Here is a 56880-nt window from a genome sequence, read left to right on the forward strand (position 1 = left end):
GACGCCCGGCGTGGCCGTGGGGCGCGGGCTGCTGACACTTTTGAGCAGCGCCAAGGCGGGAAGTTGGGTGGGAACCGGTGTGGGCGAGCCATCATTCGTCGGGTCGCCATCGCCATTGGCGTCAGGGTTGAAGCCGTCCACCGAATCGTCGCACACCGTGGCGGGCGGGGGGCCCACCGTCTGCGCACAGGCACGGGCGCTGTTGTAAAGCATGCCCTGACGGCCACTGAGGTTGTAGCGCACGTCGAAGCGCACGGAGAACTCGGCCCCGCGCGGCAAGCTCACATCACCTTGCAGCAAGGAGTTGGCACCGGCTTGACCAGTGAAGCTTTGATTGAGCGACGACGCATTGAGGGGTGCCGTGGACGACACCAGAACCAGGCTGTTGGGCAACACCGTGTATTGGCCGGCGCCCGGCACAGCATTGGCTGTGTAGCTGCCCAGTTGGCTTGCGCCACTGCCTTCGATCTGATCGATCAGCTCGACCTTGGACAGCGTGTCCTGAGCGTAACTGCGCACACGCAGGGTGAAGGACACCGTGGCCGTGCCGTCCGGACTGCCAGTCGCATCCAGATTGACGATGGGCTGGCTGGCCTGTTTGGCCACACCGATGCGGTCGGTGTCAAAGGGGACTTGCGCATACACCACGTTGGAGGGTTTGAGCAAGGGCAGCGTGTCAATGGACAACAAGACCCCCGCGATGTTGGGAATCAAGGAGCCCGGGGGCGCCACGGCCGCCCAGGCACTGCATGCCAGCAGCGCTGCCAGAAGCAGGGCCTGCGTCCCACGGACACAGACCGCTCGAAACAAGATGCTCAACAAACGCCACATGGCAGGTGATTCCGACTGATGCGCAGCAGGGACGGGGCGAACCCGGGCCGCGGCTGCAACAAGGGGGCGATACCGCACCTGCCAGCCACCCCAGGTGGCTTCAGAAGATGCGATTTCACAAAATGGGGGGACAGGTCAGGGGCCTGTCCGGTCAGAGCGCGCCCTGATGGGCCCGCCGCTTGGAGCCCCTCGCGCCAAGCGGCGAGAAGGGCTGGAGGTGCACTTACTGATTCAACTGCACACCGAAGGTCAGCGTCATGGTTCCACCCGGGCCCATGGTGGTCGCGCTACCGCAAATCACACCCGTGGTGCCCGCTTGGTGCGTCAGACTGACCGTGCCCGTCGTATTGGTGCTGGTGCACTGGTTGGCTGGCTGCTTGGGCGCCCAGACGGTGTAGGCCGGCACCATGTCGTTGATGGCGACATTGCTCAGGGACGTGGAGCCGTAGTTGGTTGCAGTGATCTGGTAGATCACGCAAGTGCCCGGCTTTTGCGTCAAGGTGGCCGTGCTGAACACGGTGGCCGAACCCGTGCATGCCAAGTCGGCCGCCTGGGTCTTGACCACCACCAATTGCTTGGCGGTCTGCACGGTGGTGCTGTCCACGTTGCTGACAGTCCCGCAATCGTCGCCGGGCGCGGGGTTGTCGGTCACGGTCAGCGTGGCGTTGTTGATATAGCCATCGGAGACACCTGCGGGCGCCGTGATGGTCAAGCGGATCTTCCACTGCTTGCCCGCCAGCAGTTGGGGAACGGTGCCCGTGGTGCCGATGGGTGTGGTGGTGCCGGTGGCGTCGTCAATGTAGGCCAGCGCGTAGCTCCAGCCAGCCGACACATCGCTGGTCGGCATGCCGACGGCAACCTTGAAGCCACCCGTGCCGCAAGTCTGTGTGCCCACGTTGCTCAGGGTGTGCAGGTAGACCACAGAACCGGGAGTGGCGACCTGACCGGTCTGGCTGGACGTCAGCAGCAGCTTCTTGAACTTGGCGGGCTTGACCTCCACCGCGTCCTGCAGCACGTCGCTGACGATGAAGCCGGTCGACGCCACGGTGGTGGAAACCGCCTGGAAGTAGATCGGCTGAACCACATCCGTGGTAGCCGTGGTAGCAGGCGTCACGCAAGCCATCACCTGCAATTGGGCGCCAGCCGCCACAGCCACAGGCTGAGTCAACTGGGCAGGCATGGTGGTGGCAGGCGGCGTGGGTACGCAGGAGGTTCCCGCAGCGTAGTAGGTGACCGTCCACGACGCAGGCAGGCTACCCGGGAAGGCAGCGCTGGAACTGGCGTTCAGTTGGTAGGTGTTGGCCTTCGAATCGGTGTTCTTGATGAACAAGGGGAAGCCCACCGGTACGCCTGGGGTGGTGCCGAGGGTCATCGTCGGATTCGGGCTGGGGCCGGCACCGAGGTCTCCGTTGCCCACCAGCCCCGAGCCAGTACCTGCAGCAGTGTTGGTCAGATCGACCCCCGCGACCAGCACGACCTTGCCCACCTGATCCCAGACCGAGTCCAGCACACTTGCGCCGCCTTCAGCGGAGGTCGCCGTGATCAGCACGTTGAACGGGCCACTGCCCACGACTGCCTCAGGAGGCAGGATGGCCTTGACCACCACCACATAACTGGCTCCTGGGTCCAAAGGACCGGTATCAGGAACGCCGTCGTTGTTGGTGTCCAGCAAGGGGGTCAGCCCGTCAGGCTTGAACAGGTCGAACCGGGTACCCGCCGGATAGGGGCTTTTTGCCGGGTCGCTCACCGCCTTGATGTTGAACGAGTCAACCGCATTGCCGGTGTTGATGATGTAGTTGCTGAAACGCACCGAACCGTTGGGGGTCACGGTAGGTTGTGTGACCAGGTTGTTCTGCGCGGTCGAGATCGCCGGAGGCGTGCTCGCGTCCTTGACCGGGCTGACGTCGGTGCTGGCCGCCACGACACCGTAAATCACCGAAGGCGAAAACGGCACCTTGTTGGTCGGCGTGGTGGTGCAACTGTCACCTGCGGAACCTGCGGTCGGGCAGTCACCCGAGCCATAGTAGGCGACGTTGGCCGTGTTGGAGCCGTCCGGCTTGGCCGTGCTGTTCACCAACACCACGAAGCTGAGAGTGCCCTGCTGACCGACCGCAACCTTGGCCACCGTGGCACGCACGGTGCTGCCGGTCACGCTGTAGACAACTGCGCCCGTCGTCGCCGTTTCGGAGAGCGCAACCCCGCCATTGCCGCTCCAGACTCCAGAGCCGGTCACGTAGGTCAAGCCCGCCGGCAAGGTGTCCCGAACGGAAAACGCACCATCTTTGGCACCCGTGTTGGTGAAGCCGATGGTGTACACCGCATACGTACAACCCGGTGCGGAACTCAAGGCCGCAGACCAGGTGGTCGAACAACTTGCTGCGGACGGTGGACCCCCTGTGATGGCTTTAGGCCAATCGACGCCACCTGGGGCTTTGACACCCGGCAGGCTCAGCGATTTGGTGACGGAGAACGCAGTCCCGTCGGTCAGATTGACCGTGTCGAGGTTCGTGACGGTGAGGTTGTTCGATGGATAAAGCGAAGTGGTCCCTGCCGCAGCAGTGACCGTCGCCTTGCTGGTCCAGGTTCCGGTGGCCGTCGGAGGCACCGAGTAGGCCACGACAAAACGGAAGACGCCGCCATTGCCCGCCACAGTCTGGTCGAAGCCCGTGGTACAGGCCGGCGTCATGTCTGTGGAACACAGCGCCGTGCCGGACGGCAAGCCGGTGCCGTTGGCATCAGCGTAGATGGCGATCTTGGTGAAGGGGGGAGCACCCGCGAGAGTCTCTGCCACACTCAGCTTGAACTTGTCCGAACCGTTGCCGGTGTTGGTCAAGGTGTGAGGCATGTAGACCGTATTGCCAGCGGAGGCCGATTTGGTGTTGTTGTCCACCAAAGTGAACGCACCGACCTGCTGAACAACCGTCAAGGCGTTGTTGGATTTGGACTCCTGCTGCGTTCCGCCGGAGTCGATGTAGCGCGCAAGCGCCTGGTTGCCGATTTCAGTACCTGCCTCGGGTGGTGCGGCATAGGCTGAACCCAAGGTGACCAAAGAACCCAGAACCAGGGTGCCCACCCAGCTCATGAAGCTCTTGCGGCCACCACCATGTGGACCAGAGTTGATTTTCAAGATAACCTCCTGTATCGGCCTTGGTTCAAGGTCACTGGTCCGCCCTATTTCACAGGAGCGTAAGAATCCATGGCGACTAATAAATCACCCAGAAACCTTGAACCAAAGCCGATTTGAAGAAAAAGCCCTGCAGCCGATTAAATGCAGCAGGTAGGGGACATCCACACGCCGACCACTCGGCCCATGAAGATGAGGTGTGCTGGATTGATCAACGGGTTATGAACCCGATCAATCCATGATGGGGTTATTGACGAATGCCGGATGCGGTCTGACCCGAATCATTTTTCAACGCTGACTTGAAGGATTCAAGTTGCGCGCGCGCAGACACAGTTTGAGTGGCGCCAGGGGCCAATTGGCCCAAGTCCCACTTGAGCGAGCGGTACTGCACGTAGGGGACAGGTTCGACCTGAACACGGCCATTGACGCGCACCTGCCGCGTCAGGGGTTCGGGTGCAAACGCACCGCTGGCCGTGGCCGCCAGGGCCTTGCCCGGGCCGGGACGAGCAGTTTTGGGGAGGTATTCCATGCCCTCGGGGATGGGCAGGATGGCTTGCAGGCCCGTCACGGGCTTGCCATCCTGATTGGTGTAGGTGGCACGGTATTCAATCACGTCCCCCGGCTTGATGGATGGAGCATCCACCAGGGTTTCTTTTCCATTCTCCAGAGTAACCACTTTGTATTGATCGAGTCGCACCTTGACAGGGGAGACCTTGATGTTCGCGGTGGGTTCATTGGATTTATGAACTGGCTGAGCCCAATTCAAAGAATGAAAGCCTGCCAACATGAAAACCAGCAGGAATTTCGTGATGAAAGAACCCGAGACCGGACGACTGATATTCAAAAACATAGACAAGCCTTCTTTGCAATAAACATTGACAACACAACTCAGTGGTCACACTCACAAAACCATTTGTTGCGTGTGTAATCTTAGTAGTGCGCCTTGGCCGCCAATGTAGGAGAAGGCCGCAGATTGCTATGTGAATATTTGAATCAATACGAAAGTATTTAAAACAGGGGCAGCGTGAATTTCGCACACATATGGAAAAAATGACATCCAAAGGATCTGTAAATCACATCAACGGCATGTCGAATATCCACACCCGATGCAACTGATACGTCGAAAAACATCATTACGTCCAGCTTACGACAAGCCCATCCGCGACCCTGCAGCAAGCCAAAGACCCCAGGATGAGGTCGATCAGATACCGAGGCGGCGCATGGGCAGCGGCGAAAATCCGTGGTTCAGAGGACCATGACCCCGTCCGGTCTTGACGGAGGCGCCCGCCTCAATGGCTTGAAGGATGTAGGACCTGGCGGCTCGAACGGCCTGGGGCAGGGGCAAGCCCAAGGCCAACTCACAGGCAATGGCAGCCGACAGGGTGCAGCCCGTGCCGTGCACGTTGACACTGGCAACGCGTGGGCAGGCCAGGTGCAGGTGCTCGCCATCAGCCGTCAAGAGCAGATCAACCACCTCATTGCCCGGCAGATGGCCTCCTTTGAGCAACACGGCCCGGGCGCCCAGCCCGATCAGACGCTGGGCGGCGGGCAGCAATTGCTCCACCTGCGTGATGCGTTGCCCAAGCAGGCATTCGGCCTCATCGAGGTTGGGGGTGATCAACGTGGCACACGGGAACAGTGTTTCCACCATCACGGATACCGTCTCTTCCGCCATCAACAGGTCACCGCTGGTGGCCACCATCACAGGGTCCACCACCACTTGCGTCCAAGCATGGCGACGGATGGCCGCCACCACCGCATGCACCACATCAGGTGTCGCCAGCATGCCCGTCTTGACAGCGTCTACGCCGATGTCTTCGGCCACGGCATCGATCTCCTGAATCAGATGCGCCACCGGCACCGGGTGCACGGCGCGCACACCCTGTGTGTTTTGCGCTGTCAGTGCGGTGATGGCCGTCATGCCGTAGCAGCCGTGGGCGGCGATGGTCTTGAGGTCGGCCTGGATACCAGCGCCACCACCGCTGTCGGATCCCGCGATGCTCAATACCCGTGGATATCGGCAGGCCTGGATCTGGGCGGAGCTGGCAGGGGCGGAAGCGATGGAGGTCTCAGAAGTCATGGAACGGATAGGGACAGGGCCGAAAGTGGCCGATTATGGCGACCGCAGATCCTGATTGGATGGCTGAGGACTGTGCTCCCGGACTGAAGGGCAACGACACGTTGCATAATCCGACCGCGGATGAAACAGGGGTGCCTGTCGGATGTTCATGCGGTGCCAACAGCACTGCGGTAACTTTGACCTGGCTGAGAAAGACCCTCATGACCCGATCCAGATCATGCTGGCGTGGGAAGTTTCAAACATCAACGACGCGTGGCCTCGTTTCGTCCTCAACCCCTGCATCCAGGTAACAGGTAAAGGACCGACGACATGCCCTCTCAGAACGCCCCAGGCACTCGCCCCAACGCGACTTCGCCAAACGTCCCACCGTCCCGATCGACACCACCCTGCCCTGCCGCCATGCTGACTGGTGGCGTGCTGCCATGCTGATCCGACGTCACCAGAAGGTCGTCATCCTGGGGGCGGGACTGATGGGCCGCATGCTGGGGCTGCAAATGCTGCGCGCGGGCCACCCGGTCTCGCTGCATGACGCCGCAGGTCCCGATGCCGATGGCGCTGCTGCCCGCGTGGCGGCGGCCATGCTGGCCCCCTTGGCAGAGTCAGCCATCACCGAGCCTTGCGTGGTGCGCATGGGGCAGTACGCGCTGGAGCGCTGGCCGGTGCTGTTGGGACAATTGCGCCATCCAGTCTTCTTTCAGCGTGCGGGCACATTGATCGTCTGGCACCGGCAGGATCGCGCCGAAGCCGCTCGCTTCGAAGGCCTGCTGCGCTCCACCCAGGATCGGGTGCCTGGACTCCCTCCACTGCAGACGCTGGATGCCCTCGGCGTCGCCCAGCAGGAGCCCGCCCTCGCCCAGCGCTTTCATCAGGGCCTGCTGCTGCCTGGTGAAGGACAGCTGGACAACCGGGGCCTGTTGCAAGCCCTGCTGATCGAGTTGCAAGCAGAAGGCGCCCGGATGCACTGGAACAGCCCTCAGACACCGGCAACCTTCGAGCGGGATGAAGACAGCTTCGTCATCGACTGCCGGGGCATGGGTGCGCGCCCTCAATGGCCGGGCCTGCGGGCCGTGCGCGGCGAGGTGATACGGCTGCATGCGCCGGAGGTGAGCCTGGCGCGCCCCACCCGCTTAATCCATCCCCGCTACCCGATCTACATCGCCCCCAAACCCGACCATGTGTTCGTGGTAGGGGCCACCGAGATCGAAAGCGACGACAACAGCCCGGCCAGCGTGCGCTCCACCCTCGAGCTGCTGAGCGCCGCCTACACGGTGCACCCCGGGTTTGCCGAGGCACGCATCCTGGAGCTCAACACCCAGTGCCGTCCCACCCTGCCCGACAACCTGCCACGCATGCGGCGTTGCGGGCCACGCTCGGTGCAGATCAACGGCCTGTACCGGCACGGCTTCATGATCTCGCCGGCCATGGCCGATGTCGCCATGGCCTGGCTCACCCAAGGCGACAGCACACTGGCCGAGCGCCTGGGTGTGACGCTGGAAGAGCCGGCCCCCTCACAGCCCCCCCTGACAGAAGCCATCTGAGCCCATGGACATCGAAATCAATCAACGTCCCGTGCAGATCCCGCAGGACTGCACCCTGGCCGAACTGCTGTGCAGCCAGGGCTTCACGCCACCGTATGCGGTGGCGATCAACACACGCTTCGTCCCGCGGTCAACCTATGCCCAAACCCACTTGCAGGCAGGCGACCGCGTTGAAGTGATCACCCCAGTCACCGGAGGATGAGCCATGAGCGCACCCAGCACCCCACCCCATGATCCCCTGATTCTGTATGGCCAGTCATTTGAGAGCCGGCTGATGCTGGGCACGGCCCGCTACCCCTCACCAGCCACCCTGGAAGCCGCCGTGCGCCTGGCACGGCCGGCGATGCTGACAGCCTCGCTGCGCCGCCAGGCCAGCACTGGCGTGGGCACCACCCAGGACAACGAGTTCTGGCGCCTGCTCCAGACCCTGGGTGTGCCGGTGTTACCCAATACGGCCGGCTGCCACACCCCCGAGGAAGCCATCACCACGGCCCAGATGGCCCGTGAGGTGTTTGAGACCGACTGGATCAAACTGGAGCTGATCGGCGACGACTACACCCTGCAACCCGACACACTGAACCTGGTGCCGGTGGCCGAGCAATTGATACGCGATGGCTTTCGCGTGCTGCCCTACTGCACCGACGACCTCGTGCTGTGCCAACGCCTGGTCGACGTTGGGTGTCAGGCCGTGATGCCCTGGGCTGCCCCCATAGGCACCGGCAAGGGCCCGATCAACCCAAGCGCCCTGCAAACCCTGCGTGAACGCCTCGATGTTCCACTGATCGTCGACGCTGGCCTGGGCCGGCCATCGCACGCCTGCACTGTGATGGAGTGGGGGTTTGACGCTGTGTTGCTGAACACCGCGGTGGCCCTGGCGCAAGAGCCGGTGCAAATGGCCGATGCCTTCGCCAAGGCCGTGAGCGCCGGGCGCCTGGCCCATTTGGCCGGCACCATGCAGGCCCAGGACAACGCACAACCCAGCACCCCGGTGCTGGGAACCCCCTTCTGGCACCACTGCGGAGCGGCACCATGACACGCGCCACCCACCCTGAACTGCTGGCCCAGGCCATCCTGAGTAAGCACCAAGCCCGTTTTGGTGGCCCCGGGATCCTGCCTGCGATCTCTGAAACACCCTCCCTGCCCGGCGTCCAACAAGCCGCCTGGCGCGCCTGCCGGGCGCTGGGCTTCATTGACGTCGATGCCACCTGCCTGGCCCGGGCCTGGCAGGCGCGCGAAGAACGCACCGGACGCACCGACGACCTGAGCTGGCCCGACCAGCCGCAGGATTTCGGCCTGGGCCGCTACCCCGCCGACCTGCCGACCTTTGCACCCTGCCCCCGCGCACTGGGGCTCTATGTGGTGGCGCCAGACGCGAACTGGATCGCGCGTCTGGCCCACATGGGCATCCCGACCTTGCAGTTGCGCTTCAAGTCGCAAGACCCGGCCGCGGTGCGATCTGAGATCAAGGCCGCCTTGGCGGCCGTCCGGGGCACCGATGTTCGGCTTTTCATCAATGACCACTGGCAGATCGCCCTGGAGGAAGGCGCCTGGGGCATCCACCTGGGGCAGGAAGACCTCGCAGAGTTGGGCGAGGCCCACCTGGCCACCCTGCGCAACGCCGGTGTGCGCCTGGGGGTCAGCACCCACGGGTATGCCGAAATGGTGTTGGCCGATCAGGTGCGTCCAAGTTACATCGCCATGGGTGCGGTCTACCCCACCACCTTGAAAGCGATGGCCACGGCACCGCAGGGCGTTGCCCGCCTGATGGCCTACGCCGATCTGCTGCGCCGCCAGCAGCCCCCCTATCCCCTGGTGGCCATCGGTGGCATCGATCGCGATCGCCTGGCCGAGGTCCTGCCCAGCGGGGTCGGCAGCGTGGCCGTGGTGCGAGCCGTCCTGGCCGCCAACGATCCCCAAGCCGAAGCCCAGGCATTGATGCAGGCCATGAAGGGATCTGCGGCCGAAGCTTGACGGCCTGTTTACAATGCCGTCATCTCGCAGTCACACTGCCTGCGAGGCCGCTAGGGGTGTCCCGGAGGCTCTGCCTCCCGGACTGAGAGAGTCCCTTTGAACCTGATTGATGACCGAGCGCATTCGCCAGATTCATCGGGACTCCTACGAGTCCTACGGCCTGCCCCGGGTGCGGGCCGAACTCATTGAACAAGGCGTGTGTATCAGTCGCCATCGCGTAGCCCGTCTCATGCGAGAAGCCGGCATCCACGGTATCAGCAAGCGCATAGGCTTCATCGTTACCACCCGTCGCGACAAACGGCAGACCCGGGCCCATGACCTGGTCAACCGGCGGTTCCATGCAACGGGACCGAACCAGTTGTGGGTGGCTGACATGACCTACGTGCCGACCTGGATGGGCTTTCTCTATCTAGCTGTCGTCATCGATGTCTGGAGTCGGCGGGTAATGGGCTGGGCCATGGGTAAGCGCATGACAGCAGACCTTGTGCTCGCAGCGTTGGACATGGGGCTAGAGCAGCGTAAACCCAAGGGCGTCATACACCACAGCGACCAGGGCAGTCAGTACACCAGACTGGCCTTTGGTGAGCGATGTCGGTAAATGCAGGTGCGGCCCTCGACGAGAACGGTGGGCGATGCCTATGACAACGCGATGGCTGAGAGCTTCTTTGCCAGCCTGGAAGGCGAACTCATTGAGCGCAACACCTTTCAGAGCAAGGCGCAGGCGCGCATGGCGGTCTTCACCTGGATTGAAGGCTGGTACAACCCAAGGCGCCGTCACAGCGCCCTGGGATACCTCTCACCCCTGAACTTTGAAAGGAGCAACGAAGCCCTCTTTGATTTTGTCGAAGAGGCCCATGTGCATACCGAGGCAACATCCGAAACGGTTTGAGAATCAAACCAGAAACCGTCCACGGAATCGGGGCAACTCCAGGGTCAACTCCAACTCCACCGGATCTTGTCAGCCTCCGAGGCCTAGTGGCTGCGTTCAATTGGACGGATGACTGGTTTCGTCCCGAACGAGGCTCAAGACTGGTTGCGTCGCAGAGTGAGAAAACTACCTACTGCCAGCATACTGATAAGGGCTGCGATCCCCCATGTCGAAAGCGTTGGCACGGCGACGGCGCTGCACGTGTTGGTTCCCATGGCGATGCAGCCTGGGCCAGTCAAAGTTGCTGAATAGTTAAGACCTCCTGGGGTGGTGCCATAGGCAATCAACCAAGTGTACTGCTGACCAGCGACCAGATTCAATGATGTGAAGTTGCCAGTCCCAGGCGTCGTGCTCGAGAAGATACCTGCAAAAAAATTGCTCAGCGGCGTAGCAAGTACAGCGGAATTCGGCGTGAACAAGCCCGACAAGAACCAAGACGTGTGCACCGATCCATTGACAGTCACCGCAGCCGAGTACGTGCCTGACTGATCGACAGTGAAAGGTAGAAGGGTGTATCCATAGGGCCCAGATGCAGGGCCAGTGAAGGTTGTTTTTTGAGTACCGGCAGGGGTCGGAATTTCTGGAGTTAGGGTCTGCGTTGGCGTGGCGGCGACCCAATTCCCTGAGGCAGTAGCAGTACCCGCGTTGGCGGTTGGGGCCAAGGCGACCGCCAGCAACGCAGAGATAACTGAGAACTTGAGAAGGGCAAGGCAACGTTTTGTATGATGCAGCATGGTGAAGAAAACTCTCAATTGTGTGAATTTGTTTTGATGATAGGGCAATACGAACCGCCAAATAGGACTGAATTGCAGGCAATATCCAGCCGCAACCATTCTCGGCCTAGTGTTGGTTAGTGGCGTCATCTGAAACGGTCCCTTGAATGACAGGACACGGTCCATCGCTTACGGCTACCGCCGAGCTTGTGATCTCATTAAAGGGGATCGAGTACTCAAGGGCGCCCAGTGGTCTGCTTAGCTTCAACAAGAACACCGTGCAGCGCATCTTCCAGACAATGGGCTGGCAAGCTCCCCCCCGAGCACCAGGGAGCCAGCAAACTCCACCGACCCAGCGTAAAAAATCGTGAAATCCCGTCATTCGGCCGGCACCAAAAATCGGACGCGGGGCCGCACCAGGCCTTACGCTGCCCAGGGTCGGCAGTGCCGTCAAAAGAGGTCCATTAAGACAAAGGGCTCGGCGGGGTCTCGACCGCGTGCCGGGGGGACTGACGGGCTTGGGCTTGCGACGGGGGTGTCCGGGGTGTCAGGTCGGCTTGAATAGGGTCAATGCAGGCGCGTAGATGCCGCCAGGCTGCAGATCATGGCCGATCAAGGGGTAGAGGGTGGTAGTGCGTCCTGATCGGTTTGCGCTGGTCCAGTTTTTCGGACACAGCGATAGGTTGTTTGATTGCCGATTGCTGCTCGAAAGCATTGGGTGGCAAGTTGCCCAGTTTGGAATGCAGTCGCACGCTGTTGTAGAAGCCAACGATGTAGTCGGCGATGTCAGTCATCGCCTCGCCGTGGTTGGCATAGTCGCGCTACCAAACGCGCTCCGTCTTGAGGCTCAGGAAGAAGCGCTCCATCACCGCGTTGTCCCAACAGTTGCCCTTGCGGCTCATGCTGCCTACCAAGCCGTGTCGGGCCAGTAGCGCTTGGTGTAACGCGCTGGCGTACTGACTGCCTCTGTCTGAATGCACGATCAGCCCAGGCGCAGGTTGGCGCTTCGCGATGGCCAATTGCAGCGCCGCGCAGACCAATTCGGCGTGCATGGTCAGAGCCATTGCCCAGCCCACGACTTTGCGGGCGTACAGGTCCAGCATCACCGCCAGGTACAGCCAGCCGCTGCGGGCGCTGATATAGGTGATGTCGCTCACCCAGGCCTGGTTTGGGCCGCTCGGGTTGAAGCGCCGCGCCAGCAGGTTGTCTGAGACCGGCAGCGCATGCCCGCTGCCGGTGGTGTGGAGGAACTCGCGCCGCCACAGAGCACGCAGCCTGTTCTCGCGCATCAAACGTCGCACTCGGTGGCGCCCAATGTACAGCCCCTGAGCACGCAGCTCGGCGCCAAGGCGACAGCTGCCATAGACCTTGCCGCTGGCGGCGAACTCGGCCTTCAATTGCGCGCTAACCAAGCAGGCTCTGGGCGCGAGCTTGGCGCGCTGACGGGCGCCGTAGTAGCCCGAACGGCTGACGCCCAGCACGCGGCATAGCCGCTCTACGATGACGGCCTTCTTGTTCAACTGCTCGACGAACTGATAGCTCATCGAAGCTCGCGGGCAAAGAAGGCTGATGCTTGAATGAATCGCCTTTGCATCGGTGGCCATGCAGGCCGGGTTGGTGGTTTGGTGGGGGTGGCTCAGTTTTCGATGTGGGGGGTGGAGATGATGGTGAAGTCAACTCAAAAGAGGGTCCCTGAGACCACAGTCACAGTTGATGCAGTGGCACTGCGAACCGTGTTGCGCGCCCTCATCGGTCCGAGCCACCTGCTACGCGAATTGCAGGCCACCCGGGAAGAGTTGTTCCCGAACAACCCAATTGACGCCTTGGTCAAGCAGTTCAACCAAGCTGTCGTTGAGGAGCGGCTCGGGTGCGGGGCCAAGCAGAAAGGCGTTACCCAATGATCACCAAGTCCAACCGACACTTCCACATGTTCTGTGACCTGGGCGGCGGGGCATGCGGCGTCAACCAGGCCAGGCCTGTGGTGGGCATGCTGTCGACACGGCTCATCTAGGTGCGACCGAAGGTGTGGGCTTTGAATCTCCGTTGCGGAAAGGACGGTGCATGAAATGATCGGTGACCAAAAAACTGGACGAATCGAAAACGTGGTCTTCAGCACCGTCACGGCCGGGGGCCTGCCTGTGACCGTCGGCGGCCGCCCGGCCAAGCTGGCCGTGATCGCCGACGACGGCCAGGTCGTCGCGATGGGCGACACCGTCGCTCGGGAGGCCCAGTCGGTGGCGGTGAACTTCTACCGATCATTTTTGAAGGGCAAAGGTTACCTGCGCACCTGGGGCAACCCGATACCCACTGACCGACCGCCAAACTGAGCCACCCTGCCCGCTTACAGCCCACCATCGTGCGGGCTTTTTCATGCCCGATTGACCTGCCCGTTACAATCCCGTCACTTCGCCGTCATAGACGGCAAGACCGCTAGGGGTGCCCGGGCAGTGATGCCTGGACTGAGAGAGTCCCTTTGAACCTGAATGTGCCTGTGAAATTCTTTTATTTTGCAGGCCCGAGATCATCCTCGCGCAGGGAAGCCCGCCGTGCCAGCCGCAGCATCGCCCATGCTTGTGCGCGCTGCCACCCGACTGCTTTGCGCCAGGATCACGGAAACAACGCCATGACCTGCCGACATCGTTCCCCCACCCACTCCATGACCCCTTGTGCCGTTGCCGCTTTGCTGTTGATGAGCCCAGTGGCCTGGGCACAGGACGCCAGCCTCCAGCCTGTGGTCGTCAACGACCGGACATCTGCCCCGGTGGCCGACGTGACCGGCTTCGGGGATGTGCCGGTACGCGAAGTCCCTGCCTCGGTCACCGTCATCGGCCGGGAGCAACTGGATGCCCTGGGCGCACGCAGGCTGGCTGACCTGACCACGCTCGACGCTTCCGTCACCGATGGCTACAACGCACCGGGGTATTGGGATTTCCTGAGCATCCGCGGCTACACGCTCAACCAGACCTACAACTACCGGCGTGAAGGCCTGCCGATCAGTGCAGAGACTGTGATCCCGCTCGACAACAAGGAACGCATCGAAATCCTGAAGGGCACCAGCGGCATCCAGGCTGGGACCAGCGCCCCTGGTGGCTTGGTCAACTACGTGGTGAAGCGTCCCACCGAAACGCCTCTGCGTGAATTGACCCTGGGGCTCAGCGAACGTGGCAGCCGTCTGCTGGCCCTGGATCTGGGCGGCAGAACCGACAACAAGGTGATTGGCTATCGGCTCAACATCGCCCACGAGGACATGCGCCCGCTGATCGATGCCACCAATGGGCACCGCGACCTGTTCGCACTGGCGCTCGACGCGCGGGTCAGCCGAGACACCTTGGTGGCGGGCGAATTCGAATGGAGCAGCCAGACCCAGGCCAGCGTACCCGGGCAAAGCCTGCTGGGCAGTCAGTTGCCCGCAGTGGGCAATCCGAACGTCAATCTGAACAACCAGCCCTGGTCCAAGCCGAACAATTTTGACAACCTCACCGGCACACTGCGGGTCGATCAGCAGATCAACCAGGCCTGGAGCTGGCAGGCGCAATACGGCCGCCAAAAGCTCAAGAGCAACGACCGCCTGGCCTACCCCTTTGGTTGCAGCGACCCGGTCAGCGGCGCCTACTATGCCGACCGGTACTGCCCGTCGAGCAGCACCGGCAAGGCCAATGTGGGGCTGGCCGACATCTACCAGTTTGAGAGCAACAACGAACGCCGCACGCAACAAGCGGCTCAATTCAAACTGCAGGGCAATCTGCGCTGGGGCGGTGTGCAGCACCAGGTCAGCACCGGCCTGCTGCGCAGTGTGCTGAACAACCGCTTCGGCTTTCAGGCCGATGGCTCAGCCCCCGTAGGCCAGGCCACCACGGATGGTCAGACCAGCATCCCCAGCCCGAATCCGCCGCTCGCATTCATCACGCCCAACACCAACCGGGATGAGTACTCGACCGAGTTGTTCGTACAAGACATGGCGCGTTGGACTCCCCGCTTCGTGACCTGGGCAGGCCTGCGTCACACCGAGCTGGATCGACACAACATCCAGACAGACGGCGGGCAGGAAACCCGCTACAGGCAAAGCTTCAACAGCCCCTGGCTGGGCGCCAGCTACGACCTGGGCTCAGGACTGTCGCTTTACGGCAGTTGGGGGCGCGGCACGGAATCGGCCGTGGCGCCCAATCGCCCCTACTACGCCAACGCAGGCTCGGCCATCCCGGTGGCGGTCAGCACTCAGAAGGAGATCGGGTTCAAGCAAGCCCTGGCCCAGGGTGCCTGGCAGCTGAACTACTTCGACATCCGCCGCCCTGCCCTGTATGAGACCCAGTTGGCCGGTGGCAGCAGCGCGGCCCAGCTTTGCCCCAACAGCCCCACCGATTGCCGCATCCAGAGCTTTGACGGCGATGCCCATCATCAGGGGCTGGAGTTGTCGGGCGACCTGCGCCTCGGCGCCTGGCGTCTGGGTGGCAGCGGCATGTGGCTGCGTGCAGTGCGCGACAGTGCGGATGCCAGCATCAATGGTCACACACCCAGCAACGTGCCTTCGCGTGTGTTGCGACTGCGGGCCGACTACTCGGTGGCCCAGATCCCGGGCCTGAGCGTGGGAGGCGGCATCAGCCACGAAGGGCCACGCAAGGTGATCGACAACAGCGCCGAGCAGGTTTCGCTGCCCTCCTGGACCCGTGTCGACGCCTTGCTGAGCTTTCAGCAAAAGCTCTCGGCAGACACCCGCACCGTCTGGACCCTGGGCGTGACCAATCTGTTCGACCGCCGCTACTGGCGGGAGTCGCCGACCAGCTACGGTCACCTCTATCTGTACCCCGGCGCAGCAAGAACTTTGCGTCTGACGATGAAAACCAGCTTCTGAGTTCTCAAGGCCCAATTTTTGTGTATATAATCTAAGTCTTGTTCCTCGATAGCTCAGTCGGTAGAGCGCCGGACTGTTAATCCGTAGGTCCCTGGTTCGAGCCCAGGTCGAGGAGCCAAGTTTCATTGCTAGTTTTCTGATGATCCAAGTGCTGCCCATGCAGTCTTGTTGAGACGGTATCCGACATTCCTCGATAGCTCAGTCGGTAGAGCGCCGGACTGTTAATCCGTAGGTCCCTGGTTCGAGCCCAGGTCGAGGAGCCATTCAAAGGTCTTGCAGGCAAATGCCCGCAAGACTTTTTTTCTTTTTCTGTCGCAGCAACCCACAGGGTGCGCAGCGATTGGGCAGCCTCCTTTTCAATTCAAGGGCATGGGCTGGCTTTCAGTGCCCCCGGCTCGGGCCGGAAAATAGATGTGAAACTCGGCACCGCCTTCCGCCACATTGCAGGCTCGAATTCGCCCGCCATGGCCTTCGACAATCTTGCGACAGATGGCAAGACCAAGCCCCGTCCCGCCCGAGCCATTCTTGGTCTTGCTAGATTGGACGAAAGCTTCAAAGATTTTCTCCAGCTCCGCCTCTGGAATGCCCGGGCCGTGGTCGCGCACGACGATGTGGATCTCACCGGCATCCCCCATCTGCGCAGCCAGCGCAACGGTCTGATCATTGGGTGAAAATTTGACCGCGTTGGCCAACACGTTGCGTATCACCTGCTGAAAGCGCAAAGGATCCGCCCGCGCCACCAGGGGCAGTTCCGACAAGTCCATGTCGAGAGAGAGGTTCTTGCGTGCCAGCAATGGCCCCATTTCACGCGCGACAGGCCTGATCAAGGAGCGCAGGTCCACGCTTTCCAAGTGAAAGGTACCCACGGTGCTTTCGATCTTGGAGACATCCAACAGGTCATTGACCAATGCCAGCATCCGCTGGCCCGAGGCATTGATGTCATGGAACATGGCAACGATGCGATCGCTGCCTTTGCCCCGCATCACCCCCAATTCAGAGAAACCGATGATCGATTGCAGGGGGGTGCGCAATTCATGGCTGATGTTGGCCACAAACTCTGATTTGGAGCGCGATGCCTCTTCGGCCACATCGCGGGCCTCACGGATGGCGCGCTCCGCCTCGCGGAACTCGGTCACATCGGTGAGCACCGTCAGCACTCCGATCAAGGCGCCCGACTCGCCCGGAACCATCACCTTGCTGATCAAGACATCCCGCATGCCCATGTCGTAACGCGAGATGCGCGACTCAAACCGAATCTCGCCCCCCTGCCGAACCAGTTGCGCCTCAGAGTGCTCGTGCAATTGAGCTTCACTGGCCGGCAAAAAATCGGCAAAGCGCTTGCCGATCACCTGACCACGGTCCAGCCCCTTGAACTGCTCCCAAGCCTTGTTCACCATCACCAAACGCCCCAACTCATCCGCCATCGAAGTGGGCTCGGGACTGATTTCAAGCATCAAGCCAATCAAGGACAACTGCATTTGCAACTGGCGTTGAGTCTCAAGCAACTCAGTGATGTCCACCGCGCTGCCGGCAAATGCAGTGATCCGACCATCCACCAACAAGGGAACCACGGCCAACTCGAAATGACGGGTGCGCCCGTCTGCGCCCACGGTGGAGGCCCGGCAATGGCGCACACCATCCAAATGATCCAGCGCGAACAAGGTGGTGCGGTCGGTGGGGCGCTCAGGCACCAGAACATCCAGCACGCTGCGACCCAGCGCCTGATGCGCCTGCGCCCCGAGCAGCGCCGCCCACCTGGCGTTCACATAGGTCACCACGCCCGAGGCATCGGTGCGAAAAATCAACTCTTGCAGGCTTCGCAGCAGCACGCTCAATTCGCGCTCGCTGCGCACCACCTGGTCCCGCGCCCGATCAAACAAGACCCTGGAACGTTCCCGTGCCCGCAAGCTGCGATACAGGACAACGGCCATGCCCAACAGCATGAACACCACCACCAAGCCCGCCACCAACACGGGACGCGCCCGCGCCAGCCACCGCTGAGTGGATGCGGCCTGGGCCTGCTCAACCAAAACCACCAGCGGCCAAGCCCTGGAGGCTCGAAAGGCCACCAAGGTATCCTCGCCTGCAGCCGAGTGCTCCCGGTAGCTGCCATGTTCCCGCGCCACCTGGCGCTCACTGAAAAGGCTGTGCTGAGCCAAACTCAAGCCGGGGGCGTCGATCATGTCGACTGTGCTTGTCAACAACAGCCCGGTGTAGCTTGCCACGAGCACCGACAACGGGTTGTCGCCGATCACCTGGCGCTGAAAATTCACCAGCGCATCTGGATTGACCAAGGCCACCACCAACATCGGCTGCCCCCCCGCCAATGCAAAGCCATACAGCATGGGCAAACTGTTGATACCCGAGCGCAATTCGGCACGGGACGCCCCCACCTCAAAATCAATCAGGCTGCGCCCACGGATCAAAGGGCCCAACAAAGTCTGCCCACGTGCAGGGCGTGGCCCCAACAAGGAAAGGTTCACCTGCCGCCGGACCTCGCTGGCCGATGAACTGACCAACACCTGGCCTTGTGCATCCAGAACCGCAATCGAACGAACAAAAGGCACACCACTGAGGACCTGCGTCAGTTGGTGGCTCAAATGAGGCAAATCAGCCAGCGAATCCTGCAGCAAGACCGTCTCCGCCAGCGAGTTTTGCACCACGGCCACGGCATCAAAGGATCGGCTGGCATGGTCTTCGATCACCCGTGCATACAGCTCCTGCTGACGCAAATCCTGCTCCACCACCTGCTGGTGGCCACGCCAAGACATCCAGACAATGGCCATCAACAACAGCAATGCAAACAGCACACCCGTGAACAGCGCCAACTGGCTCGACAACCATTGAGCTGACGACGATTTCAAAGAAGATTCCTGGCGCATGTGAACCGAACCCATCCGCCCGTCAGGGCTGAACTACCATGGAAGCCAAACCATGCCGCTTGGCATGGGTCTCAAGACGACCATCCTTTTGGATACGGGCAACAAAATCATCCACCGCAGAATACCAACTCTCATCTCCTGGCTTGACTGCATAGCCATAGGGCATGACATGAAACGGCTTGGGCGGAGAAATCAAAGTGGCCCAATCGGCGTTGTCCAATAATCGGCGGCTGTAAGGATAGTCCGTCATGAAGACATCGATACGCCCCGCCTCCAACTCCCGTTCGCGGGTCTGAGGCGGCTTGATGCTGACGAGCCTTGCCTGCTTGAGCGTGGCCGCCATCACAGGCTCCATGAAGGTTCCGGCCTGGGTCCCAACCAAGATGCCAGGCCGATCAATGTCGGCCCACTGTTTGATGGCAGCACTGGACCGTGTGGTGATGGCATATATATCGCTGCGCAAATAGGGCCTGGTGAATCTGAGATGCTGCATGCGTTGCGCCAGCATGGCCACCGCAAACATGGCAATATCGCAGCGGTCACCCAATACGTCAGGCACCAGGGAAGCAAAGCTTGAATCAACAAACTCGACTTTCACCGACAGATCAGCCGCCAACTCTTGGGCCAAATCAATATCGATACCCACCAGCTGCTGGGTACGCGGATTGCGGTAGGTGACGCCGTAATAGTCTGGCCAAATGCAGACACGAATGGTCTTGCTCGCCTGCACGCGCTCATGGACGCTACCAGCCATCACACCGGGCCAGGCCATCGAAAGCCCGATGCCCAAGACCCAAGCGGCCAGAAACCGATGCAACATGATCTACTCCTGGTATCGACCACCGCCCCGCCACTCAGGCGAGAGACTCGCCTGGCACATCACAGGCACAAGCCACAATCTCACACAACGCTGGCTGCGCCCCCATTTCCGGTCACCTGCCGGGTCACCCCGCAAGAGCCATCATGAGGAAGCCTCCTCAAGCTTGTTGATGGTTTCGATCAATTGCAACAGGCTGAACGGCTTTACCAGGTACTCGTCAGCACCAGCTTCAAAACCCGCCGCACGGTCTTCGCTTTGCCCGCGAGCGGTCAACAAGATGACCTTGGAACCCGTCAATTGGGGATTGGCCTTGATACGCCGGCAGACCTCCAGACCATCAATGCCCCCAGGCATCATCACATCGAGCAGCACCAGGTCAGGACGCAGTTCCTCGGCCATGTTGAGGCCGGCCTGCCCGTCGGCCGCCTCAAATATTTCGTACGCCACAAACTCCATCGTCATTCGCAACAGCTTGCGAATATCCGCGTGGTCGTCGACGATCAGTATCTTTTTCATGCAGTACCTCGCGATAATTCAAAAATCGCCCGAGAAGCTGATTTTCGACAAGATATGCATATCATATAAATTATTTTTATCATTTGTCAAGTCTTTTTTTACAGCAGTCGTGCCAAAATACAGCGCATCATGACCCAAGAAGAAAATTCCACACGCGATCACTACACAACCCTCGAGGTGGCCGGCCTGCTGGGCATGGCCGTTCGATCGGTTCAACTGATGGTCGACAGGGAGGAACTCGAGGCCTGGAAGACGCCGGGCGGCCATCGGCGGATTTCTCGCACCTCCGTTGAACGCTGGATTGCCTCCCGCAAGCCTGCGGGAAGCCAGGCCGACCGCTCCGTGATGGACCCCTCCACGGGCCGCACAGCGCCAAGCCTGGGCGGATCCAGAGTCCTGTTGATCGAAGACCGCACCCATTTCCAGAACCTGGTGAGCATGCTCATCCGGCAGCACTTCCCCAATGTCGACCTGCGCGTGGCCGACGATGGAATTGCCGGCTTGGCGATCTACGGCCAGTTTCAACCCGATATCCTGATTGTTGACATCCTGCTTCCCGGCATCGATGGCCCCACCCTGATCACCAGCCTGAGGTCTCATCCTCAATTTGCCCGCAGCCAGTTGATCGTCATCACCTCCCTCGATGAAACCCAGCGAGCGCCCTACGCATTTGCTCTGAAGGGCGTGCGCGTCATTCACAAGCCCAGGCTGGTGGCCGAACTGCCCGGCCTTTTGGCGCAGGTGCTGCCGGCGGGAGCTGGTCAAGCCAAATCGATTGCTTGAAAGCGCTGCATGCCTCGCATCTTGTTGATTGAAGACGACGCCTCCATCCAGCGCTTTGTGGAGTTTGCCCTGGAAGATATAGGCGCCGAACTGGTGATCACAGACACGGTCAAGCAAGGCCTCCGCCACCTGGAACAGGCACCTTTTGACCTGATCCTCACCGACCTGATGCTGCCCGGCGAATCCGGCATCACCTTGCTTGAAAAGCGGCGCGAAGATCCTGGTATCGCCCCGCAAACCAAGATTGTGGTGTTCAGTGCGGGCCTGACAGCCGATGTCAAGACCCAGTTGGAAGCCCTTGGGGTTTGGCGCATGTTGTCGAAACCCATCTCGGTCATGGATCTTCTGACTTGCGTCGAAGAAGGGCTTGGCAGCCAACCCCCTGCGCAAGTCTGCGCACCCAACGAGTCCTCTGCGTCCAGCGCCTCAGTCTCTCTGAACGACCTTGAACGTCATGCCATCGAGACCCATTTCAATGGCGATGCACAGTTGTTCCTGATGTACCGACAGGCCTGCCTGACGCAGTTCAGTGTCGACATCGAGGCCGGCAACCTGGCCAGCCAGAGCCACGATTTACCGGCCCTGCGCCGAATGGGCCACAGCCTCAAAACGGTTCTTTACACCCTCGCCGAAGAGCAAGGCGCCTTGCTCGCCAAGTCCCTGGAGCACCTCGCGGAACAGCAGGATCTGGCGTCCGCTCTGCACCAATGGGGACAATTGCGCAGTGCGCTCCAGGACGCACAGCATAGGCACCAGACGAAACCGGGTTGAACGCATCCTCCCGGCCCCATTCGGCTCTGCTCATCAAAGATGACTCGCTGCATTGAAGGCGCGGGGCGATGAAGCAACGACAGCTCCGTGAACACCCCCTACAAGCCACCGCAACTGCCCTTTCTCGCACCAGGTGAGGCGTTTCCGCCCGTGGAGCAGTGTTGGGGCCCGCTCGATCCCTTGCCGGGGCTGCTGGCCGCTGGCGCCGACCTCAGTCCAGCCACCCTGATTCAAGCCTACAGGCACGGCATCTTTCCTTGGTTCAGCAGTGGCCAGCCCATTCTGTGGTGGAGCCCAGACCCCCGCATGGTGCTGCCTGTGAGTGGCTTTCGGATGCGGCGCAGCTTGCGGCAAACCCTTGCACGGCGGCTTGCTCAAGGCAACTTCGAAATCCGGTTCGACACTCAATTTGAAACTGTCATGCGGGCCTGCGCGCAAAGCCCGCGGCCCCAGCAACAAGGCACCTGGATCTCCGAAGACATGATCCAGGCTTACGTCAAGCTCCACAGGATGGGCATCGCTCACAGCGTGGAGACCTGGGTTGATGGCCAACTGCAGGCAGGCCTGTATGGCATCAACCTTGGGCGGGCCATGTTTGGCGAGTCGATGTTCACCCGCATACCCGATGGCTCCAAGCTGGCACTGGCCGCCCTGGTCGGTTTTTGTCTGGACAACGACATCGAATGGATCGACTGCCAGCAAAACACCCGGCATCTCGCCTCCATGGGGGCCCACGAAATCGAACGCAAGGCCTTCACCGACTGGCTCACCAGGGTCACGGAGAAGGCCCCGCCAAGCTGGCAATTTAATTCCGTATACTGGGATCGTGTCAGCCGCCTCAGGTGAAGACCCGTGACCCAGCTCAATGACCTGCCCCTGCAAACCCTGCAGTTCTACGCAACAGCACCCTACCCGTGCAGCTACTTGCCCGAAAGGCAGGCTCGATCACAGGTCGCGACGCCGGGTCATCTGATCCAAACCAGCCTTTATTCCGATTTGGTCTCTGCGGGCTTCCGGCGCAGTGGCATGTTCACTTACCGCCCCTACTGCGATGGATGCCGAGAGTGCCAACCGCTGAGGATTCTGGCGCAGGAATTCACTCCCAACCGCAGTCAGCGCAGAGCCGTCAAGCTTCATGGGCACTTGGACGTCCGTGTGATGAAGCTGCATTTCTCGGCCGAGCACTATCAGCTTTACCTGCGCTACCAAGCTGGCCGACACGCTGGTGGCGGCATGGACCACGACAGTGTGGATCAATACACCCAGTTTCTGCTGCAGAGCCGGGTGAACTCTCGTCTGGTCGAGTTTCGAGAGCCTGGCGCTGATGCCAACACACCGGGCCCCCTGCGCATGCTCAGCATTTTGGATGTGCTGGACGATGGACTGTCAGCGGTCTACACCTTCTACGACCCCGACGTCGGTGGCAGTTTCGGCACGTACAACGTGATGTGGCAGATAGAGCAGGCCAAAGCGCTCTCGCTACCCCACGTCTACCTGGGCTACTGGATCAAGTCCAGCCCGAAAATGAACTACAAGGCTCAGTACCAGCCTCATGAGGTCCTGGTGGAGCAGACTTGGATTCGAAACACCGCGCGCTGAACGGACAACCATTTCACCAAGTAAAATAAAAACAACTACAAACATGGTTAGCAATGCGAAAACGAGATACAACCCAGCCGACCAGCCCCAGCATCCAAGTCATTGAGCGCATGTTTGCCCTCATTGACGTACTCGCTTCTCGCGAGGAGGCCATTTCGCTCAAGGAAATCAGCGAAAGAACCGGCCTGCACCCCTCCACAACCCACCGGATTCTCAATGACCTGGCAACGGGCCGTTTCGTCGACCGACCGGAGGCCGGCAACTACCGATTGGGCATGCGACTGCTGGAGCTCGGCAACCTCGTCAAGGCCCGTCTCAGCGTGCGCGACGCAGCACTCGCCCCAATGCGTGAATTGCACAAGCTGATCCAACAACCCGTCAACCTCAGCGTTCGCCAAGGCGACGAAATTGTTTATGTCGAACGCGCCTACAGCGAGCGATCGGGCATGCAGGTGGTCAGAGCCATTGGCGGTCGGGCCCCACTGCACCTGACCTCTGTCGGAAAGCTGTTTCTGGCCGTGGACGAACCGCAGAAGGTCCGAGCTTATGCCACACGCACCGGCCTGGCTGGCCATACGCGCAACAGCATCACGCAACTCCCCATCCTTGAACGCGAGCTGTCCAAAGCCCGCCAGTACGGCATCGCCCGAGACAACGAAGAGCTTGAATTGGGAGTGCGCTGCATGGCTGCGGGCATTCATGACGACCAAGGGCGCCTGGTGGCCGGACTCTCGATTTCCGCACCCGCAGATCGCCTGGACGAGGGCTGGCTGCCGAAGCTGGAGGCGACCGCAGGGGAGATTTCACAAGCCCTGGGCTACAAACCCAGCGCCCCCAACGCGGTCTGAGCTTCGATCCAGACGATCCCTGAGGCGCAGATTCAAAAAAAGCCCGGGAGGTCCATCGACCACCCGGGCTTTTTGCATGTCCACCGTGTGCAGCAGAGCTGCCGCGTCGATCAACCGTTGCGCGCAGCAATCATGGGATGGTTGCTTTCCACCCAACGCTTGACGCGCTCCGCATCGGCAATACGACTGAGTTTGCCAGCAGAGTCCAGAAACACCATGATCAGCTTGCGCCCTGCCACCTTGGCTTGCATCACCAGGCACTGCCCTGCTTCAGAGATGTAGCCGGTCTTTTGCAGGCCAATATCCCAGGCCGGATTTTTCACCAAGCGGTTGGTGTTGTTGTATTGCAGCGTGCGGCGCCCGACTTCAACCTGGTAGCCGGGGGAAGTTGTCAGTTCGCGCAGCACGGGGTCGGTGTGAGCAGCATTCACCAACACAGCCAAATCACGGGCGCTGGATTGGTTCTTGCTGGACAAACCTGTGGGCTCCACATAGCTGGTGTCCAGCATTCCCAAAGACTTCGCCTTGGCGTTCATCAACGCTACAAAAGCAGACAAACCGCCCGGGAATGTGCGCCCAAGGGCATGAGCAGCCCGGTTTTCGCTGGACATCAAGGCCAGGTGCAGCATCTCACCCCGGCTCAGCGTCGACCCCACGGCCAGGCGGGAGCTGCTGCCCTTTTCCGTGTCAACGTCGTCCTGGGTGATGGTGATGTTCTCATCCATCGACAAATGGGCTTCACTGACGATCACGCCAGTCATGAGCTTGGTCAGTGAGGCAATGGGCAACACCGCTTGGTCGTTCTTGCTCAAGAGCACTTCGTGGGTGTCCTGATCCACCACCAAAGCCACGCTGGAGCGCAGAGCCAAAGGATCCGACGAGCCGTGCAAACCAGCCATTTGCCCAAACGAAGCCTTGGCCGGCACCACCACGGTCGCACGCGCAGCCGTCTTGTGCAGACGCGGTGCGTGCGCGACCTTTTGAATGGCGTGAGCACGGACAACTGGTGCCTTCTTGCGCTCCGCAGCGTGAACTCCCCCCACCGAAACAGCCAACAACAAGGCCGAAAAAGTCATCAAACGGTTGAAACGGTTCATGGGAGCGATCAAAGAAGAAATCATGCAGGCTCTCCGTGCTAGATACGAATCTTACACACGGCTACGATAAAGAAAAACCCACGCAAGATCAACCACTTGCGCGAAGTTTTTCAGGCTTTCCAGTAATTATAAAGAGCCTGCTCAGCCTTGGGCTGCAACCCGATCAGCTTTACTGTGCAATTTGTTCAGCGCGCTCAGGTAGGCCTTGGCCGACGCGACGACGATGTCAGGATCAGATCCCACACCATTGACCACGCGACCGCTGTTTTGCAATCGGACCGTGACTTCGCCCTGGCTCTCGGTCGAGCCACTGATGGCATTGACCGAATAGAGCACCATTTCGGCACCGCTTTTCACATGGGATTCAATGGCTTTGAGCGAGGCATCCACCGGCCCGTTGCCATCCGACTCTCCGCGCACTTCCTTGCCCTCCACAGTGAAGACAATGCTGGCACGGGGACGCTCGCCGGTTTCGCTGTGCTGCGACAGGGACACCAGGCTGTACTGCTCTTTCTCGGTGGCAACACTCTCATCACTGACCAAGGCCAGGATGTCTTCATCAAAAATCTCGCTCTTGCGGTCCGCCAGTTCCTTGAAGCGGCTGAAGGCGGCATTGACCTCCTGTTCGCTTTCCAGGCTGACGCCCAGTTCCTGCAGACGTTGCTTGAAGGCATTGCGGCCACTGAGTTTGCCCAGAACGATCTTGTTGGCGGACCAGCCTACGTCTTCAGCACGCATGATCTCGTAGGTATCACGCGCCTTGAGCACGCCGTCCTGGTGAATGCCGGAAGCATGCGCAAAAGCATTGGCGCCGACCACAGCCTTGTTCGGTTGAACCACAAAACCTGTGGTCTGGCTCACCATGCGGCTGGCAGCGACGATGTGCTGGGTGTCGATGCCCAGATCGAGGTTGAAATAGTCGCGTCGTGTCTTCACCGCCATGACCACCTCCTCGAGCGAGCAGTTGCCAGCTCGTTCACCAAGGCCGTTGATCGTGCATTCGATCTGACGGGCCCCCCCGATCTTGACGCCTGCCAAGGAGTTGGCCACCGCCATGCCCAGATCGTTGTGGCAATGCACCGACCAGATCGCCTTGTCGGAGTTGGGCACACGCTCGCGCAGGGTCTTGATGAAGTTGCCGTACAGCTCCGGCACAGCGTAGCCCACCGTGTCGGGAATATTGAGGGTCGTAGCCCCTTCGTTGATCACGGTCTCGAGCACGCGGCACAGAAAGTCCATGTCACTGCGGTAGCCGTCTTCTGGGCTGAACTCGACATCGGCTACCAGATTGCGGGCAAAACGCACGGCCTGCTTGGCCTGTTCAAGAACCTGATCCGGCGTCATGCGCAGCTTCTTCTCCATGTGCAAGGGAGAGGTTGCAATGAAGGTATGGATGCGCGAGCTGTTGGCACCGCGCAGCGCCTCGGCCGCACGGGAAATATCTCGATCGTTGGCACGGGAGAGAGAACAGACGGTCGAGTCCTTGATCGCATTGGCGATGGTCTGGACAGCCTCGAAGTCCCCATTGGAGCTGGCCGCAAAACCGGCCTCGATCACGTCCACTCGAAGCCGCTCCAGCTGACGTGCAATGCGCAGCTTTTCGTCCTTGGTCATGGAGGCACCAGGGGATTGCTCGCCATCACGCAAAGTGGTGTCGAAAATGATCAGCTTGTCAGTCATGAAGGTCTCCGAAAAGGTTGAATCTTGAGCCCAAAAAAGAAAAGGCCCGCAGCAGATGAAACTGGCGGGCCGCTCGGGGTAATCCTGGTGTCAGATGTACGCGCTCAGCCCGCCCTGCTTAGCAGAAGGGCCACTAGCGACAAGCCAATGTAAGCAAGCAACTCAAGCTTGAGAGCCGCACCAACACCGACACGCAACAAGTGGGAAACACGCATGCGGACAAATGTAGCACAGGCCCCGCTCACTTGTGCAAGCCGCGCTCATCCGGCTCATCGGTGCTTGTACTGATCACGCTGGTCTGCATGCCTTTGGTTCGGCGCCAGATGTACACGCCATATCCACTGAACCCGTAGATGATGAACAAGCCAAACAACACGATGGGTGGGTGGATGTTGATGACGGCAATCCCCAGCGCGATGAGCACAATCACAGCAAACGGAACACTGCGCTTGAAATGCACATCCTTGAAACTATAGAAAGGCACGTTCGTGACCATGGTCAGGCCTGCATACAAAGTCAGCGCAAAAGTGATCCAGGTCACCTGGGTCCAGGTCAACCAGCTTGACTCGCCCGCTCGAATACCCGCTTCGGTCACCAACCAGATCAGACCCGCCACCAGAGCAGCGGCAGCGGGTGACGGCAGCCCCTGGAAGTAGCGCTTGTCGACCACGCCGGTGTTGACATTGAAGCGAGCCAGTCTGAGTGCCGCACAGGCGCAGTAGACGAAGGCCGCGATCCAGCCCCAGCGTCCCAAACCCTTGAGCGCCCACTCATAAGCAATCAAGGCAGGCGCGGCGCCGAAAGAGACCATGTCGGCCAGCGAATCCATCTGCTCACCAAAGGCACTTTGGGTGTTGGTCATGCGCGCCACACGACCGTCCAGGCTATCCAGCACCATGGCACAAAAAACACCCACCGCGGCTTGATCGAAACGGCCGTTCATGGCCATCACGATCGAATAAAAGCCGCCAAACAAGGCTGCCAACGTGAACAGGTTCGGCAACACATAGATGCCTTTTCTGCGCTTTGGCAGCACCACCTCATCCAGGCTGTCAGGTGATGACGCATTGCCATCGTGCATGAATCGTTCTCCATTCAAAAAATCAGCGACCCGCTCAGGGTTGCCTGCAGGGCCGGGCGAAACACCACGTCCAGTCAGCCAAGTTTAAGCCACAGGGCTCCTGCCAAAGCAAAAAACAAGGGCCACCCGAGGGTGGCCCTTGTCTGCACCAGGCGACGGCCTTGCGGCCATGCCAGGTTTCATCAGTTGCGGGTCTGGTCAACCAGCTTGTTCTTGGCGATCCAAGGCATCATGGCGCGCAATTGACCGCCCACCTTTTCGATGGAATGGTCAGCGGTGTTGCGACGACGAGCCGTCATGCTCGGGTAGTTCAGGCGGCCTTCCTGGATGAACATCTTGGCATAGTCACCGTTTTGGATGCGCTTCAGGGCATTGCGCATGGCGGCACGCGACTGCTCGTTGATCACTTCGGGGCCGGTCACGTACTCGCCGAACTCAGCGTTGTTCGAGATCGAGTAGTTCATGTTGGCGATGCCGCCTTCATAGATCAGGTCAACGATCAGCTTGAGTTCGTGCAGGCACTCGAAATAGGCCATTTCAGGAGCATAGCCAGCTTCAACCAGGGTTTCGTAACCCATCTTGATCAGCTCGACAGCGCCGCCGCACAGAACAGCCTGCTCGCCGAACAGGTCGGTCTCGGTCTCTTCCTTGAAGTTGGTTTCAATGATGCCAGCCTTGCCGCCACCGTTGGCCATGGCATACGACAGGGCCAGATCACGGGCCTTGCCGCTCTTGTCCTGGTGCACCGCCACGAGGTGAGGCACGCCGCCACCTTGGGCGTAGGTCGAGCGAACGGTGTGACCAGGAGCCTTGGGAGCCACCATCCACACGTCCAGGTCGGCACGGGGCACCACCTGGTTGTAATGCACGTTGAAACCGTGGGCGAAAGCCAGCGAAGCGCCTTGCTTGATGTTGGGGGCCACGTTGTTGGTGTAGACCTCGGCGATCTGCTCATCAGGCAACAGGATCATGACCACGTCGGCAGCCTTGACCGCGTCATTGACTTCCAGAACAGTCAGGCCAGCCTTGCCAACCTTGTCCCACGAAGCGCCGCCCTTGCGCAGACCGACCACCACCTTCACGCCGCTGTCGTTCAGGTTTTGGGCGTGTGCGTGACCTTGAGAGCCGTAACCGATGATGGCGACGGTCTTGCCCTTGATCAGGCTCAGGTCACAGTCCTTGTCGTAAAAAACTTTCATGATGTTCTCCAATGAATGAGGTTTGGCGATAACGCCCAGTGACAGGCTCGGGGCGAACGCTCGGGAACAATCGCCATATAAAGATCGGTTCGTGTTGAGCCTGTCGAAACACGACCGAACAGAAAATCAGACGCGCAGTATTCTCTCACCACGACCGATGCCGCTGGCGCCCGTGCGAACGGTCTCCAAAATGGCACTGCGGTCGATGGCATCCAGGAACGCATCGTTCTTGGACAGGTCACCGGTCAGTTCGATGGTGTAGCTCTTCTCAGTCACATCGATGATGCGGCCTCGGAAGATGTCGGCCATGCGCTTCATTTCTTCGCGCTCCTTGCCCACAGCACGAACCTTCACCATCATGAGTTCACGCTCGGTATAGGCGCCCTCGGTCAGATCCACCACTTTCACCACTTCGATCAGGCGATTCAAATGCTTGGTGATCTGCTCAATGACGTCGTCAGAACCCGTTGTCTGGATCGTCATGCGCGACAGACTGGGATCTTCGGTCGGAGCCACCGTGAGCGACTCGATGTTGTAGCCGCGGGCTGAAAAAAGACCCACCACACGGGACAGGGCACCTGCTTCGTTTTCGAGCAGGACAGCAATGATGTGCTTCATGAAAAAGATTCCTCTTTTCGCCGCCCTCCCCGCGCCACGGTAATGGCGCAGCTTGGCGGTCAATAGATTCGTCGAAAGATTGAGCTCGGTGTCAGAAAGGCACCGGCGCCCGCATGTCAGAGGTCTTCAGACCCCAGCAGCATCTCGGTGATGCCCTTGCCGGCCTGCACCATCGGGAACACGTTCTCGGTGGGGTCGGTGCGGAAGTCCATGAACACGGTACGGTCCTTGAGCTTGCGAGCCTCGCGCAGTGCCGGCTCGACGTCCTGAGGACGCTCGATCAGCATGCCCACATGACCATAGGCCTCGGCCAGCTTCACGAAGTTCGGCAACGCATCCATGTAGCTGTGGCTGTAGCGCCCGGAGTACTCGATCTCCTGCCACTGACGCACCATGCCGAGATAGCGGTTGTTCAGCGAGCAGATCTTGATCGGCGTGTTGTACTGCAGACAGGTGGACAGCTCCTGGATGTTCATCTGCACAGAGCCTTCGCCTGTGATGCAGAACACCTCGCTGTCAGGCTTGGCCAGCTTGATGCCCATGGCGTAGGGGATGCCCACGCCCATGGTCCCCAGGCCGCCAGAGTTGATCCAACGGCGCGGCTCATCAAAGCGGTAGTACTGGGCGGCCCACATCTGATGCTGCCCCACATCGGAGGTGATGTAGGTATCAGCGTCGCGGGTCATGTTCCAGAGGGTCTCAACCACATACTGCGGCTTGATGACCTCACCATTGCCCCGGTCGTATTTCAGGCAGTCTCGCTTGCGCCAGCCTTCGATGGTGTCCCACCAAGCCCCCAGTGCAGACGCATCAGGGCGTTGGCTGCCCTCGCGAATCATGCTGATCAACTCACCCAGCACATCCTTCACATCGCCCACGATGGGGATGTCCACCTTCACCCGCTTGGAGATGCTGGAAGGATCGATGTCAATGTGGATGATCTTGCGCTCGTTCTGAGCGAAGTGCTTGGGATTGCCGATCACGCGGTCGTCAAACCGGGCCCCCACCGCCAGCAGGACATCGCAGTTCTGCATGGCATTGTTGGCCTCGATGGTGCCATGCATGCCCAGCATGCCCAGGAACTTGCGATCGGACGCAGGGAAAGCGCCCAAGCCCATCAAGGTGTTGGTCACCGGGTAGCCAAGCAACTCGACCAGGGTGCGCAGTTCCTGCGTCGCGTTGCCAAGCAACACACCGCCGCCGGTGTAGATATAGGGGCGCTTGGCCGTCAACAACAGTTGCAGGGCCTTGCGGATCTGCCCGCCATGGCCTTTGCGCACCGGGTTGTAGGAACGCATCTCCACGGTCTCGGGGTAGCCGGAGTAGGCCACCTTTTTGAAGGACACATCCTTGGGGATGTCCACCACCACAGGGCCAGGGCGGCCGCTGCGTGCGATGTGGAAAGCCTTCTTCAGGGTCAGCGCAAGATCGCGGGGATCCTTGACCAGGAAATTGTGCTTGACGATGGGGCGCGTGATGCCTACGGTGTCGCACTCCTGGAAGGCATCCAGACCGATTGCCGGTGTGGGCACCTGACCGCTGATGATCACCATCGGGATGCTGTCCATGTAGGCCGTGGCAATACCGGTGACCGCATTGGTCAAACCTGGGCCAGACGTCACCAAAGCCACGCCCACATCGCCAGTGGCGCGTGCGTATCCGTCGGCAGCATGGACAGCGGCTTGTTCGTGGCGCACCAGAACGTGCTGAATCGTGTCTTGCTTGTAAAGCGCGTCGTAGATGTAGAGAACCGCACCGCCTGGGTAACCCCAGATGTACTTGACGCCTTCAGCCTGAAGGCCCTTGATGAGAATTTCCGAGCCCATCAGCTCTTGCGAGGGCACTGCAGCAGCAGCGGAGGCCAGTTCGGCCTTTGAGATTTCCATGATCAACCTTTGTGAATTTCTCTGACGAAAAACCTTGGGTGCCCCTTCCCGAGCTCTTGTGGAGCCGCGTCAGGACTTAGGACCACAGCCATGGGCACACTGATTCTTGTGCCGGACGGTGACCCGTTTGCCGTTAATTTGCTCGCGCATTATCGCATCCAGGCCCTTGAATTCGCGCACATCGCTAAAAATTTCAGCCTGTCAATGCCATAATTCGCGCCTGCCTTGGCGATGATCCTGCCGCCAACGCGCATCAACCCCGCAAAGCTGCACACGTCAGAGCCCACTTGGCCACCGAACAAGAACTGTCGGATTTCCTCAGGGATGTCGAGAAGCGCGCCTTCAAGCGCTCCCTGTACCACGTCCGCAACGAAGAAGCTGCGCTGGACATCGTTCAGGATGCCATGCTCAAGCTGGCAGAACATTACGGCGACAAACCGCCCAATGAGCTGCCCATGCTCTTTCAGCGCATTCTGTCGAACTGCACGCTGGATTGGTTCCGCCGACAAAAGACCCGAAACGCACTGTTTTCGAGCCTGAGCGATTTCGAGGGCGCTGGCGATGACGGCGATTTTGATCTGCTGGAAACTTTTCGCGGCAGCGACCCCTCAGAGCAGACAGAAAGCGCAGAAGACACAACCCGCCGGGCTCAGATTTTGCATGCGATCGAAAAAGAGATTCAGGAGCTGCCCGCTCGTCAACGAGAAGCGTTCCTGATGCGTTACTGGGAGGAAATGGATGTTGCCGAGACGGCAGCCGCCATGGGCTGCTCGGAAGGCAGCGTCAAGACACATTGCTCCAGAGCCGTTCAGGCCCTGGGAAGGGCCTTGAAGGCAAAGGGACTACAACCATGAACAAGACGCTTCAATACAACCTTTCTCAAACGGCAGCGGAAGATCTCTTCGGCCAGAAGGTTGCAAAACGCCTGGACGCGGCATCCCAAGATCTGCCTTATGACATCTCCGAACGCCTTCGCGCCGCTCGGATGCAAGCCCTGGCCAAGCGCAAGGTGGTGGCCGTTCGCAGCACTGCCCCCGCCGTGCTGAATGCAGGCAATGGAACAGCCGCATTGAGTTTTGGTGGTGAAGGCTTTGGCCTCTGGGGGCGCCTGGCCTCCGCCCTGCCCCTGATCGCACTGATTGCAGGCCTTTTTGTCATACAAGTGGTACAGGATGAGGACCACGCCAATGAACTGGCAGAAGTCGATACAGCGCTTCTGACGGACGACCTCCCCCCGCAAGCCTACGCAGACCCTGGTTTCACCCAGTTCCTGAAGACGCGGGCCAGCGAAGAACATTGACCTCTGCTTGTATGCTCCTGGCGCCTCGGTCCCCCCTTTCCATCGTCCGCAATCTTGCTGTCGTATCGGCATGCGTGCTTGCCCTAGGCGCCACGATTGGATTTGTCCACGCCGCCGAAGCCCCGTCGGGCGTGACTGAGGAACCCCACCCCGAAATCAACACGCCGCCCCTGGGTGCCTCCGTCACCCCTCCGACTGCAAGTACAGAACAGCGCAAGGTGGTCACGACCAAGCCCGCGCCCAAGCGCCCGGTGCTCAACCAGCGGCCACTGTGGGTTGAGCTGACTCCCGCACAGCAAGAAGCCCTGGAGCCTTTGTCGTCACGGTGGAACAGCATGAGCGAGGCCCACAAGCGCAAGTGGATTGCTCTGTCCCACAACTTCAAAAGCCTCTCGACCGAAGAACAAGAGAAGCTGCACAGCCGCATGGCTGAATGGGTGGGATTGACCGTGCAGGAGCGCGTCCAGGCCCGGCTGAACTTCGCCCAGACAAAAAAGCTGGCTCCTGAAGAAAAGCGGGCCCAGTGGGAAGCCTACCAAGCGTTGACAGAAGAGGAACGGAAGGAACTGGCGACCCAGGCCCTCGTCCACCCCATGGGTGCAGCCACCCCCGCCAAGCCCGTTCCTGCCCGAAAACTGGCCATGGTGCCGGTTTCAAAGTCCACCGTGCGCAGCACGGGCAAGATTGAAACCGGCCCACACCATGTGGACATGCACACCTTGCTTCCAACCACTTCCGGCACTCCGGCGGCCAGCAGCGTGGCACATTGATCCCAGCCCGCAGCACAATGACCTCCATCGGTTCCCCTGCACACGCGGCATCTGGCACCCACCCGCAACTTCAGGCACCCAGCCTGAAGCGGCGCATGGCCTGCTGGCTTTATGAAGGCATGTTGATGTTCGGCGTGGTCTTCATCGCCGGCTACCTGTTCAGCACCCTCAGTCAGACGCGCAACGCCATGGACAACCGCCATGGGCTGCAGGCTTTTCTGTTTGTGATCTTTGGCATCTACTTCGCCTGGTTCTGGGCCAAAGGCCAGACCTTGGCCATGAAGACCTGGAACATTCGCGTTGTCGATCGGCATGGAAAGGCCATCAGCCAGGCGAGGGCACTGCTGCGTTACACCTTGAGCTGGATCTGGTTTTTGCCCGCGCTGGGCGCTTCGGCCGCCCTGGGACTGAGCGGCGCAGAGACTGCAGTGATCATCGGCGGCTGGGTGGCCATCTGGGCCATCTTGAGCCGTTTCCATCCTGAAGGCCAGTTCTGGCACGATGTCCTGGCCGGCACCCGGTTGATTCACTCCCAGCCACTGAGCCGCTGAAAGCGGGTTGTCATCAGACTTGGCATCGGGCAGACGCACAATAGCCAGATGTCTTCACCACCAAGTTCCTCAGGGCATTCCCAGCCGCCTCCCTCTGACGATTCGAGCAATCCGCAAAAGGCGCGGCGCGGGCTCAACCGGATCTGGCATGCCACCGGTTATTCGCTCGAAGGCCTGCGCGCTGGCTGGGCAGAAACCGCGTTCCGGCAAGAGGCGATCGTCGCCACCGGACTCGTCCCGATGGCTTGCTGGCTGGGTGAGAATTGGGTGGAGTCGGCCTTGCTGGCTGGCAGCGTGATCGCCGTGCTGGTGGTCGAATTGCTGAACACCGGCATTGAAACAGCCATGGACCGCATCGGGCCCGAATGGAACCACCTCTCCAAGCGCGCCAAGGACATGGGCAGCGCTGCTGTCTTGCTCAGCCTGCTGACCTGCATCACCATCTGGGGCGCGGCCCTCTGGAAACATTTTTCGCCATGACACCTGCATTTTCAATTGCCGTCTACTGCGGCTCCCGCATGGGACAAACGCCCGAATTTGCCTCTTGCGCCCAGGCCGTTGGCCACTGGATCGGCAGCCGAGGGGGCCAATTGGTATACGGCGGGGGCAACAACGGGCTCATGGGCCAGGTGGCCAATGCCACACAGGATGCGGGTGGCCGGGTCGTCGGGGTGATTCCAACATCGCTGGTGGAACTGGAGTTTGCCAACAAGCGCTGTGATGAACTCCACATCGTGGACAACATGCACCAGCGCAAAGCCATGATGGCCGAACGCGCAGACGCCTTTCTGGCTCTGCCCGGGGGCATCGGCACTTTTGAAGAGCTGTTTGAGGTCTGGACCTGGCGCCAACTCGGCTACCACAACAAGCCGATCGGCATTCTGAACCTGGATGGCTACTACGACGAAATGCTTTCATTTCTGGCCAGTGGTGTCCGCCATGGCTTCATGAGCGAATGGCAGATGTCCCTCGTCGAAACCAGCGGCGACCTGAACACGCTGCTGCCCAAGCTGGTCGAGACGGCTGGACTGAGCCAGCAGAGCGCCGATCTGGCCAAGCAAATCTGAAACCGCCAAACGCGTGCGCCCATGAAAACGGCCCGGGAGCACCGGGCCGAATCGAGAGAAATCCAGGGTGCTTTCAGCAACACCCGGATGGCCATCTCACTCAGACGGCAGATTCATCCTGCTCGCCCGTGCGGATGCGCACGACGCGCTCCACGGCGGTGATGAAGATCTTGCCGTCACCGATCTTGCCGGTACGGGCCACACGGACGATGGCGTCCACGCAGCGTTCAACGTCATCACCCTTGACGACCACCTCGATTTTGACCTTGGGCAGGAAGTCCACCACGTACTCAGCACCGCGGTAAAGCTCGGTATGGCCCTTCTGGCGCCCAAAGCCCTTCACCTCGGTCACGGTCAGGCCGGTCACACCGCACTCGGCCAAAGCTTCACGCACCTCTTCCAACTTGAAGGGCTTGATGATGGCTGTGATTTGTTTCATGGGTTCTCCTGTGTTCATGTTGTGTGGATTCGTCGCCTGGGCCTGCCCCGGCCATCAGAGCTCAAGCCCTGAAGTGACTGGTGATAGGGTAACGCCAATCCTTGCCGAAACTGCGATGGGTCACGCGAATGCCCACTGGCGATTGGCGCCGCTTGTATTCATTGATCTTGATCAGGCGCGTCACGCGCTCGACGTCGGCCCGCTCAAACCCAGCCGCGACCAAGCTGTCGATGGACTCATCGTTTTCCATGTAGCGCTCGATGATCGCGTCCAGCACCTCGTAGGGTGGCAGGCTGTCCTGATCCTTCTGATCAGGCCGCAACTCCGCACTGGGCGGACGGGTGATGATGCGCTCAGGGATCGGATCGCGCCCGGTGCCATAGGGGTCGTGCGCATTGCGCCAGCGGGCCAACTCGAACACCAGCGTCTTGGCCACGTCCTTGATCACCGCAAAACCGCCCGCCATGTCGCCATACAAGGTGCAGTAGCCCGTGGCCATCTCGCTCTTGTTGCCCGTGGTCAGCACGATGGAGCCGAACTTGTTGGACAGAGCCATCAGCAAGGTGCCACGGATGCGCGCCTGGATGTTCTCCTCGGTGGTGTCCTCGGCCAGCCCGGCAAATTCGGCCTTCAGAGAGGCCTTGAACGCCTCGAATTCCGGCACGATCGAGATCTCGTCGTAACGAACACCAAGCCGCTTGGCCATGTCGCGCGCATCGATCCAGGAAATATCGGCCGTGTAGGGTGAAGGCATCATCACCGCACGCACCTTGTCGGGCCCCAGCGCATCCACCGCGATGGCCAGGACCAGCGCCGAATCGATGCCGCCCGACAGCCCCAGCAGCACCCCTGGGAACCGATTCTTGCCGATGTAGTCGCGCACGCCCGTGACCAGCGCCTCCCAGAGTTCCTCCAGATCGGAGGGCATCGGCGCCAGAGGTTCTGACGGCGCCTGCCAGGCCAGACCATCGCCGTTGCGCTGCAGGGTCAGGTTCAGCAGACTCTCCCGGAAACTCGGCGCCTGAGCCATGCGCGAACCATCGGCCTGCAAGGCAAAGGACGAGCCATCGAACACCACTTCATCCTGCCCGCCCACCAGATGGGCATAGACCAACGGCAATTTCACGGCACGCGCACATTCAGCCATGCGGGCCATGCGTTCAACCGACTTGCCCACGTGGAAAGGCGAAGCGTTGATCACCGCCAGAACCTCCGCGCCGGCCTCCAGGCTGGTGCGGGCCGGTGCGTCAAACCAGGCGTCCTCGCAGATGAGCAAGCCCACACGCACGCCTTGCACCTCAACGACACAGGGCCGATCACCCGGGGTGAAATACCGCCGCTCATCAAACACCTGGTAGTTGGGCAACTCACGCTTGGCATAGGTGGCCAGCACCTGACCCTCGCTGAGCACGCTGGCCGCATTGAAACGGTGCGACACCGACACGGAGCGGGCCCGCTCGTGATCCCCCGCGGGGTGACCGACCACCACACACAAGCCCTTTAACCCGGCCAGAGCCTGGGCCACTTGTTTCACGGCATCATCGCAAGCGGCCATGAAGGCGGGCCGCAGGTACAGGTCTTCGGCCGCGTACCCGCAGATGGACAACTCCGGCGTCAACACCAGCCGAGCCCCCTGCGCATAGGCCTGCTGGGCTGCATCGATGATCTTGCGCGCATTGCCGGGCATGTCACCGACGACGAAGTTGAGCTGAACGACGCAGATTTGAAGAGTCATGAGAACAAAGGTGGCGGTGATGGCAGAGCGTGACAACCAGAACGGCAGCCGAGGCCTTGAGCCGATGCCCGGGGCCGGCGGGGCCATGCCCATGAATGGGAACGATTATCTCATCCGGGTCATGGACTCGCTGGCGGAGATGCCCCAAGCCCCTTGGAATCACTTGCTGGCGCAACAAGCCCATGCCACCCCCTTCATGCGGCATGAATACCTGCTCGCGCTCGAACACAGCGGCAGCGCCACGCCCCGCACCGGCTGGTCACCCCAGGTGATCAGCTTGTGGCAAGGCCCCACCTTGCAGGCAGCCTGTGTGGTCTACCTCAAGACCCACTCGTATGGCGAATATGTCTTTGACTGGTCATGGGCCAACGCCTACCAGCAGCACGGCCTGGCCTACTACCCCAAGGCCGTGCTGGCCGTGCCATTCACGCCGGTGCCGGGCACCCGGCTGATGGCCAGCAGCCCCGAGTGGCGCCAGCAGCTGCTGCAAGCCGCCCTGGCGCATTGCCAGAAGATGAGGCTGTCCTCATTGCACCTGCTCTTTGGCAGTCAGGAGGATGTACAAGCCAGCCAGGCCCAGGGCCTGATGACCCGGCACACCTTGCAGTTTCACTGGTCCAACCAGAGCTACCGCGACTTCGACCATTTCCTGGCCCAGCTCAGCCAGGAAAAACGGAAAAAAATCCGACAGGAGCGGCGCAAGGTTCAAACCGAGGGCGTGACCTTCAGATCAGCAAAAGGCGCCACCATCAGCCCCAGCGATTGGGCTTTCTTTTACCGCTGTTACGAGCGCACCTACCTGGAGCACGGTAACCCGCCCTACCTGACACCCGAATTCTTCAAACAGCAAGCCGAGCACCAGGCGGAAAGTTGGTTGATGTTCATTGCAGAGCGCGAAGGACAGCCGATGGCCGCCAGCCTGATTGCGCTGCAGGACGAGGAAGCGGGCAAGCGAACGGCCTACGGGCGCTACTGGGGTGCGCTGGAGCGCGTTGATTGCCTGCACTTCGAGGCTTGCTACTACCAACCACTGCAGTGGTGCATCGAACACGGCTTTGACAGCTTCGAAGGTGGCGCGCAGGGGGAACACAAGATGGCCCGCGCCTTGCTGCCCACCGACACCCCAAGCACCCATTGGCTGGCACACCCGGCCTTCGCAGAGGCCGTTCAGGATTTTCTTCAGCGCGAAGGGGCCGGCATGGAGAACTACATGCAGGACCTGCAGAAACACAGCCCCTTCAAGGCGCCCTGAAGCCGACACGGCCGGTCAGGAACTCCGGCCTGTCAGATCAGAAGGTTTCCCAATCGTCGTCCGACCCCGCCTTGGCGGGGGCCGCAGGCGCGCTGCCGCCAGGCGCGCCCAGGCTCGGTGCCGGCGCGGCCGGCTTGGCCTGCGCCACCCGCTTGGGAGCCGCCGCCGGGCGTGGGCTGGCGACGGCCTTGGGCGCCACCGTGGAGCGCAGCGGCGCCGCCACCGGCTTGCTGGGCGCCGTGGCTGCAGGGGCATGGCCATCGCCCGCCAGCTTGAACACCGCCACGGCACGGACCAACTCCTGGGCCTGCGACGTCAAGGCGCCCGCAGCAGCGGCCGACTGCTCCACCAGCGCCGCATTCTGCTGCGTGGCCTGATCCATCTGGGTGACCGCCTCGCTCACCTGCGACACCCCCGCGCTCTGCTCGGAGCTGGCGGCACTGATTTCGCCCATGATGTCGGTCACACGGCGGATCGAACCCACCACCTCGCTCATGGTGGTTCCCGCACGGTCAACCAGGGCCGTGCCCTGCTCCACCCGCTCGACGCTGGCACTGATCAGGCTCTTGATCTCCTTGGCCGCTTCCGCACTGCGCTGCGCCAGGCTGCGCACCTCACCCGCCACCACCGCAAAACCACGCCCCTGCTCACCGGCACGGGCGGCCTCGACGGCCGCGTTGAGCGCCAGAATATTGGTCTGGAAGGCAATCCCATCGATCACGCCGATGATGTCGGAGATCTTGCGCGAGCTTTCGTTGATGCCCTTCATGGTGTCCACCACCTCGGCCACCACCTCGCCGCCTTGGGTCGCCACCGTGGAGGCATTCAGGGCCAGCTGGTTGGCCGCGCGCGCATTGTCGGCATTCTGGCGAACCGTGGAGCCCAGCTCTTCCATGGAGGCCGCGGTTTCTTCCAGGGCCGAGGCCTGTTGTTCGGTTCGGGCCGACAAGTCATTGTTGCCCTGGGCGATCTCCATGCTCGCGTTGGCCACCCCGTCTGCACCGCGCCGAACACCCGAAACCACCTGCGACAAAGAATCGCGCATCTCCTCCAGCGCATGCAACAAATCGCCCACCTCGTCACGGCCCTTGGCCGCGATGGCAAACGCCAGATTGCCCGCGGAAATCTGCTTGGCAGCCTGCACAGCTTCGGCCAACGGCGCCGTGATCAACCGTGTGATCACCCAACCCAGCACCGAAGCGGCCACCACAACAAAGACCAGCACCGCGATCAACAAGGCGCGAGAGGCTGAAAACGAGGCCTCGGCATCAGCACTGGCCATTCGGGCGCCCTCACCATTGAGTTGCGCCAATTTGTCGATGGCCTCCACCATGGCTGAAAAAGCAGTTTCCGACTCCCCCTCGAAATACTGCACCGTGGCCGCCATGTTGCCTGCATTGGCAAAATTGCTCAGCCGTGTCTGGGTGGCCCAGAAGGCATCGCGCTGCACTTTGTACTGATTGAAAAGCTCGGTCTCACGCCCCGGCGTGACCATCGCGCTGTAGCGAGCCTCGTGTTTGGCAAACAAGGCCTTCAACTCGACGGCATTCTTGGTCTGCACTTCCAGATCATGCGGAGACGATGCGGAAGCCATGCGCCCTTCGGCGCGCCGCATGCGGTTGAGTGCGATGCGCATGTCGCCCAGCGACTCGATGCTGGGCAGCCAGTTGCCGGCGATGTCCTGCGTGTTGGCATTGATGTGCGAGAGTTGCGTCAGCGCCACCACACCCAAAAGCAAGGTGCTGAGCACCAGCACGAAAAATGCCGCGCCCAGTTTGTAACCGATGCGCCAATTGTTGAAACCCATATTGTCCTCGCGTGGTCAAGTGATCGAACCCAGATCGCCTCCACCTACGACCTCTGCCTATTTGTAAATTTTTATCAATTTAGGCCGCACAATTTTCTCCGAAACCATCAGACCCTGAGGCTACAAACACGCTTTTTTGCCCCCCGGAAACCCGCATATCGGAGTACCAATCCGCTTGGTCGGGTCCGCCAACAAAAATGCCCGACACCACCGGTGCCGGGCATGTTTTTTGGCAACGCCTCAGGAGCGCTACCGCAGTGAGCTCAAAAGGCTCAGGCCTGCTTGGCGAAGTTGGCGATGCCGTCCAGGATTTCCTGCTTGGCGGCGTCAACACCTTCCCAGCCCAGCACCTTGACCCACTTGCCGGGTTCCAGGTCCTTGTAGTGCTCGAAGAAATGAGCAATCTGCTTCAGGCGCAGCGGGTTGATGTCTTCCGGCTTTTGCCAGTGGGTGTAGATCGGCAGGATCTTGTCGGTGGGCACAGCCAGCACCTTGCCGTCCACGCCGCCTTCGTCTTCCATCTTCAGGATGCCGATGGGGCGGCAGGTCACCACCACACCCGGGATCAGCGGGAAGGGGGTGATCACCAGCACGTCCACCGGATCGCCATCACCGCTGATGGTCTGCGGCACGTAGCCGTAGTTGGTCGGGTAGTGCATGGCCGTGCCCATGAAGCGGTCCACGAAGATCGCGCCAGACTCCTTGTCCACTTCGTACTTGATCGGATCCGCGTTCATCGGGATTTCGATGATCACGTTGAATGCGTCGGGGGCCTTGTCGCCTGGTTTGACTTTGTCGAGAGCCATGTTGTGTCGGTCTTGGTTAGGGTTGATCGAACGGATCGGGCCGTTATCGGGCCGGATTAGGAACGATTTTACTTTCGCGAGCCTTGCGTGATGCAGCGCAGCAGGCGTTTTTCGGTTTCCGCCTTATATTGAGGCGTTGGCCAATCGCTGCCCCAGGGTGCCGCGAGGAAGCAACGCAGCGGAGACACTCCCGGTGCGTTGTGTCTCTTCCAAGCGTATTCACCAAGGAGAACAGCATGACAAACCATCCTGCGCTGATCCTGGCGCTGGCCTGCGGAGCCATCGCAGTGGCCTACGGCTTCTGGGCCCGAAGCTGGATTCTGGCCAAGGACGCCGGCAACGCGCGCATGCAGGAGATCGCGGCCGCCATCCAGTCGGGCGCGGCCGCCTACCTGGCCCGTCAATACAAGACCATCGCCCTGGTGGGGCTGGTTCTGGCCGTGCTCATCGGCCTGTTTCTCGACCCCGCTTCAGCCATCGGCTTCGTGATCGGTGCTGTGCTGTCCGGCGCCTGCGGCTTCATCGGCATGAACATCTCCGTGCGCGCCAACGTTCGCACGGCCCAGGCCGCCACGCAGGGCATCGGGCCTGCGCTGGACGTGGCTTTTCGCGGTGGTGCCATCACCGGGATGCTGGTGGTCGGTCTGGGTCTGCTCGGCGTCAGCGGCTTCTATGTTTACCTGCTGAGCGGTGCATCGCCAGACACCCCGCTGGCCCAACAGTTGAATCCACTGATCGGTTTCGCCTTCGGCTCATCCTTGATCTCCATCTTTGCAAGGCTTGGCGGCGGCATCTTCACCAAAGGCGCCGACGTGGGGGCCGATCTGGTGGGCAAGGTGGAAGCCGGCATTCCTGAAGATGACCCGCGCAACCCGGCGGTGATCGCCGACAACGTGGGCGACAACGTGGGCGACTGTGCCGGCATGGCGGCCGACCTGTTCGAAACCTATGCGGTCACCCTGATCGCCACCATGATGCTCGGTGCCCTGATGGTGACGCACGGCACCATCAATGCCGTGCTCTATCCACTGGCACTGGGCGCCGTGTCCATCATCGCGTCGATCATCGGTTGCTTCTTTGTGAAGGCCTCGCCCGGCATGAAGAACGTCATGCCCGCCTTGTACAAGGGTCTGGCGGTGGCCGGGGTGCTGTCGCTGGTGGCCTTCTACGGCGTGACCACCTGGCTGGTGTCCGACGACGCCATCATGGCCACCGGCAGCCAGATGCGTCTGTTCGGCGCCTGCGCCGTCGGCCTCGTGCTGACCGCGGCGCTCGTCTGGGTCACCGAGTACTACACCGGCACCCAATACCCACCGGTGCAGCACGTAGCCCAGGCCTCCACCACGGGGCATGCCACCAACATCATCGCGGGCATCGGGGTCTCCATGCGCTCCACGGCCTGGCCGGTGATCTTTGTCTGCGCCGCCATCTTGGCGGCTTACGCTCTGGCCGGGTTGTTCGGCATTGCGGTGGCCGCCACCTCGATGCTCAGCATGGCGGGCATCGTGGTGGCCTTGGATGCCTATGGCCCCATCACCGACAACGCAGGCGGGATTGCGGAAATGGCCGAATTGCCCTCCTCCGTCCGCGACGTCACCGATCCGCTCGATGCCGTGGGCAACACCACCAAGGCCGTCACCAAGGGCTATGCCATCGGCTCGGCCGGCCTGGCCTCACTGGTGCTGTTTGCCGACTACACCCACAAGCTGCAAAGCTTTGGTCAGAACATCAGCTTTGACCTGTCCGACCCGCTGGTGATTGTGGGCCTGTTCATCGGCGGGATGATCCCCTACCTGTTTGGCGCCATGGCCATGGAAGCGGTGGGCCGTGCCGCAGGGGCCGTGGTCGAAGAAGTTCGGCGCCAGTTCCGGGAGATCAAAGGCATCATGGACGGCTCGGGCCGCCCCGAATACGGTCGTGCCGTGGACATGCTGACCACGGCGGCCATCCGCGAAATGATGATCCCGTCGCTGCTGCCCGTGGTCACCCCCGTGCTGGTCGGTCTGATCCTGGGGCCCAAGGCCTTGGGCGGCCTGCTCATGGGCACCATCGTCACCGGCCTGTTTGTGGCCATTTCGATGTGCACCGGCGGCGGCGCCTGGGACAACGCCAAGAAGTACATTGAAGACGGCCACCATGGCGGCAAAGGCTCAGACGCCCACAAGGCAGCCGTCACCGGCGACACCGTGGGTGACCCCTACAAGGACACCGCCGGCCCGGCCGTCAACCCCTTGATCAAGATCATCAACATCGTGGCCTTGCTGATCGTGCCCCTGGTCGTCCGACTGCACAGCTGAAACCCTGTCTCCGCCCCAGAAAAACGGGCAATTTGTCCGTGAAAGTACAGAATGGCAGGGGCTGGTGTTTGGATTCTTGTCTCAAAGAGATCAAATCACCCCAAAAGTCAGGCTACAATCACATCAGTCGGGGCGTAGCGCAGCCTGGTAGCGCATCTGCTTTGGGAGCAGAGGGTCGTGAGTTCGAATCCCACCGCCCCGACCATCCATCCTTAAATGGGCTTCAGTCTTCGTACTGCAGCCCATTTTTCATGGGCAAAAGCAAAGTGCTCCCTGCCACGCCAACCCGGCAACACGGTCGCCGACCACCACCGCGCAGCACTTTGCAGCGGGTCTTCAGAGCACCAATACCGACTTTGGAACAGCATCCGCGATCTGGGCGGGCAAGGTCACGTCGGCGCCCGGCCGCACCGCAGCGGGCGAACTCCCCAGGCCGCACTCGATGTCACCGCTCAACTGCCCGCCATCTTCCACAACCAGTTTGGCGTAACGGATTTTTCCGCTGACCTGCCCGGTGGCATGGATGATCAGTTTGCCGCGCACATTGAGGTTGCCCTCGAAGCGACCCTTGATCTCGGCCAGATCGATGTCCGCTGCCCCGCGGAAAGAGCCCTGCTCCGAGATCTGCATCAGGCGCGAGTCCATGGTGGCTTCCACCATGCCGTCAACCACCAGGGTGTCGCAATCGGTGATTTCAACGCCCTTGAGCTTGATGTTGGGGCCCACGGTCAGACGACTCCCCGCTTCAGCAGGGGCTGGCTTGACCGTGGCCTCCACCGGAGCGGCTGGAGAGGCCGGGCTGGAAGCCCCTGCCTTGTGAGCTTGTGAGGATGTGGCGCCTGCAGCAGGCTGAACCGATGAACCGGGCTGAACCCGGGCCGTTGCACCCTCGGGATCGCGCTTGCCAAAGAAGTTGGGTTGAATCGCCATGGAATCTCCTGAAAGAGCTTCATGCTAGAGAGCGATGCCGATACATTCCAACAAATGTGAGCAACAAAAGTAACCAGATACAAGAATCTCAGGTGGGTACGAAAAATCTCGGCCTCTGATATTTATCAAACCACCTTTCAACACTGCCAGCCATCCAAGAGCGTCCTAGAGCCGAGATAAAAATCTCTCAAAGAGTAAATATTTCGGTATCAATCAGGTAGCGAAAAGGTTCTTGCGCCTCAGGGTCCAGCGCCCATTGCCGCAAGGCTTCACGGTATATGGCTCCGAAATTGCGGGCCGCCAGCTGAATCAAGTCCGAATCGGCCCGCTCCAGGGTTTGAACCACATAGATCATGAGGTGCATCACCATGGTGCGCGGGGCCTGAGGCCGGTGGATGCGAATGCGGCTGTTGAGGAAAACCTCAAAGCGCAGCCCAGGCTCCTGGAGCAAGCCCATGGCAATGGGCACAAAGGTTTCGAGTTTCAAGCACGTCTTCCCTGAAAAATGAATCCCTGCACTGCGAGTGCAGGCAGGGGAGTCTTCTGGCCGGGAGACCCATTGCTCGGTATTCATGAACCGCCCCGGAAGAAACTCAACAGGGCGCGATGCTAAGGGCATCCCCAGCAGAAAATCAGGTGCATATGTTTCTTATTGTTACCCTGAAGTGGCTTGAGCCCAGCAGATTGAAAATGGCTGTTGCAGCTTGATTCAATAATCCAACAGGTTTGGCTCGGACAAACGGAGACTTGAGCGGATGGACAAGTGGATGAACGCTTGACTTACGGATTGACACATTTACACCCCCCATGTGCAGGGGGTGATTGGCATCGGCGCTCAAATGGCCTTCGGACATGCCGCCCTGGCCTTGAGCACCCGCTCCCGATGTGGACCTGGGTCGGCCTGGACTGGAAAAAAGCAGGCCCAGCGACTAAGGTGATTCATCGCTGTCACACCTGTACCCACCTGACTCCTGCGTCCGACTCCCCGCGCAGGCCCCGCAAGGGGTTGCACCCGGCCCTCAGGCCGGGTTTCTTTTTCCACCCCATCCTGCCGGCCTGGACACCGTGGTGCCAGCATCCCAAATGACGCGGCTCATGCAGGTTGGCGCTTGCGGTCACGTTCATCGAACGGCCAGATGCTGTCGCCAGGGCACATGGGTTTGAACAGAGGGGCTTGCATCGAACGACTCCTGTCTTGATAGGCCCCACTACAACGCAGCAGCTCGCGGCCGGATGACACAGGCCGCCCCAAGCATCGAACGCTCCAGACCGCCCGAACACCACTTTCAAGCGAGCACCGGGCAGGGTTTTCACGGGCAGAAAAAATGCCTTGATTCAGCCCAACGGCAATATACTGCCTGCACAAGATATACAGGCACTTTAGTGCATGACCAACCTCCAAGCAGGAACCCATGGCCGGGCGAACGGCTGTGCGAGGCCATGCCGAAGAAGCTGGTAGCGCTGGATTCGTCGCGAAGCCCGACAGCGACGACCTGCCCCAAGACTTGCAAACCGACAACAGGAGACAACACATGACCTCACGCCGACTGATCCTCAGCCGCAGCGCAGCCCTGGTGGGTGCAGCGTCCAGCGGCCTGTGGCTGCCCGAACTGGCCCGAGCCCAAACCGGCAAGCTGCGCGTGGGTTTCATGCTGCCCTACACCGGCACCTATGCCCAACTGGGCGTGGCCATTGAAAACGGCGTGCGCATGGCCATCAATGAGCAAGGTGGCAAGCTCGGTGGGCGTGAGATCGAGTACTTCAAGGTCGACGATGAGTCGGAGCCTGCCAAGGGCATCGAAAACGCCAACAAGCTGGTCCAGCGCGACAAGGTGGATGTGCTGATCGGCACCGTGCATTCGGGCGTGCAGATGGGCATCCAGAAGGTGGCGCGCGACAGCGGCGTGCTCAGCCTGATCCCCAACGCCGGCGTGCACGCGGCCACCCGGGCCTTGTGCGCCCCGAACGTGTTCCGCACCAGCTTCACCAACGCCCAACCCACCCAGGCGCTGGGTGCCGCCATGGTGGGCCGCGGCCACAAGAAGGCGGTCTGGATCACCTGGAAATACGCCGCCGGTGACGAGGCCTACGAGGGCTTCAAGGAGAGCTACACCAAGGCCGGCGGCACCATCGTCAAGGAGCTGGGCCTGCCCTTCCCCAACGTCGAGTTCCAGGCCCTGCTGACCGAGATCGCGGCCCTCAAACCCGACGCCGTGGCCTGCTTCTTTGCCGGCGGCGGCGCCGCCAAGTTCATGCGCGACTATGCCGCAGCAGGCCTCAAGGGCAAGATCCCGTTGTACGGATCGGGCTTCCTGACCGAAGGTGTGATCGAGGCCGCCGGCCCGGCGGCCGATGGCGTGATCACCACCATGCACTACAGCGACTCGCTGGACACGCCGCGCAACAAGCAGTTCCGCCTCGACTACGCCAAGACCTTCAAGATGCAGCCCGACGTGTATGCCGTGCAAGGCTACGACACCGGCCTGCTGCTGGTGCAAGGCGCCAATGCCGTCAAGGGCGACCTGAGCGGGAGCAAGCCGGCGCTGTACAAGGCGCTCGAATCGGCGGTGATCGACAGCCCACGCGGCAAGTGGACCATGAGCCGGGCCCACAACCCGGTGCAGGACATCTACCTGCGGGTGGTTGAAAAAGGCGAGAACAAGGTGCTCGGCGTGGCGGCCAAGGCCCTGGCCGACAGCGGCGCGGGTTGCCGGCTGGGTTGATCCGGCAGAGGCGGCCTGCCCACAGGGGCCCGGTATTTGCAAGAATGATGTGACCAGCGCTCTGATTGGAGCGCCGGCCAGTCCTTCGTGCGCCCGCACCCGGTGGCCACGACCCGCGCTTGCCTCATTCTTGTTTCACCCACCACCATGACCCTCAGCACCTTTTTGCTCTACCTTGCCGCCGTCGCCCTGCTCGTGCTGTCGCCCGGCCCCACCATGCTCATGTGCATGACCAACTCGCTGCAGCATGGCCCGCGCCGCGCCCTGGCCTCGGTGGCCGGCAGTGTCACCGCCGTGCTGGGCGTGATGCTGCTTTCGGCACTGGGCCTGGGTGCCCTGCTGGCGGCTTCGGAAACCGCTTTCCTGATCCTCAAGAGCGTGGGTGCGGCCTACCTGATCTGGCTCGGCATCAAGACCTTTCGCAGCCGGGCCACCGTGTTCTCCCCCCAGGCCACCGACCCGGACGGCCAGCGCCGCCCGCAATCCTATGCTCGGCTGTACCTGCAAGGCCTGATGGTGGGCGGCAGCAACCCCAAGGCCATTCTGTTCTTCACGGCCTTCTTTCCGCAGTTCATCAACCCGACGGCCAGCTTTCTGCCGCAATTCAGCCTGCTGGCCGGCACCTTCGTGAGTTTTGAGTTTGCCGTGCTCTCCGGCTGCGCCCTGGGCGTGGCCCGGCTGGCACCGGCGCTGCGCTCCAGCAGCCGCATGCAGTGGTTCAACCGCGTTTCGGGCGGCCTGTTCACCCTCATGGGTGGCCTGCTGCTGATGTCGCGCCGCCACACCTGATCCCCCCCTCACACCCCGCCCTGCCATGGACCTTGCCAACCTTCTGATCCAGTTGCTCAACAGCGTGCAGTACGGCCTGCTGCTGTTCATGCTGGCAGCCGGCCTGACCCTGATCTTCGGCATCATGGGCGTGGTCAATCTGGCCCACGGCAGCTTCTACATGCTGGGGGCCTACCTGGCCTGGTGGCTCAGCGCCCAGGTGGGCAGCCTGCCGCTGGCCATCGTGCTCGGTGCCCTGCTGTCGGTGGCTTTGGGCCTGGCGCTCGAATGGCTGCTGTTCCGCCACTTCTACCAGCGCGACCACCTGGACCAGGTGCTTCTGACCTTCGGCCTGATCTACGTCTTTGAAGAACTGCGCTCGCTGCTGTGGGGCGATGACGTGCACGGCGTGGAGATCCCCAAGGCGCTGGACTGGTCACTGCCGCTGACCGACACCCTCTCCTACCCGGCCTACCGCCTGTTCATGTCGGGTCTGTGCCTGCTGCTGGCGCTGGGCCTGTACCTGCTGATCTCGCGCACGCGGCTGGGCATGAAGATCCGGGCCGGGGCCTTCAACCGCGACATGGCCGAGTCGCTGGGCATCAACATCCGGCTGATCCATGCCATCGTGTTCGCGCTGGGCGTGGGCCTGGCCGCCGTGGCCGGCATGATCGCCGCGCCCATCGCCAGCGTCTACCCCAACATGGGCTCACAGGTGCTGATCATGTGCTTTGTGGTGGTGGTCATCGGTGGCATCGGTTCGGTGCGTGGCGCCCTGATCGCGGCCCTGCTGGTGGGCCTGGTGGACACCTTTGGCAAGGTGCTGCTGCCCCAGGTCTCGGGCATGCTGGTCTACATGCTGATGGCGGCCGTGTTGCTGTGGAAGCCCGAAGGGCTGTTCAAGCAATGAAGCCCAAGTCCCCCCACCTGAACCGCCCTGCCCGACTCTCTGACACTCCCTCTGACAATCGCCCGGAGCCCACCTGATGTCTGCCCCCCGTGCCCGTCTCGAAACCCTGCCCCGCGGCCTGCAGGCCGCGCTGGCCCTGGGCCTGCTGGCCCTGCTGAGTTTCCCCTTCGTGGGCAGCGACTTCTACGTGCAGATGGTGGCGCGCATGATGATCCTGGCCATCTTCGCCATGAGCCTGGACCTGCTGCAGGGCGTGACCGGCCTGGTCAGCCTGGGGCATGCGGCCTATTTCGGGCTGGCCGGCTATGCGCTGGCCTTCATCACCCCCGCGGGCGAGCCCGCCAGCCTGTGGTGGACGCTGCCGGTGGCCGTGGCGGCCTCGGCGCTGGCGGCGCTGGTGATCGGCTTCTTTGTGGTGCGCACCCATGGCATCTACTTCATCATGGTCACCATGGCCTTTGCGCAGATGGTGTTCTATCTGTTCTTCGACAACAAGGTGCTGGGCGGCTCGGATGGCCTGTACATCAACTTCAAGCCCGATGCCGCCATCGCGGGCTGGCTGCCCTTCGACCTCGAGAACAAGCTGAGCTTCTACTACTTCACGCTGTTCTTTCTGGTGGCCGTCTATGCCTTTCTGCGTCGCCTGCTCTGGAGCCCCTTCGGCCGGGCCCTGGCCGGCATCCGCATCAATGAGCACCGCATGCGCGCCATGGGCTTTGGCACCTTTGGCTACAAGCTGGCGGCCTTCACCCTGGCAGGCGCATTGGCCGGCCTGGCAGGCTACCTCTGGGGTGCCCAGAGCGGCTATGTGAACCCCGAGCTGATGGGTTTTCACATGAGCGCGCACGCCATCATGATGGTCATCCTGGGGGGCATGGGCAATTTTGCCGGTGCCATCGTCGGCGCCTTCACCTTCGAACTGCTGCTGGACCTGTTCAAGGACCTGCCCGCCATCGGTGGCTTTGACACCGGCAAGCACTGGCAACTGTGGATGGGCCTGTTCATCGTCGCGCTGATCGTGTTCGCGCCGCGGGGTCTGCTGGGCCTCACCCAGCGCAGCAGCAAAGGGACCTCTGGAGAGCAACCGTGAACGCCACACCTCACCCCGAAGTACTGATGAGTGCGCGCGGCCTGACCCGCCGCTTCGGCGGCCTGGCCGCCGTCAACCAGGTCGAACTCGACCTTTGGCGCAACTGCATCCATGCCGTGATCGGGCCCAACGGGGCTGGCAAGTCGACCCTGACCAACCTGCTGTCAGGCGACCTGCCCCCCAGCGACGGTCGCATCACCCTGGGCGGGCAGGACGTGACAGGCTGGTCGGCCGAACGCATCTCGCGCCAGGGCCTGGGCCGCAGCTACCAGAAGACCAACATCTTTGCCCCCTTGAGCGTGTGGGACAACATCCGCCTGGCCGCCCAGTCGCGCAGCCCCCAGGCCTGGCGCTGGCTCAAGCGCGCCGACAGCATCGCCGCCATCAACGAGCGCGCCGAGCGGGCCCTGGAGCTGGCCGGCCTGCAGCCCCGCCGCCAGGCCATCGCCGGCGCCGCCAGCCATGGCGAGCAGCGCCAGCTTGAGATCGCCATGACCCTGGCCACCGAGCCGCAGGTGCTGCTGCTCGATGAACCCCTGGCCGGCATGGGCGTGGCCGAGGCCGAACGCATCGTCGAATTGCTGCTGCGCCTCAAGCCCGGCCACGCCATGATGCTGGTCGAACACGACATGGACGCCGTCTTCACCCTGGCCGACCGCCTGACCGTGATGGTCAACGGCCAGCGCATTGCCAGCGGCAGCCCGGCCGAGGTGCGCGCCGACCCGCTGGTGCAGTCCGCCTACCTTGGAGCCGACGAATGAGCCCCTCCACCGAACTGCTGATCCAGGCCCAGGGCCTCAACACCTACTACGGCGCCAGCCACATCCTGCGCGACCTCAGCTTCACGGTGGCGCGTGGCGAGACCATCGGCCTGATGGGCCGCAACGGCATGGGCAAGAGCACCCTGCTGAAAAGCATCATGGGCCTGGTCAAGCCGCGCTCGGGCCAGGTGAACATCACCGGCCGCGCCATGACCGGCCGCTCGCCCTACGAGGTGTCGCGTCTGGGCATCGCCTACGTGCCCGAGGGGCGCGGCATCTTCGGCAACCTCAGCGTGCGAGAGAACCTGCAGATGGCGGCCCGCGCCGGCACCCGAGGCCAGCGCGACTGGACCTACGAGCGCGTGCTGGAAACCTTCCCGCGCCTGACCGAGCGCCTCAACCACGGCGGCCAGCAACTCTCGGGCGGCGAGCAGCAGATGCTGACCATCGGCCGCGCCCTCATGACCAACCCCGACGTGCTGATCCTCGACGAAGCCACCGAGGGCCTGGCCCCCCTGATCGCGCGCGAGATCTGGCGCATCTGCGGCCTGATCCGCGAAAGCGGCATCAGCAGCGTGATCGTCGACAAGAACTGGAAGCACGTCACCCAGATCAGCAACCGCAATGTGATCCTGGTGAAAGGCCAGGTCGCCTTCGAAGGCAGTTCCGAGCAACTGCGCGCCAACCCGGCCCTGCTCGATCAGTACCTGGGTGTGTAAGCCACACCACGTAGCTCACAAGTTGATACAGCTCGGGCGTCAACCCGCCCTGCGCGCCGTGCATTGAGCTTGCAAGCCCGCTGATCCTCCATCCTCCTGGCGGGCCTGAAAGATTGCCATGCTTTTGCGCCCACGCCGCCCCTTGCCAGGGGCCCTGCTCTTCGCCGGACTCAGCCTGCTCTTGCTCGCCCCTCTGGCCCAGGCCCAGAGCGAGGCCTACCGGCGCGGCTACGACCAGGGCTATGCCGATGGCCTGGCCGCCGCTCGCCAGACCCCCTGGCCGGCGGGTGCCGCCCCGAACTGGCCGGGCTCATACCCCGCCCCCGCAGCCCCCATCACCCTGCACGAGGCCCGCTATGGCACGGCCGAGCGGGCCTGTGACGCCCGCGCCGGCATCGCCCGGGCCCTGGCCAACCAGGCCATCCCGGTGCTCACGGTGAACAACGGCCTGTGCGGTGACCCCGCGCCCAATCAACGCAAGTTTCTGGTCCTCAGCTACAGCTGCCCGGGCCAGGGGCCGGTGCGCCAGAGTGCCTGGGAAGGCCAGCCCCTGGACCTGAGCTGCCGCTGAACCGCAGCCGAGCCCCAAAAAAACGGCGCCAGGGAATCCCTGGCGCCGCTCTTGAGAGACCAGCGATTGCTTACTTGATGGTCACCGGCATCTGCACTTGCACCGTGCGGCCGGCCGAGTCCTTGACCACCACCGTCAGCGTGTAGCTGCCGGTCACCGGACTGGCCCAGTTGGCGGTCACGGTGAGGCCTGTCATCGAGAACGACATGCCCAGCGGAGCACCGGAGATCGACACCGAGACCCAGCTCACGCCCGAATCCGTGATCGTGATCGTGCCGCTGACGGCCTTGCCAGCCGTGCCGGTGATGGCTGGGGCATTGACCGACAAACCGCCGCTGGTCGTGGTGGAGGCCGCAATCTTCACGGTGTAGACGGCCTGGCCGGTCAGGCCGGTCTTGCTGTCCTTGGCGATGGCGGTCACGCTGTAAGTGCCCAGCACCGGGCTGGTCCAGCTCACCACGCCGGTGCTGGCGTTGATGCTCATGCCGGTGGGGGCACCGCTGAGGCTGTAGCTCAGGGCATTGGCGCCGGTGGCGTTCACGGTGAACGACAGGGCTGTGCCCGGCGTGCCGTTGACAGTGGCGGCGGTCACGGTGGGGGCCACCGGTGCCGTCACCGTCACGGTGTACACGCCCTGGCCGCTGAGACCGGTCTTGCTGTCCTTGGCGACCACGGTCACGGCATAGGTGCCCGCCACCGGGGTGGGCCAGCTGACCACGCCAGCGGTGGAGATGGTCATGCCGCTCGGAGCGCCCGTCAGGCTGTAGGTCACGGCATTGGGGGCCGAAGCGGACACGGTGAACGACAGGGCGGTGCCCACTTGGCCGCTGATGCTGGCCGAAGCCACCACGGGCGGGTTGGTCACCGTGGCGCCACTGAGCACGCTGAGCAGGTTGCTGCCATTGGGCGTGCCCAGGCCGGTGGGGGTGTCAAAGCCGGCGTGTGCGCTGCAGGTGGCGCAAGTGCCGTTGTTGCCCGAGGTCACGTCCAGGAAGGCGCCGGCATAGCTGCTGGCGTTCACCGAGATCTGACCGTACAACACCGAGTGCGGTGCGCCCAACAGGGCCTTGGAGGTCTGCACACGCATGGCGTTGGCTACCGCGACAAGCGCCGCCCACTGCGGGGTCGACATGCTGGTACCACCGGCGCTGACCCATTGGGTGGTGCTGCTGCCCGCAGCGATCACCGCCACATACTGACCGGTGTTGGGGTTGGCATTCATGGCCACATCCGACACGGTGCGACGCGCCACCGTGCCCAGGCCCGGCACGGCGCTGGTCTGGTAGCTGGGCAGGGCCGTGTAGGCGCTGGTGCCGCCGCCCGAACCGCTCCACACCACTTCGCTGCGGCTGCCCGTGCCGCTGTAGGTCAGCGAGGTACCGCCGACAGCCAGCACCTTGGGCGACACGGCCGGCCAGCTCACGCCAGCACCCGAGTCACCCGCCGCCGCCAGGTAGGTCATGTTGGCGGTGCTGAAGTAACTGTCGGCCGAGGCGGTCCAGTTGCCTTCGTTGGCGCCAAAGCTCATCGACACCACGCCCGGGCCCATCTTGTTGGCCAGGCCCACGGCCGCCAGCAGGCTGTTCACGCTGGAATCCGGGGCTTCGATCAGCACCAGACGGGCCAACGGCGCAATCGCGTGGGCCCACTGAACGTCCAGAGATATCTCGGTCGACCAGCCCGAATCGTAGGCCGGTGCCGTCGCGGTCATGGCGCCGCTGGTGTTGCTGTACACCACCGACAGCTCGCAAGCCGCGCTCGACGGTGCGGCCAGCGGCAGCGTGGCGTTGGTGGCGATGGCCTTGGTGGTGCAGGTGGGCAGGCCGAACTTGCTGTTGAAGGCGGCCAGCTCGGCGGCCACGTTCGGGTTGTGCATGGCGTCGACGATGTAGATCGTCTGGCCGGCGCCCAGCTGGGCGGCTTGCGCGGCCGTCAGGCTGGCACCCGCGGCCGGGGTGGCCGGCAGGCCATAGGCCGCGCGGATCTGGGCCGGCGAGTACGTGACCACGGCGGAGCCTGCCTTGGCGGTCGAGTCATCGGACTGCGCGTTGGCGGAAACCCCCAAGGCCTTGGCCTGGGTCATGGCCTCGGGCGTCAGGCGACGGCTGCTCAGGCCGGCCAGCTCGGCGGGCACCAACTGCACACGCGGTGCCAACTGGGCCGAAGCGCCCGAGCCGGAGGCGTCCACATCGTCCGGCGCCTGCAGTTGCACCGGTGCCAGGTGGAAGCTGGGCAGCACAGTCTGTGAAGCCACCGAATCCGGCAGCGTGTCGACCGCAGCCGACAAGGTGGTGGTGGCGCTGACCGAAGGGCTGGCCGTCGTGCCGCCATCACCGCCACCGCAAGCGGCCAGCAGCAAAGTCATGGCACTCAGTGCCAGGCCACAGGCGGCAGGCGCAGAACGCAAATTTTGGAATGGGATCAATGAGGCCACGGCACTCTCCGGTCAGTTGGACGGGAGGCACAGCCATCAAAAGAAGGGAAGCCAGGACACCGGGCTGAGGGGTTGCCGGCTTCTGGGACCTGGGGATCCAGGTGGGCTTCGCAGAAGAAGCCACAGGGGCTTGGCAACCCCGCTGTCATACCCCTGAGGGCTTAGACCGGTGGCTTTGCGACCCCGGCTTTCGCACGGGTGTGCCTTTTACATGGCGCCATCTTAAGTTCATTTATGTTTCATATCAACACATTTCGTAACACGCCGGATAAGAAATGACGAACGGAAAAGCGAAAGAAAAGCCCGTCTGTTCCCGGGATCCACCCGAATAGCCGCAAAAAGCCGGGGTCAAGGCCCCGGTGGAGGCATCAAGCCCCGAGACGCACCACCACACGCCCACGCACCTGCCCCGCCAGCAGATCCGCCGCCACGGCGGGGGCCTGGGCCAAGGGGATTTCGCGGGTGAAGGCCTCCAGCAAGGCCGGGTCCAGATCGCGGGCCAGACGTGCCCAGGCCTGCTGGCGCAGCGCCAGCGGGGCCATCACGCTGTCGATGCCATACAAGGTGATCCCACGCAGGATGAAGGGCGCCACGGTGGCCGGGAAATCCATGCCCCCGGCCAGGCCGCAAGCGGCCACTGCGCCGCCGTAGCGGGTGCCGGCGCAGGCATTGGCCAGGGTGTGGCTGCCCACGGCATCCACCACGCCGGCCCAGCGCTCCTTGCCCAGGGCTTTGCCGGGCGCGGCCAGCTCGGCCCGGTCGATGACATCAGCCGCGCCGATGGATTTCAAATGCTCGGCCTCTTGCGGCCGGCCGGTCGAGGCCACGGCGCGGTAGCCCAGCCGGGCCAGCAAGGCCAGGGCCACACTGCCCACGCCGCCGTTCGCACCGGTGACCAGGATGTCGCCGTCGCCCGGCCGGATGCCGTGGCGCTCCAGGGCCATCACGCACAGCATCGCGGTGTAGCCCGCGGTGCCGATGGCCATGGCCTGGCGGGCACTGAAGGCCTCAGGCAGGCGCACCAGCCAGTCGCCCTTGACCCGGGCCACACCGGCCAGGCCACCCCAGTGGGTTTCGCCCACGCCCCAGCCGTTGAGCACCACTTGATCACCCACTTTCCAGCCGGCATGGCTGCTGGCGATCACGGTGCCCGCGAAATCGATGCCCGGCACCATGGGAAAGCGCCGCACCACGGGCGATTGGCCGGTGATGGCCAGGCCATCCTTGTAATTGAGGGTGGACCAAGCCACCTGCACGGTCACATCGCCCTCGGGCAGTTGCGCCTCGTCGATGGATTGCAACTGGGCGCGGTAGCCGGCGTCGTCCTTGGTGATCAGAATGCCTTCGAACATGGGGTCTCCTGGTGGGGTACAAGCGGCGTGGATCATGCCCCAGCTCGCAGCAGCCCATCAAGCACCTGGGTTACCCCATGCTCTGCCCGAACAACCGGATCAGGCGGCCTCGGCAAAGGCCAACATGGCTTCAATCAATTGCTGCACGGTGGGCTGGATGCGGGCTGCCACCTCCGGCAGGTAGTCAAAAGGCAATGCCTCTTGCATGTAGCTGCACTGGGTCATTTCCAGTTGCACCGCATGGATGTTCTGGGCCGGCTGGCCGTGATGGCGCGTGATGTGCCCGCCCTTGAAGCGCCCGTTGAGCACGGCCGTGTGCCCCGGAGCCGCCTGGGCGATGGCCAGCAGGCGCTGCGCCAGCGCCGGGTCACAGCTGGCGCCGTCGGCGGTGCCCAGGTTCAGGTCGGGCAGCTTGCCTTCGAAGAAGCGGGGCAGCACCGAGCGGATCGAGTGCGCGTCCCACAACAGGGCCACGCCATGGGCGGCACGCAGGCGCTGCAGCTCGGCCTGCAAGCAGGCATGGTAAGGCGCCCACACGGCCGCGCGGCGCTGCGCGATCTCGGCCTCATCCGGGCCCTGGCCGTCGACGTACAGCGGGGTGTCGTCAAAGGTGTCGACCGGGCACAGGCCGGTCACGCTCTGGCCCGGGTACAGGCTGGCGCCGTCGGGTGGGCGGTTCAGATCGATCACATAGCGCGAATGGGTGGCCACCAGGATCGAGGCCCCCATGTCGCGGGCAAAGGCGTAAAGCCGCTCCAGATGCCAGTCGGTGTCGGGCACCTGC

Annotated in this window: 52 protein-coding genes, 3 tRNA genes, 2 pseudogenes and 2 riboswitches (2 of these 59 only partly in view); of the genes and pseudogenes, 33 read left to right on the top strand and 24 right to left on the bottom strand. The window is 62.0% G+C overall.

What is annotated here, in order from left to right; all coding sequences use genetic code 11:
- The 4 genes from L880_RS32060 to thiD all read right to left on the bottom strand — a co-directional run.
- Nucleotides 1-831 carry the 5' portion of a DUF11 domain-containing protein gene (locus L880_RS32060; RefSeq protein WP_051443191.1) on the bottom strand. 4794 nt of this gene lie to the left of the window's left edge, so only the first 831 of its 5625 coding nucleotides appear in the window; the start codon lies at nucleotides 829-831; the stop codon falls past the left edge of the window.
- 223 nt (nucleotides 832-1054) lie between these two features.
- On the bottom strand, nucleotides 1055-3958 hold the full coding sequence (locus L880_RS0109005) for a hypothetical protein (RefSeq protein WP_157462738.1): 2904 nt from the start codon (nucleotides 3956-3958) through the stop codon (nucleotides 1055-1057).
- Between the two features lie 244 nt (nucleotides 3959-4202).
- Entirely contained in the window at nucleotides 4203-4805 is a 603-nt protein-coding gene (locus L880_RS32065) for a DUF11 domain-containing protein (protein ID WP_084461164.1), read from the bottom strand.
- A gap of 351 nt (nucleotides 4806-5156) precedes the next feature.
- Complete coding sequence (gene thiD, locus L880_RS0109015; protein ID WP_043329006.1) at nucleotides 5157-6035, bottom strand: bifunctional hydroxymethylpyrimidine kinase/phosphomethylpyrimidine kinase; 879 nt, start codon at nucleotides 6033-6035, stop codon at nucleotides 5157-5159.
- A 117-nt stretch (nucleotides 6036-6152) separates the two neighbouring features.
- A riboswitch (TPP riboswitch) is annotated at nucleotides 6153-6284 on the top strand.
- Nucleotides 6285-6457: 173 nt separating this feature from the next.
- Between thiD and L880_RS0109020 the strand changes: the two genes are divergently transcribed.
- The 5 genes and pseudogenes from L880_RS0109020 to L880_RS32070 all read left to right on the top strand — a co-directional run.
- Complete coding sequence (locus L880_RS0109020; protein ID WP_027475405.1) at nucleotides 6458-7573, top strand: FAD-dependent oxidoreductase; 1116 nt, start codon at nucleotides 6458-6460, stop codon at nucleotides 7571-7573.
- 4 nt (nucleotides 7574-7577) lie between these two features.
- Entirely contained in the window at nucleotides 7578-7775 is a 198-nt protein-coding gene (thiS, locus tag L880_RS0109025; RefSeq protein WP_027475406.1) for a sulfur carrier protein ThiS, read from the top strand.
- Nucleotides 7776-7778: 3 nt separating this feature from the next.
- Nucleotides 7779-8606, top strand: a complete 828-nt coding sequence (locus L880_RS0109030; protein WP_027475407.1) for a thiazole synthase — start codon at nucleotides 7779-7781, stop codon at nucleotides 8604-8606.
- Nucleotides 8603-9544, top strand: coding sequence for a thiamine phosphate synthase (locus L880_RS0109035; protein ID WP_027475408.1), 942 nt, complete (start codon nucleotides 8603-8605; stop codon nucleotides 9542-9544). Before L880_RS0109030 ends, L880_RS0109035 begins: the two co-directional genes overlap by 4 nt.
- A 106-nt stretch (nucleotides 9545-9650) precedes the next feature.
- Nucleotides 9651-10433: pseudogene (locus tag L880_RS32070) on the top strand (IS3 family transposase); the annotation flags it as partial.
- Between the two features lie 134 nt (nucleotides 10434-10567).
- On the opposite strand, the gene L880_RS35570 reads toward L880_RS32070, so the two are convergent.
- Together L880_RS35570 and L880_RS32080 are read right to left on the bottom strand one after the other, a co-directional pair.
- The gene (locus L880_RS35570) at nucleotides 10568-11371 is read right to left on the bottom strand and encodes a hypothetical protein (protein WP_157462740.1); all 804 of its coding nucleotides are present in this window, start codon (nucleotides 11369-11371) and stop codon (nucleotides 10568-10570) included.
- Between the two features lie 506 nt (nucleotides 11372-11877).
- Nucleotides 11878-12789: pseudogene (locus L880_RS32080) on the bottom strand (IS3 family transposase); the annotation flags it as partial.
- On the opposite strand from L880_RS32080, the gene L880_RS36030 reads away from it, so the two are divergent.
- The 5 genes from L880_RS36030 to L880_RS0109080 all read left to right on the top strand — a co-directional run bounded on the left by L880_RS36030 (nucleotide 12763) and on the right by L880_RS0109080 (nucleotide 16297).
- Entirely contained in the window at nucleotides 12763-13086 is a 324-nt protein-coding gene (locus tag L880_RS36030; RefSeq protein WP_169737743.1) for a hypothetical protein, read from the top strand. The pseudogene L880_RS32080 and the gene L880_RS36030 overlap by 27 nt on opposite strands.
- A gap of 165 nt (nucleotides 13087-13251) precedes the next feature.
- Complete coding sequence (locus L880_RS0109065; RefSeq protein WP_027475410.1) at nucleotides 13252-13512, top strand: hypothetical protein; 261 nt, start codon at nucleotides 13252-13254, stop codon at nucleotides 13510-13512.
- A gap of 296 nt (nucleotides 13513-13808) precedes the next feature.
- The gene (locus L880_RS0109070; RefSeq protein ID WP_027475411.1) at nucleotides 13809-16034 is read left to right on the top strand and encodes a TonB-dependent siderophore receptor; all 2226 of its coding nucleotides are present in this window, start codon (nucleotides 13809-13811) and stop codon (nucleotides 16032-16034) included.
- A 42-nt stretch (nucleotides 16035-16076) separates the two neighbouring features.
- A tRNA-Asn gene (locus L880_RS0109075) sits at nucleotides 16077-16152 on the top strand.
- Between the two features lie 69 nt (nucleotides 16153-16221).
- Nucleotides 16222-16297, top strand: a tRNA-Asn gene (locus tag L880_RS0109080).
- A 93-nt stretch (nucleotides 16298-16390) separates the two neighbouring features.
- On the opposite strand, the gene L880_RS0109085 is transcribed toward L880_RS0109080, so the two are convergent.
- Nucleotides 16391-18667: a PAS domain-containing sensor histidine kinase gene (locus tag L880_RS0109085; protein WP_157462745.1), complete on the bottom strand. Its 2277-nt coding sequence runs from the start codon at nucleotides 18665-18667 to the stop codon at nucleotides 16391-16393.
- Between the two features lie 57 nt (nucleotides 18668-18724).
- Between L880_RS0109085 and L880_RS35580 the strand changes: the two genes are divergently transcribed.
- Nucleotides 18725-18886: a hypothetical protein gene (locus tag L880_RS35580; protein WP_157462747.1), complete on the top strand. Its 162-nt coding sequence runs from the start codon at nucleotides 18725-18727 to the stop codon at nucleotides 18884-18886.
- A 52-nt stretch (nucleotides 18887-18938) separates the two neighbouring features.
- On the opposite strand, the gene L880_RS0109090 is transcribed toward L880_RS35580, so the two are convergent.
- Together L880_RS0109090 and L880_RS0109095 are read right to left on the bottom strand one after the other, a co-directional pair.
- Nucleotides 18939-19736, bottom strand: coding sequence for an ABC transporter substrate-binding protein (locus L880_RS0109090; RefSeq protein ID WP_043329011.1), 798 nt, complete (start codon nucleotides 19734-19736; stop codon nucleotides 18939-18941).
- Nucleotides 19737-19877: 141 nt separating this feature from the next.
- Nucleotides 19878-20252 (bottom strand): response regulator transcription factor, encoded by a 375-nt coding sequence (locus tag L880_RS0109095; RefSeq protein ID WP_027475414.1) that lies wholly within the window; start codon nucleotides 20250-20252, stop codon nucleotides 19878-19880.
- Between the two features lie 129 nt (nucleotides 20253-20381).
- On the opposite strand from L880_RS0109095, the gene L880_RS0109100 reads away from it, so the two are divergent.
- The 5 genes from L880_RS0109100 to L880_RS0109120 all read left to right on the top strand — a co-directional run bounded on the left by L880_RS0109100 (nucleotide 20382) and on the right by L880_RS0109120 (nucleotide 24253).
- Nucleotides 20382-21035 (top strand): response regulator, encoded by a 654-nt coding sequence (locus L880_RS0109100; RefSeq protein WP_027475415.1) that lies wholly within the window; start codon nucleotides 20382-20384, stop codon nucleotides 21033-21035.
- Nucleotides 21036-21044: 9 nt separating this feature from the next.
- Nucleotides 21045-21806, top strand: a complete 762-nt coding sequence (locus tag L880_RS32085) for a response regulator (RefSeq protein ID WP_051443196.1) — start codon at nucleotides 21045-21047, stop codon at nucleotides 21804-21806.
- A 150-nt stretch (nucleotides 21807-21956) separates the two neighbouring features.
- Nucleotides 21957-22652, top strand: coding sequence for a leucyl/phenylalanyl-tRNA--protein transferase (aat, locus tag L880_RS0109110; RefSeq protein ID WP_425389176.1), 696 nt, complete (start codon nucleotides 21957-21959; stop codon nucleotides 22650-22652).
- 6 nt (nucleotides 22653-22658) lie between these two features.
- Complete coding sequence (locus L880_RS0109115; RefSeq protein WP_027475417.1) at nucleotides 22659-23405, top strand: arginyltransferase; 747 nt, start codon at nucleotides 22659-22661, stop codon at nucleotides 23403-23405.
- 110 nt (nucleotides 23406-23515) lie between these two features.
- Nucleotides 23516-24253, top strand: a complete 738-nt coding sequence (locus tag L880_RS0109120; RefSeq protein WP_245615046.1) for an IclR family transcriptional regulator — start codon at nucleotides 23516-23518, stop codon at nucleotides 24251-24253.
- A 110-nt stretch (nucleotides 24254-24363) separates the two neighbouring features.
- On the opposite strand, the gene pbpG is transcribed toward L880_RS0109120, so the two are convergent.
- From pbpG to L880_RS0109150, 6 genes are all read right to left on the bottom strand, one after another.
- Nucleotides 24364-25374: a D-alanyl-D-alanine endopeptidase gene (gene pbpG, locus L880_RS0109125; RefSeq protein WP_027475419.1), complete on the bottom strand. Its 1011-nt coding sequence runs from the start codon at nucleotides 25372-25374 to the stop codon at nucleotides 24364-24366.
- 117 nt (nucleotides 25375-25491) lie between these two features.
- Entirely contained in the window at nucleotides 25492-27030 is a 1539-nt protein-coding gene (locus L880_RS0109130; protein ID WP_027475420.1) for a 2-isopropylmalate synthase, read from the bottom strand.
- A 241-nt stretch (nucleotides 27031-27271) separates the two neighbouring features.
- On the bottom strand, nucleotides 27272-28111 hold the full coding sequence (pssA, locus tag L880_RS0109135; RefSeq protein WP_027475421.1) for a CDP-diacylglycerol--serine O-phosphatidyltransferase: 840 nt from the start codon (nucleotides 28109-28111) through the stop codon (nucleotides 27272-27274).
- Nucleotides 28112-28293: 182 nt separating this feature from the next.
- The gene (gene ilvC / locus L880_RS0109140; RefSeq protein WP_027475422.1) at nucleotides 28294-29310 is read right to left on the bottom strand and encodes a ketol-acid reductoisomerase; all 1017 of its coding nucleotides are present in this window, start codon (nucleotides 29308-29310) and stop codon (nucleotides 28294-28296) included.
- A gap of 126 nt (nucleotides 29311-29436) precedes the next feature.
- On the bottom strand, nucleotides 29437-29928 hold the full coding sequence (ilvN, locus tag L880_RS0109145) for an acetolactate synthase small subunit (protein WP_019575311.1): 492 nt from the start codon (nucleotides 29926-29928) through the stop codon (nucleotides 29437-29439).
- A gap of 116 nt (nucleotides 29929-30044) precedes the next feature.
- The gene (locus tag L880_RS0109150; protein ID WP_027475423.1) at nucleotides 30045-31814 is read right to left on the bottom strand and encodes an acetolactate synthase 3 catalytic subunit; all 1770 of its coding nucleotides are present in this window, start codon (nucleotides 31812-31814) and stop codon (nucleotides 30045-30047) included.
- A 90-nt stretch (nucleotides 31815-31904) separates the two neighbouring features.
- Here L880_RS0109150 and L880_RS36645 point away from each other — a divergent pair, with 90 nt between their 5' ends.
- The 7 genes from L880_RS36645 (at nucleotide 31905) to L880_RS0109180 (ending at nucleotide 35502) form a co-directional block, all read left to right on the top strand.
- A complete protein-coding gene (locus L880_RS36645; RefSeq protein ID WP_281174758.1) occupies nucleotides 31905-32027 on the top strand; it encodes a hypothetical protein in 123 nt (40 codons plus the stop codon).
- Nucleotides 32028-32101: 74 nt separating this feature from the next.
- Nucleotides 32102-32668 carry an RNA polymerase sigma factor gene (locus L880_RS0109155; protein ID WP_027475424.1) on the top strand — a complete coding sequence of 189 codons (567 nt, stop codon included), beginning with the start codon at nucleotides 32102-32104 and terminating at the stop codon, nucleotides 32666-32668.
- Nucleotides 32665-33114, top strand: a complete 450-nt coding sequence (locus tag L880_RS0109160; protein ID WP_027475425.1) for a DUF3619 family protein — start codon at nucleotides 32665-32667, stop codon at nucleotides 33112-33114. Before L880_RS0109155 ends, L880_RS0109160 begins: the two co-directional genes overlap by 4 nt.
- 11 nt (nucleotides 33115-33125) lie before the next feature.
- The gene (locus tag L880_RS34895) at nucleotides 33126-33884 is read left to right on the top strand and encodes a DUF3106 domain-containing protein (protein ID WP_084461169.1); all 759 of its coding nucleotides are present in this window, start codon (nucleotides 33126-33128) and stop codon (nucleotides 33882-33884) included.
- Between the two features lie 17 nt (nucleotides 33885-33901).
- On the top strand, nucleotides 33902-34435 hold the full coding sequence (locus tag L880_RS0109170; RefSeq protein ID WP_084461171.1) for an RDD family protein: 534 nt from the start codon (nucleotides 33902-33904) through the stop codon (nucleotides 34433-34435).
- A gap of 48 nt (nucleotides 34436-34483) precedes the next feature.
- Entirely contained in the window at nucleotides 34484-34915 is a 432-nt protein-coding gene (locus tag L880_RS0109175; RefSeq protein WP_027475427.1) for a diacylglycerol kinase, read from the top strand.
- Nucleotides 34912-35502, top strand: a complete 591-nt coding sequence (locus tag L880_RS0109180) for an LOG family protein (RefSeq protein WP_027475428.1) — start codon at nucleotides 34912-34914, stop codon at nucleotides 35500-35502. The genes L880_RS0109175 and L880_RS0109180 overlap by 4 nt, the downstream gene beginning before the upstream one ends.
- A 100-nt stretch (nucleotides 35503-35602) precedes the next feature.
- Here L880_RS0109180 and L880_RS0109185 read toward each other — a convergent pair whose 3' ends face one another.
- Nucleotides 35603-35941, bottom strand: coding sequence for a P-II family nitrogen regulator (locus L880_RS0109185; protein ID WP_019575320.1), 339 nt, complete (start codon nucleotides 35939-35941; stop codon nucleotides 35603-35605).
- A gap of 61 nt (nucleotides 35942-36002) precedes the next feature.
- Nucleotides 36003-37676, bottom strand: coding sequence for an NAD+ synthase (locus L880_RS0109190; protein ID WP_027475429.1), 1674 nt, complete (start codon nucleotides 37674-37676; stop codon nucleotides 36003-36005).
- 85 nt (nucleotides 37677-37761) lie between these two features.
- Here L880_RS0109190 and L880_RS0109195 point away from each other — a divergent pair, with 85 nt between their 5' ends.
- Nucleotides 37762-38928: a GNAT family N-acetyltransferase gene (locus L880_RS0109195; RefSeq protein WP_027475430.1), complete on the top strand. Its 1167-nt coding sequence runs from the start codon at nucleotides 37762-37764 to the stop codon at nucleotides 38926-38928.
- A 37-nt stretch (nucleotides 38929-38965) separates the two neighbouring features.
- Here the strand turns inward: L880_RS0109195 and L880_RS0109200 are convergent, their stop codons facing one another.
- Together L880_RS0109200 and ppa are read right to left on the bottom strand one after the other, a co-directional pair.
- On the bottom strand, nucleotides 38966-40735 hold the full coding sequence (locus L880_RS0109200; protein WP_027475431.1) for a methyl-accepting chemotaxis protein: 1770 nt from the start codon (nucleotides 40733-40735) through the stop codon (nucleotides 38966-38968).
- Nucleotides 40736-41007: 272 nt separating this feature from the next.
- Nucleotides 41008-41541, bottom strand: a complete 534-nt coding sequence (gene ppa, locus L880_RS0109205; protein ID WP_027475432.1) for an inorganic diphosphatase — start codon at nucleotides 41539-41541, stop codon at nucleotides 41008-41010.
- Nucleotides 41542-41777: 236 nt separating this feature from the next.
- Between ppa and L880_RS0109210 the strand changes: the two genes are divergently transcribed.
- Both L880_RS0109210 and L880_RS0109215 read left to right on the top strand, forming a co-directional pair.
- Nucleotides 41778-43838 carry a sodium-translocating pyrophosphatase gene (locus L880_RS0109210; protein ID WP_027475433.1) on the top strand — a complete coding sequence of 687 codons (2061 nt, stop codon included), beginning with the start codon at nucleotides 41778-41780 and terminating at the stop codon, nucleotides 43836-43838.
- Nucleotides 43839-43966: 128 nt separating this feature from the next.
- Nucleotides 43967-44043, top strand: a tRNA-Pro gene (locus tag L880_RS0109215).
- Between the two features lie 131 nt (nucleotides 44044-44174).
- On the opposite strand, the gene L880_RS32095 is transcribed toward L880_RS0109215, so the two are convergent.
- Both L880_RS32095 and L880_RS0109225 read right to left on the bottom strand, forming a co-directional pair.
- The gene (locus tag L880_RS32095) at nucleotides 44175-44768 is read right to left on the bottom strand and encodes a bactofilin family protein (RefSeq protein WP_084461173.1); all 594 of its coding nucleotides are present in this window, start codon (nucleotides 44766-44768) and stop codon (nucleotides 44175-44177) included.
- Between the two features lie 187 nt (nucleotides 44769-44955).
- On the bottom strand, nucleotides 44956-45255 hold the full coding sequence (locus tag L880_RS0109225; RefSeq protein ID WP_157462749.1) for a hypothetical protein: 300 nt from the start codon (nucleotides 45253-45255) through the stop codon (nucleotides 44956-44958).
- Nucleotides 45256-46300: 1045 nt separating this feature from the next.
- Between L880_RS0109225 and L880_RS0109235 the strand changes: the two genes are divergently transcribed.
- The 7 genes from L880_RS0109235 (at nucleotide 46301) to L880_RS0109265 (ending at nucleotide 52310) form a co-directional block, all read left to right on the top strand.
- Nucleotides 46301-47491: an ABC transporter substrate-binding protein gene (locus L880_RS0109235; RefSeq protein ID WP_027475435.1), complete on the top strand. Its 1191-nt coding sequence runs from the start codon at nucleotides 46301-46303 to the stop codon at nucleotides 47489-47491.
- A gap of 147 nt (nucleotides 47492-47638) precedes the next feature.
- On the top strand, nucleotides 47639-48280 hold the full coding sequence (locus L880_RS0109240) for a LysE family translocator (protein WP_027475436.1): 642 nt from the start codon (nucleotides 47639-47641) through the stop codon (nucleotides 48278-48280).
- Nucleotides 48281-48305: 25 nt separating this feature from the next.
- Nucleotides 48306-49169, top strand: a complete 864-nt coding sequence (locus L880_RS0109245) for a branched-chain amino acid ABC transporter permease (RefSeq protein WP_027475437.1) — start codon at nucleotides 48306-48308, stop codon at nucleotides 49167-49169.
- A gap of 76 nt (nucleotides 49170-49245) precedes the next feature.
- Nucleotides 49246-50259 carry a branched-chain amino acid ABC transporter permease gene (locus tag L880_RS0109250; RefSeq protein ID WP_027475438.1) on the top strand — a complete coding sequence of 338 codons (1014 nt, stop codon included), beginning with the start codon at nucleotides 49246-49248 and terminating at the stop codon, nucleotides 50257-50259.
- A gap of 26 nt (nucleotides 50260-50285) precedes the next feature.
- Nucleotides 50286-51020, top strand: a complete 735-nt coding sequence (locus tag L880_RS0109255; RefSeq protein WP_043329015.1) for an ABC transporter ATP-binding protein — start codon at nucleotides 50286-50288, stop codon at nucleotides 51018-51020.
- Entirely contained in the window at nucleotides 51017-51739 is a 723-nt protein-coding gene (locus tag L880_RS0109260) for an ABC transporter ATP-binding protein (RefSeq protein ID WP_027475440.1), read from the top strand. Before L880_RS0109255 ends, L880_RS0109260 begins: the two co-directional genes overlap by 4 nt.
- Nucleotides 51740-51857: 118 nt before the next feature.
- Complete coding sequence (locus L880_RS0109265) at nucleotides 51858-52310, top strand: hypothetical protein (RefSeq protein WP_027475441.1); 453 nt, start codon at nucleotides 51858-51860, stop codon at nucleotides 52308-52310.
- A 70-nt stretch (nucleotides 52311-52380) separates the two neighbouring features.
- Here the strand turns inward: L880_RS0109265 and L880_RS0109270 are convergent, their stop codons facing one another.
- The 3 genes from L880_RS0109270 to hutG form a co-directional block, all read right to left on the bottom strand.
- Nucleotides 52381-54675 carry a putative Ig domain-containing protein gene (locus L880_RS0109270; RefSeq protein ID WP_051443199.1) on the bottom strand — a complete coding sequence of 765 codons (2295 nt, stop codon included), beginning with the start codon at nucleotides 54673-54675 and terminating at the stop codon, nucleotides 52381-52383.
- Between the two features lie 198 nt (nucleotides 54676-54873).
- Nucleotides 54874-54959, bottom strand: a riboswitch (cyclic di-GMP riboswitch).
- 153 nt (nucleotides 54960-55112) lie between these two features.
- Nucleotides 55113-56096: an acrylyl-CoA reductase (NADPH) gene (acuI, locus tag L880_RS0109275; RefSeq protein WP_027475443.1), complete on the bottom strand. Its 984-nt coding sequence runs from the start codon at nucleotides 56094-56096 to the stop codon at nucleotides 55113-55115.
- Between the two features lie 99 nt (nucleotides 56097-56195).
- Nucleotides 56196-56880, bottom strand: the 3' portion of a protein-coding gene (hutG, locus tag L880_RS0109280) for an N-formylglutamate deformylase (RefSeq protein ID WP_027475444.1). Its footprint extends 131 nt past the window's final position; the window shows 685 of its 816 coding nt (coding positions 132-816); its start codon lies beyond the right edge, outside the window; its stop codon occupies nucleotides 56196-56198.

Source organism: Curvibacter gracilis ATCC BAA-807, from assembly GCF_000518645.1.
Classification (GTDB): Bacteria; Pseudomonadota; Gammaproteobacteria; order Burkholderiales; family Burkholderiaceae_C; genus Curvibacter; species Curvibacter gracilis.

Coding starts and splice junctions, on each gene's coding strand:
- L880_RS0109250 (WP_027475438.1), top strand. CDS start 49,246: ATGTCTGCCCCCCGTGCCCGTCTCGAAACCCTGCCCCGCGGCCTGCAG.
- L880_RS36030 (WP_169737743.1), top strand. CDS start 12,763: ATGAATCGCCTTTGCATCGGTGGCCATGCAGGCCGGGTTGGTGGTTTG.
- L880_RS32095 (WP_084461173.1), bottom strand. CDS start 44,768: ATGGCGATTCAACCCAACTTCTTTGGCAAGCGCGATCCCGAGGGTGCA.
- L880_RS32065 (WP_084461164.1), bottom strand. CDS start 4,805: ATGTTTTTGAATATCAGTCGTCCGGTCTCGGGTTCTTTCATCACGAAA.
- L880_RS32085 (WP_051443196.1), top strand. CDS start 21,045: ATGCCTCGCATCTTGTTGATTGAAGACGACGCCTCCATCCAGCGCTTT.
- L880_RS0109065 (WP_027475410.1), top strand. CDS start 13,252: ATGATCGGTGACCAAAAAACTGGACGAATCGAAAACGTGGTCTTCAGC.
- thiS (WP_027475406.1), top strand. CDS start 7,578: ATGGACATCGAAATCAATCAACGTCCCGTGCAGATCCCGCAGGACTGC.
- L880_RS0109090 (WP_043329011.1), bottom strand. CDS start 19,736: ATGTTGCATCGGTTTCTGGCCGCTTGGGTCTTGGGCATCGGGCTTTCG.
- L880_RS0109070 (WP_027475411.1), top strand. CDS start 13,809: ATGACCTGCCGACATCGTTCCCCCACCCACTCCATGACCCCTTGTGCC.
- L880_RS0109210 (WP_027475433.1), top strand. CDS start 41,778: ATGACAAACCATCCTGCGCTGATCCTGGCGCTGGCCTGCGGAGCCATC.
- L880_RS0109130 (WP_027475420.1), bottom strand. CDS start 27,030: ATGACTGACAAGCTGATCATTTTCGACACCACTTTGCGTGATGGCGAG.
- ilvC (WP_027475422.1), bottom strand. CDS start 29,310: ATGAAAGTTTTTTACGACAAGGACTGTGACCTGAGCCTGATCAAGGGC.
- L880_RS0109195 (WP_027475430.1), top strand. CDS start 37,762: ATGCCCATGAATGGGAACGATTATCTCATCCGGGTCATGGACTCGCTG.
- L880_RS0109185 (WP_019575320.1), bottom strand. CDS start 35,941: ATGAAACAAATCACAGCCATCATCAAGCCCTTCAAGTTGGAAGAGGTG.
- L880_RS0109175 (WP_027475427.1), top strand. CDS start 34,484: ATGTCTTCACCACCAAGTTCCTCAGGGCATTCCCAGCCGCCTCCCTCT.
- thiD (WP_043329006.1), bottom strand. CDS start 6,035: ATGACTTCTGAGACCTCCATCGCTTCCGCCCCTGCCAGCTCCGCCCAG.
- L880_RS36645 (WP_281174758.1), top strand. CDS start 31,905: ATGGGCACACTGATTCTTGTGCCGGACGGTGACCCGTTTGCCGTTAAT.
- L880_RS34895 (WP_084461169.1), top strand. CDS start 33,126: ATGCTCCTGGCGCCTCGGTCCCCCCTTTCCATCGTCCGCAATCTTGCT.
- L880_RS0109030 (WP_027475407.1), top strand. CDS start 7,779: ATGAGCGCACCCAGCACCCCACCCCATGATCCCCTGATTCTGTATGGC.
- L880_RS0109235 (WP_027475435.1), top strand. CDS start 46,301: ATGACCTCACGCCGACTGATCCTCAGCCGCAGCGCAGCCCTGGTGGGT.
- ilvN (WP_019575311.1), bottom strand. CDS start 29,928: ATGAAGCACATCATTGCTGTCCTGCTCGAAAACGAAGCAGGTGCCCTG.
- L880_RS0109120 (WP_245615046.1), top strand. CDS start 23,516: ATGTTTGCCCTCATTGACGTACTCGCTTCTCGCGAGGAGGCCATTTCG.
- pbpG (WP_027475419.1), bottom strand. CDS start 25,374: ATGATTTCTTCTTTGATCGCTCCCATGAACCGTTTCAACCGTTTGATG.
- L880_RS35570 (WP_157462740.1), bottom strand. CDS start 11,371: ATGGACCGTGTCCTGTCATTCAAGGGACCGTTTCAGATGACGCCACTA.
- L880_RS0109035 (WP_027475408.1), top strand. CDS start 8,603: ATGACACGCGCCACCCACCCTGAACTGCTGGCCCAGGCCATCCTGAGT.
- L880_RS0109180 (WP_027475428.1), top strand. CDS start 34,912: ATGACACCTGCATTTTCAATTGCCGTCTACTGCGGCTCCCGCATGGGA.
- ppa (WP_027475432.1), bottom strand. CDS start 41,541: ATGGCTCTCGACAAAGTCAAACCAGGCGACAAGGCCCCCGACGCATTC.
- L880_RS0109255 (WP_043329015.1), top strand. CDS start 50,286: ATGAGTGCGCGCGGCCTGACCCGCCGCTTCGGCGGCCTGGCCGCCGTC.
- pssA (WP_027475421.1), bottom strand. CDS start 28,111: ATGCACGATGGCAATGCGTCATCACCTGACAGCCTGGATGAGGTGGTG.
- L880_RS0109100 (WP_027475415.1), top strand. CDS start 20,382: ATGACCCAAGAAGAAAATTCCACACGCGATCACTACACAACCCTCGAG.
- L880_RS0109270 (WP_051443199.1), bottom strand. CDS start 54,675: ATGACTTTGCTGCTGGCCGCTTGCGGTGGCGGTGATGGCGGCACGACG.
- L880_RS0109265 (WP_027475441.1), top strand. CDS start 51,858: ATGCTTTTGCGCCCACGCCGCCCCTTGCCAGGGGCCCTGCTCTTCGCC.
- L880_RS0109160 (WP_027475425.1), top strand. CDS start 32,665: ATGAACAAGACGCTTCAATACAACCTTTCTCAAACGGCAGCGGAAGAT.
- L880_RS0109240 (WP_027475436.1), top strand. CDS start 47,639: ATGACCCTCAGCACCTTTTTGCTCTACCTTGCCGCCGTCGCCCTGCTC.
- L880_RS0109200 (WP_027475431.1), bottom strand. CDS start 40,735: ATGGGTTTCAACAATTGGCGCATCGGTTACAAACTGGGCGCGGCATTT.
- acuI (WP_027475443.1), bottom strand. CDS start 56,096: ATGTTCGAAGGCATTCTGATCACCAAGGACGACGCCGGCTACCGCGCC.
- L880_RS0109170 (WP_084461171.1), top strand. CDS start 33,902: ATGACCTCCATCGGTTCCCCTGCACACGCGGCATCTGGCACCCACCCG.
- L880_RS35580 (WP_157462747.1), top strand. CDS start 18,725: ATGGTCTTCGATCACCCGTGCATACAGCTCCTGCTGACGCAAATCCTG.
- L880_RS0109020 (WP_027475405.1), top strand. CDS start 6,458: ATGCTGATCCGACGTCACCAGAAGGTCGTCATCCTGGGGGCGGGACTG.
- L880_RS0109095 (WP_027475414.1), bottom strand. CDS start 20,252: ATGAAAAAGATACTGATCGTCGACGACCACGCGGATATTCGCAAGCTG.
- L880_RS0109245 (WP_027475437.1), top strand. CDS start 48,306: ATGGACCTTGCCAACCTTCTGATCCAGTTGCTCAACAGCGTGCAGTAC.
- L880_RS0109150 (WP_027475423.1), bottom strand. CDS start 31,814: ATGGAAATCTCAAAGGCCGAACTGGCCTCCGCTGCTGCTGCAGTGCCC.
- L880_RS0109260 (WP_027475440.1), top strand. CDS start 51,017: ATGAGCCCCTCCACCGAACTGCTGATCCAGGCCCAGGGCCTCAACACC.
- L880_RS0109190 (WP_027475429.1), bottom strand. CDS start 37,676: ATGACTCTTCAAATCTGCGTCGTTCAGCTCAACTTCGTCGTCGGTGAC.